Here is a 57,671-nt window from a genome sequence, read left to right on the forward strand (position 1 = left end):
AGCAGATAGGTTTCGAAACGGCGATTGAGAAGGAATCGTCGAGTGAGGTCGGCCCGATCGTCGAACTCGCGGAAGGCGATACCGTCGGGCGCATCGGGGGTGTAGAGCACGACGCGCGCCACGGCATTGCGCTGACGTGCGGCGATCATGAAGACGCCGGTCAGGGGCGAGCCCTTGTAGGTGAGCTGATGGACGACGATCTCGTGGCGCTCGACCTTGGCGCGCTGAGCGGGGTCGGGGTGATCGAGTACGGCCTGGACCCATTGGAAACCGCGTTCCAGGCGGTCTTCCATAAATGAGCGGGGCTCGCTGGTATCGAGGTAGGACAGGCGGGCATCGGCCGCCTCGAAGCGCATGCGCGCCTTGAGCACATCCGACGCCAGGGCGCGCTGCAGGAGGCCTTCGGGGCTGCGGCCCAGGGCTTCGTCCAGATGTTGCGCATAGGCATTGGGCAGGTCCAGGTCGCGGACGATGTCGCGCAATACGTCGGCAGTGATGTCATCTTGCGGCGAGCCGTCGGCATGGACGACGGACAAGCCATCGGTTGGTAGAGAGCTGATGTTGCGGAAGGCCAGTTCGACCAGCGAGAGCTTCTCGGAAGGGAAGCCTCGAAAGAGAGTCGCAACGGGGTTGGCGATCGTACGGCGCGAGTGGGCGACGTAGAGGGCATGTGCCGGTGCGTCGATGCCGCGTTCCTTGAGCGCCTTGGTGAGCTCGGTTTCGGCGAAGGTAACCATGGGCGGGATGACCTCGAGCGCATTCGCCTGTCGCCAACTGTTGCGGTAGGCGGTGGCGGCCTGCTGCCACTGTTCGCGGACCTTGGCCGGCTGCCGGGCCAGGCGTTCCTGATCGTGCCGGACGGCCAGGGCAAGGTCACGGTGGCGCACGATGGCGTGGGTGTCGAGCAGTGGGTGCAGTTGGATCGCCGCCTGCAGGGGATCCTGCAGATCCTTGTCGGTGAGGGCGCGGTCGTACGCGGCGGCAGCACGCTCGCGGTGGCGTGCGATGAGGCGACGTGCCAAGGTGTCGAAGACCTCGCCGGTGAGCGGGCGGGAGTCGAGGAAATATGAGTCGAGATGGGCCTCGATCACGTCGGCGTCGACACCAGGCAGTTTGCCCTTGTCGGCCAGTTGCCGGCGGAAGCGCTCCTCGACCTCGCGGTAGAGCATGTCGAGCGAGTCGAAGACCTCCCAGCCGCTATCGGCCAGGAAGAGCAGCGCCTGGCCGGGCTGGCGATCATCCTCGACCACGAGCGCGCCGGCATAGGGCGTGGTGCCGACGAGCAGCTCGCGCGCACGCAGGCCGTCGGGCAGGGCACCGTCCTGGCGCGGAAGGCGGGCGACGATCGCCGCAGCCTCCGCGGAGAGCGTGCCGTCGTTGTGGCGGAGGGCGGCAACGTCGCGTGCGGCCTGCCCTAGGCGTCGGCCCAGGATCTGGCGGCGGGCAGCGACGGCCTCGCCGGCGGTGTGTTCGACCGGGGTTTCCCAGAAGGTATCCAGTCCGGCGAGAAATGCCTCGCGATCGGCCAGCGTACGCGGCAGTTCCCAGAGTGCGTCCTGTTGATCGACCAACCATTGCTGGGTGTCACTCATGCGCTGGAGCATGTCGACCGCGGCCTGATTGGCGTGCGAGACGTGAGCAGGCGGTGCCTGCGGGGGAAGCATGTCCATGGCAATCCTTGGCGTGGGGGGAGCGCCAAGGCTAGGTGGGCGTAGACCCTCCGTATGTCCGCGGGCGGCACCTAGCGCGAGCGCCTTTTCCCTGGCGCTTGCGTAGGCGGAATCGGACTCGTTGGTTCTGCTTAGTGAGGTCTGTCGTGACGGGTGTGTTCGTTGGCAACGTGGCGATCATGCAGCGATTCGCCCGCGGAGCCGTCATCGGGATCGACAGGGGGGCGGGCATCGAGGTCGCGTTCGTTCTCGCCGCCGGGCGTGATCTTCAGGATCGAGTGGCGCACTTCGCGGGCAAGAATGACCCGTGCGTCACGCACCATGTCTTCCAGCGCGTCGCTAAAATCGAGTTTGCCGGCATTGTCGGTCCATACGACCTTGGCCTCGCGCAGCTTCTGGATGAAGCCACGGAACAACGCCTTGTCGAAGAACTCCGGTGCCGACAATTCGTTGAGCAGGCTGAGGCGCTGCGCCGTGAGCGTGCACGCCGTTTCCAGTTCGCCCGCACTCATCGTATGCGGCCCGTTCTTCACCAGGGCGGCAATGGCGATGTAGTAGCGCTCGAAGGCCTGCAACATGGCGCGCGCGATGACGCGCAACTGATAGGCACCATCGTCCTGCCCAGGCCCGCGTTCGAGCACGCGTCCTTCCGAGCTGGCCTCCAGCAGGCCGCGACGGACGAAGAATTCGATCGTGTGCTGCAACTGGTCGGCGAAGCCGTCCTCGTCCCAGGGCAGGAACAGCTCGCCCTGGATGAACGGGTAGATGATGCGACCAAGGCGCAATACGGACGAACGCGACATGCGCCGGTTGTTGAGGAAGCACGCAGCGACCCACGCGGCTGCTGCGTGAAGGTGCAGCACGTTGTTGCGGAAGTACGAGAGCAATACCGCCTGTTCGCCGTCGGTCACGAGCACGTCGCCCAGCGGGTGACGCACGCGACGAATCCAACCCATCTGTTCGCCGTAGGCAACGATGCCCTGCGGATTCATCGGCGTAACGGTCACGCGGTCGGAGTAAGGCAACTCTTGCAGCAGTGCCTTGCTCAGTTCGAGCTGGGCCAGCAGATCGTTTTCCGCCATGGCGTGCTTTGGCGTCGCCAGCAACGCGAGCGCGAGCAGGTTGATCGGGTTCACGTCCGCCGCGCGATTGATGTTCACCTGGATGCGTTCGGCGAGGTCGTCGACCACGCTGTTCATCCATTCCGGTTTCACGTCGGGGTCTGCGGTGGCTTCACGCCAGTTCGGCGCGGCCTCGTCGAGCATGGGCGTCAGCAGGATCGGCTCGCCGAAGTTCAGCGTGACGTGGCCATAGCGCTGACGCAGCACTTTCAAGCCGCGGATCAGGCCCAGCAGCGATTCCTTTTCCTTTGGCTTGCCGGACAGTTCGCCGATGTACGACTTGCCCTCCATGAGTTTCTCGTAGCCGATGTAGACCGGCTGGAACATCACGGGACGTCGTGGCGCGCGGAGGAAGGCGCGCAGTGTCATCGCCAGCATGCCCGCCCGTGGCGCAAGCAACCTGCCGGTACGCGAACGGCCACCTTCGATGAAGTATTCGAGCGGTACGCCGCGATCGACCAACTGTGCGAGGTATTCGTTGAACACCACCGAGTACAGAGCGTTGCCCTTGAAGCTGCGGCGCAGGAAGAACGCACCACCGCGACGGAGGATGGGGCCTACGACCGGCAGGTTGAGGTTCACGCCCGCTGCGATGTGCGGTGGCACCACACCGGAGTGGTGCAGCTGATAGGACAGCAGCAGATAGTCGGTATGACTGCGATGGCACGGCACATACACCACTTCATGTCCCGGCGCGGCGGCGCGTGCCTTGTCGAAGTGATGCATGGCAATGCCGTCGTAGAGCTTGTTCCAGAAATTGGAGAGCAGGAACGACGACGAGCGTACGACGGGGTGCGAATAATCGGCTGCGATCTCGAGCGCGAAGTCGCGCGCACGCCGCTGCGCCTTCGCGAGCGTGATGTTTTCTTTGCTCGCCGTGGCGGCAATGGCGTCACGCACGGGCCCGGTGTTCAGAACGGCATCTACGACGGTGCGGCGATGCGAAAGATCGGGACCAATGACCGCCGCCCGGATGCGTCGGAAGTGCGTACGCAGCACGCGGGCGATCTTGCGCGTGAGCCGTTCTGGCGTCAGACCGCCGGACTCGGCAAGCACGGCACGCAGCGACACCGGCGTGGAGAAGTGCACCACCGTGTCGCGTCCGTTGAGCAGCAGCGCAAGCATGCGGCGGAAGCGGCCCACCACCAGCCAGTTCTCCGCGAACAGCACGCTGAACCAGCCACTTTCGCGGTTGGGCGCGCGGCCGACGTAGATCGACACGGGCACGATCTGGATGTCGCGCGTCGGATCGTCTTCCAGTGCACGGATGAGCTGGCCGATGGGTTCCTTCGGGCCGCGCGCATCGGTGCGGCCGAATAGCCAGCCCTCACGGCGGCTCAGTGAGAACACCGAGCGACGTCGCCGTACCGGGAGGTCGAGCAATTGCATCGGGCTCGGCAAGCCCGCCTCGCGGCAGGCCCGCTCCAGGATCAGCGCATCGGAGGTGCCGTCGCGCTCGATGGCATAGCAGACGGCCACACCGCTGTGGAGCAGGGTGGCGGGCTCGGCGGGGTCGCGCTTGATCCGCACCCAGGGCTCGAGCATGCGCCCCAGTAGCTTGAACCACCAGGGCGATCGGGCAACGTGGACGTGCGGGTCCGCACTCATCGGAAGTTCTGACATCCGCCGATTGTAAGGCTCAACGGCCCCGTGCGCCCGCCACCGGGATGCCCGCGGCTTGTTCGGGCGGCGCCGCTGCGCTGGCGGGGCCGGCCGGCGCACTGGTGGCCGGGGCGGGTGGCGTGAGCTTTGCGTGCTCGTCCCTTACGCGTTGCAGCAGGTCGCTGTCGTACCAGCGGCCGTCCAGCAGAACGAGGGTCGCGTCGGTCTGGATCGGCTTGTCCAGCAAGGTGTAGGTGATCTTCACATGGGCGGAGCCGCCGCTGATCTCGAGCGTGTCGATACTGATCGAGTCGAAGGTCTTGTCGATGGACAGCCCATAGACGTCGAGCAGGCGCTTGAAGCCCAGCCACGCCGTGGACCAGGTCGCCATGGATTGCTCGAAATTCATCGTATGCAGGGCATCCGGCGTGGACAGATTCGCCTTGCGCGCGGTATCGACGAGCACCGCAATGGCTTCCTTCGCCTTGGCCTGGTCGCCCCAGTCGATCGTCTGCGTCCAAGGCGCCACGACGTTCACGGCCTCACGGAGCTGATGCTTCTGCGAGACCGTGAGGTCCGTGGCCTGATCGATCGCCGTCAACGCCATCGACTGCCCCATGCCCGAGACGAGCGGCATCTGGCTCTTGTACTCGCGGTCGAAGCGGACCAGCGTGGGGCGCAGGTCGGCGAAGAGCTTCTTTTCGGCATCCGGCTCGGTGAGTCGCTTCAGGCCTGCCGCGAACTTGGCGCGGTCGTCCGGATTCAACGGTTCGGCGGCCTCGTTACGTCGCGGCCAGTCCGCGCGAAGCGTCGCGAAATCCGCAGGCGGCAGCGCATGGCGCCAGAACGCATCGAACTTGCCGTCGCGGAGCAGGATCAGCGATTCGCGCGCTGCATCTTCGGGCGAGCCGCCGCCCGGCGTGGCAGACACTTCGTCTTTTTGCTTGCCGCAGGCGGCGAGGAACACGAGGGCCAGCAGCAGGACCCAGGACCTGAACATGAGGAGGCGTCGTCAAACCGGGGGCGGGGAGCGTAACAAGAAAAAACCCCGGAGACGCGAGGTCTCACGGGGTTATCCAGCCCGAAGCCGGAAAGGGAAATGGCCTTGCCTGCATTGCTTTTGGCACCGCAGGTTTCGGCGGAAGGAATGATAGTTGGCTGACATTGCTAAAGCAATACGTCAGCTTTTGAGACTTAACTCACTGATTTTACTTAAGGCGAAGCGCGTCCAGTTTCTTCTGGCGACGCTCCTCGCGCGGCAGCGTGTAGTCATTGTCGAACAAAGCGCTTTCCCACGCGCCGTAGGTCGGGTTCGGCAGCACGAACCAACGCTCGCCGATCCAGGCCGTATAAGGCGCCATGGCGCGGGTGCGGGCGTCTTCGGTATTGCCGGGAATATTGGCGAAGTCGGCGATCTGGTCGCCGAACTGCATCAGCACGCGATATTTCTGCGCCACGAGCTGACGACGACAGCCTTTTTCGCTGCCGACCTGTTCGCAGCCTTCCACGAAGGTCCCAAGGCCAAGGAAGGACGACTTGTCGGCGACCGGGAATCCAGCGGAACGAAGATTGGCGAGCGTCGGCTCGTCCAGGTCCTTGGCGCGGTTGGAGATGTAGATGACGGCGATGCCGTGCTGCGCAGCGAAGTTCGTGAATGCCACGGCGCCCGGCATGGGCTTGGCGATGGCTTCCTGGCACCACGCCGCCCACTCGGCCTCGTTGAATTCCCCGCCCGAGCGGATGAGCCGCGCCTGGTACGGCGAGTTGTCCAGCACGGTCTCGTCGATGTCGAGCACCACGGCCGGCTTCAATCCCTTCAGCGAGGGATGCGCGGCGCGATCGTCCTTCGGCAGCGCGTCCCAGTTCGGATCGCTCTTCGCCTTGAGGAGTTTCTCCTGCGCATCGCGATAGGTCTGCACGAAGATGAAGTCGTGCTCGCTGGCACGCTGCGACCAAGCCACCGCGTTGAGGTTGTCGTCCGCCGCCGGTCCGGCGGCTGGCGCGGCAGGGGCGGCCTGTGCCACCGCGGGAGCAGGTGCTGCGGTCTGCGGCGCATGGGCGCAGCCGGCGACTGACAGAACGGCCGCGAGTGCGACCGGGACGAACTTCATCATGGGAACCCCTGGCAAAACGGGCACCGCGCCCGTGGGGCGGCGATTGTCGAGCGAGTTTACGACAGCGTGACGACGGGGGCCTAGGGATCCCACCGCTACCCGGCGACGAATGACAGCTAGTCGCCACCTCTGGCGCCCGGCCCCCACGTCCTGACAGACTGCGCCCTCATCCACGACGAGACCGCTCATGGAAGCCGCCCCCTCGCGGACGCACGCCGTGCGCATCGCCAGTTACATCGCCGCCGGACTCGGCCTGTTCCTCGTCCTTTACCTGCGCCTGCTGCCCGCCCTGCTGGCGGGCCTGCTGGTCTATGAGGTGGTGGTCTCCACGGCGCCGCTCATGGGTCGGCGGCTTTCGGGCGATCGCGCGCGCGTGCTCGCCGTCGCGCTGGTCGGCGTCATCGTGGTGGGCTTGCTCACCTTGTTGGTACTTGGCGGCATCAGCTTCTTCCGCAACGAGATCGGCAATCCCGAGGAACTCTGGCAGAACCGGCTCATGCCGCTGGTGGAGCGCGCCCGGCAGCAACTGCCGCAGGCCGTGGTCGACCGTCTGCCCGACAGCGTGGAAGCTCTGCGCATCACCGCGATGGACTGGGTTCGCTCGCATGCGGTGACGCTTCAGTTGGCCGGCAAGGAGGCCGTGCGCGTCGTGGTGCACATCATCATTGGCCTGGTGCTCGGTGCGATCGTCGCGCTCAGCCGCACGCGGCCGACGCATCAGGTGGGGCCGTTTGCCGCGGAGCTCAGCCTGCGCAGCGCCCGTCTGGCCGATGCGTTCCACAACATCGTCTTCGCGCAGATCAAGATCTCACTGTTCAACACGTTGTTCACGGCGATCTACCTCGTCGGCGTGTTGCCCCTGTTCGGCGTGCATCTACCGCTGACCAAGACGCTGATCGTCATTACCTTCGTCGTCGGACTGCTGCCTGTGATCGGCAATCTGTTGTCGAACACAGCCATCACCATCGTCGGATTGTCGGTATCGCTTTACGTCGGCCTGGGGGCGCTCGCGTTCCTCATCGTCATTCACAAGTTCGAGTACTTCCTCAACGCGCGGATCGTCGGTAGCCAGATTCGCGCCCGGGCGTGGGAGCTGCTGGTGGCGATGCTGTTGTTCGAGGCGGCGTTCGGTTTGCCGGGCGTGGTGGCCGCACCGATCTTCTATGCCTATCTGAAGGCAGAGCTGGAAGCCGAGCACCTTATCTAGCGTTCGCCAGGCGCAGGGGCATCGGCGGCGCTTGATCTCGCTTTCATCGCCTGGCTGCTGGAATCGCCGCACATTCGAGGAGTTGCAGCATGCTCGGTACCGCCGGAGACACCCGCGCCATTCGCATCGCCACCTATATCCTGGCGGCGCTGGCCTTGTGGGGCGTTCTCATGCTTCACCTGATTTCCGCCTTGCTGGCGGGGCTGTTGGTCTACGAGGTGGTCGAGGCGCTCACGCCGCTCATTCGCCGCATCGCTCCAAGTGAACGTGCGCGACCGATTGCCGTAGCGGTCGTCACCGTCGTCGTGGTGGGCGCCATCATCCTGATCGTGGTGGCTGCGCTCAGCTTCTACCGGCGCGATCTAGGCGATCCCCAAGAGCTGTGGGACACGAAGCTGCTGCCCTTGCTCACCAAGGCCCACGAGCAACTGCCTGCGTGGTTGACGGCAAACCTGCCGGATAGCTTCATCGACTTCCGCGACCAGGGCATGACCTGGGCGCACGATCACGCGGGCGATCTGCGCCTGGTGGGCACCACGGCCGCGCGCGTGTTCGCGCATATCCTCATCGGGCTCGTGCTCGGCGCCATCGTGGCCGTGTCGCATGGGTCGGGTGGACGACCGACCAAACCGCTGTCGTTCGAACTGTCGACGCGCACCGCGCGCCTGGCGCACGCGTTCCACAACATCATCTTCGCGCAGCTGAAGATCTCGGCGATCAATACCGCGCTGGCGGCACTGTTTCTTCTCGTCGCGTTGCCGTGCTTCGGCATCCACGTGCCCTTGGCGAAGACGCTGGTCATCGCCACCTTCGTGGTCGGTCTGCTTCCCGTGGTCGGCAACCTCATATCGAACACGCTGGTGACGATCGCGGGCCTTTCTGTGTCGCTGTGGGTTGGCGTGGCCGCGCTCGCCTTCCTTATCGTCGTGCACAAGCTGGAATACTTCCTCAACGCGCGGATCGTCGGCGGACAGATCCGTGCACGCACCTGGGAGCTGCTGGTGGCGATGCTCGTGTTCGAGGCGGCCTTCGGGCTCGCCGGCCTCGTCGCCGCGCCCATTTACTACGCCTATCTCAAGAGCGAACTCGAAGGCGAGGGGCTCGTCTAGCCTGTACTAGGGATTGCCGGCAAGCATGGCGCGGATGCGCGCCATGTGCGTCGCAGCGGTCTCCTTCTTGACCTCGGCGTCGGCTTCCGGATCTTTCCCGTCCCAGTGCAAATCATCCTGCGGCAGCTCCTGCAGGAAGCGGCTGGGATCATTGGAAAGGATTTCACCGTACTTGCGCGACTTCGCCGCGAACGACAGTGTCAGCATTTCCTTCGCACGCGTAATGCCGACGTACATAAGGCGACGCTCCTCATCCAGGCGGCCCTCGTCGATCGCGCCTTCGTGCGGCAACGTGCCGTCCTCGCAACCCACGATAAAGACGAAACGGAATTCGAGGCCCTTCGCCGAGTGCAGCGTCATCATGCGCAACGCGTTGCCGGGGTCGTCCCGATCGGCATGGCTGAGCAGCGCCAGTTGCGCGGCGATGTCACCGGTGCGTCCGCCGTCCTTGCCCATGGCGCGGAACCAGTCGACCAGTTCGCGCAGATTGCCGAGCCGGCGTTCGCGCAAGGTCTCGTCGGGTGTCGTGGCGGCGATCTGCGCGCCGTAGCCGGTCTTCTCGATCACCGTGTTGACGAGGTCCGCCGCACTTTCATGCACGGCATGGCTGCGCAGTTCGTCCATCAGTCGCGCGAAGCCTGCCAATGCCGAAGCGGGACGTGGCGAAAGGGTCTTCAGTACGGCGTCGCTGCGCGCGGCATCCAGCAGCGATGCGTTGCGCGACTGGGCCGCCTGACCGAGTTTCTCCAGCGACGTTGCACCGATCTCGCGCTTCGGCACGTTGACGACGCGCAGGAATGCTGCATCGTCGGTGGGATTCGTGAGCAGGCGCAGGTAACAGAGGATGTCTTTCACCTCCGCGCGGTCGAGGAACGAGAGCGCACCACTCAGGTGGTACGGCACACGCGCTAGGCGCAGTGCCTTCTCGAGGGCTCGCGCCTGGAAATTGCCGCGATAGAGGATGCAGAAATCGTCCCAGCGAACGCCCTTGTCCTTGTACTTCTCGTGCAGGTTGGCCGCGATGGCGGCAATGCGCTCGGCCTCGTGCTCGTTGTCCTTGCATTCCAGCACGCGGATGGGCGGACCTTCGAGATGGTCGCTCCAGAGCTTCTTCTCGTGTACGTGCGGGTTGTTGGCGATGAGGTGGTTCGCGGCGCGGAGGATGCGTTTCGCGCAGCGGTAGTTCTGTTCCAGCTTGATCACACGCAGGTTCGGAAAATCACGGCCGAGCTGGTCGATGTTTTCCGGGTTGGCGCCGCGCCACGCATAGATGCTCTGGTCGTCGTCTCCCACGCAGGTAAAGCGCGCCTTCGGTCCGGCGATGGCCTTGAGCAAGCGGTATTGCGCGTCGTTGGTGTCCTGATATTCGTCCACCAGCAGGTAGCGAAGGCGCTCCTGCCAGATGGCACGCGCCTCGTCGTCCGTCTCCAGAATGCGCAGCGGCAGGCGGATCAGGTCGTCGAAGTCCACGGCATTGAACGCCGCGAGTCGCTGCTGATACAGATCGTAGATGGTGGCGGCCTCGATCTCGCGCGGGCTGCGCGCCGCCGCCATGGCTTCCTCGGGTGTCATGCCGGCGTTCTTGGCGCGACCGACCAGGTTGCGGATGCCGAGGATCACTTCGGGTTTCACGCCCTTGGGCGAAAGCTCCTTGATCATGTTGGCGCTGTCGTCCGCATCGAGCACGGAGAAACCACGACGCAGCCGCGCCCGATCGTGCTCGATCTGCAGGAACTTGAGACCCAGGGCATGGAAGGTGCAAACGGTGAGCGCCTTCGCGGCGCTTTCCGAGATCAACCGACCCACGCGCTCACGCATTTCCTTCGCCGCCTTGTTGGTGAAGGTGATGGCGGCGATCTTCTCCGCGGCCAGGTGACGGCGCGAGATGAGATGCGAGATCTTTTCCGTGATGACCCGGGTCTTGCCGGAGCCGGCGCCGGCCAGCACGAGGAGAGGGCCGTCGCAGTATTCGACAGCCGCGTGTTGTTGCGGATTGAGCATGGTGTCGACCGGGACGGGCGAGGCCACGCATGGTAGCAGGTGCGCGGCGCGGGGTTGAGTCGGGCTGAGCCGGCCTCCGGCCCGCTTTTCGCTACCATAGGAGGCTACGATCGCACCGAGTCGGGCATGGCCAAGCTCTATTTCTATTATTCGGCGATGAATGCCGGCAAGACCACGACGCTGCTGCAGAGCGCGCACAACTACCACGAGCGCGGCATGCGCACGTTGATTCTCACGCCCGCGCTGGACCATCGCTTCGGCGAGGGCATCGTCGCCTCGCGGATCGGTCTGCAGGCCCGCGCCATGCGCTTCGCTGCGGACGACGACCTCTTCGCGATGGTCGAGGGCGACATCGCGCGACGCGGCGCGCTCCACTGCGTGCTGGTGGACGAGTCCCAGTTCATGAGCAAGGCGCAGGTCTGGCAGCTTTCCGACGTGGTGGACCGGCTGGGCATCCCCGTGCTGGCCTACGGGCTGCGCACCGACTTCCGCGGCGAGCTGTTCGAGGGCAGCAAGTACCTCCTCGCCTGGGCCGACGATCTCGAGGAAATCAAGACGATCTGTCACTCGGGGAAGAAGGCCACCATGGTCGTCCGCGTGGATGAACACGGCCGGGCGGTTACCCAGGGGCCCCAGGTTGAGATCGGCGGCAACGACCGCTATGTCTCCGTGAGCCGCGCCGAATTCAAGAGCATTACCGGTGGTGGCGGCCGTATCGAGTTGCAGCAGCCCGTGCTGCCGCTCGGCGAAAACGATCCCGATGAAGGAACCCACGCGTGACCGAGACGACGACCCACGCCGCCGAATGGCCGCGCCCCTACTGGCAACCGAGCGACGAGCAGGCAGTCCTGCTGTTCTTCGTGTTTGGCGCCTTCCCCGAGGATCTCGCCATCCCCGCCGTCCGCTACGGCAGCCCCGGGCTTCCCGAGGGCGTGGAATTGCAGCGTGTCCAGAATGCGGTGCTCGCGAAGTGGGAGGGTTATCCGCTCTCCGGCGCGCTTGGTGAGTTGTTGCGCGAAGACAATCCGGACGCCTATGAGGCGGCCCGTAGCGCGCCTCATGTGATCGCCATCCGTGGCCGCTTTCCGGACAAGTCCACGCTCGATTACCTGCGCGACACGCTTGGCGTGGTCGCCGCGCTGACCGATGTGGGTGGCAAGGCGGTGGTCGATCCGCAGATCCTGACGTTGTTCGACGCGGCCGGTTGGCGTGAGCACTACCTCGTGCCCGGTGGCGCGCCGCCTCGGCACCACGTGCTGATCCTGTGCAGCCCGGAAGAGGCGAAAGGCCGCTCGTGGATCCGCACGCGCGGCATGCGCAAGTTCGGCCGCCCGGACGTCAGCCTGACCAACGTGCCCGACCGCGAGATCGATCGCGCAGGAGCCCTGGCCGAAAGCTTCGTGGAACTGGGCGCGCTGGGCGCCCAGTTCGACCCCGAGCAGCGAATCGAAGTGGATGGCGTGGCAGGCGGTCTGGCCGTCACCCTCTCGGGCGACGAGGAAGACCCTCGCTTCAACAACACCCACGCGGCCATGCGCTGGCCCGACTGAGGTCCGGCTACGACGCCTTGCCCGGTCAGGGCGAGGTGTCGGCCGGCTGCATGCCGAGCCATTCCACGAAGGCATCCACGTCGCCACGTTCGTGGAAATCCACCGCCACGTAGTTCGGCTTGCGCATGGCGGCCGGGCGACACCAGGCGACGTAACGCTCGTGCAATGCCGCGAAGTCGTTGTCCTTCTCGGCGTGCGACGCGGACGGCACGCCGTGGAACTGATTCATCGTGAACAACGGTCGCCAACCCGGCTTGCCGGGAATCTCTGCGCGCCGCAGCGGCACCACGTTCTCGCCCCATCGGCTGTAGCAGCGGTAGTCGTGCGTCAGCGACACCGTGCCGAGGCTCCAGTAGTTCTCCACCGTGAAATCCTCGCTGGGCATGATGTGCACGCCGCCCGCCCGCGTGAAGAAGGCGCCGCTCTGATCGCGGTTGAGGGTGAAGATGAGAATGCGCTGGCCGCTCTTGACGATCTCGTCGTAGGTCGGCCACGTGTCGGTTTGCCAGGCGTAGGGGTCGAATGTCTTGCCGACGAGTTCCGGCATATGGTCGAACTCGGCGCGAAGCTGGCGACGATCGGTGAAGTCATCCAGTTGAAGCGTGAGGATCGCGTTCGGATCGGCGTCGAGGAACGGCAGCAAGGTGTCGTTGACGAGATCGGCGAACGTCATGGACGACGCGCTGGTACAGACGTTGTGACACAGGCGCACGCGTCCGTTGCTGTAATGCAGATCGAGCATGAGGCCGCGCACGCCTTCGCGTAGCTGCTGCGCGATCGGCTGGCTCTGATTTGGCAGCATGCCGTTGTACGAGAACGCGTTGTGGGTCGTGACCCAGCTATAGCGGTCGAAGCTCTGCGTCGTATCTGTCGGCGTGGTGGCCGCGGCGCTGCCGGTGTGAAACGACAACGCAATAAGGCCGAGGCATCCTGCGGCGAGGTGGGCGAGGTTCATGGCATGCCTTCCGTGGGTGGGGAGGGGAAAGTCTAGGAACCCTCGCCCGTGCCCCGCCGTCAGGCTAGGCCGACTCGCGTTGTAGTCCGTGCTACTTCTGGCAGGTCGCGCAGTAGAACGACGCGCGCTGACCGAGCGTCACCACGCGCACCGGATGGCCGCAGATCTTGCACGCGTCGCCGGCACGTCCGTACACGAAGAGTTCCTGAAAGAAGTAACCCGGCGCGCCGTCCGGTGCGAGAAAGTCGCGAAGCGTCGTGCCGCCGCGATCGATCGCATAGGCCAGGATGCGTTTCACCTCGGCAGCAAGCCGTGCGTAGCGCTCGCGCGAGACCTTTCCCGCTGCGCGGCGGGGATCGATGCCTGCAGCGAACAAGGCCTCGCTCGCGTAGATATTGCCGACGCCGACGACGACCGCGTTGTCCATCAGGAAGGTTTTCACCGCAGCCGACCGGCCTCGCGAGAGTCGCCACAACACGTCGCCGTCGAAATCGTCGGTGAGCGGTTCCGGTCCGATGCCTTCCAGAAGTTCGTGCGTTTCTCCTGGCATCTGCCAGAGCAGGGCACCGAAGCGGCGCGGATCGGTGAAACGCAACACGTTGCCGGTGTCGAAGGCGATGTCCACGTGGTCGTGCTTGCCGATCGGTGTGGTCTCGGGGAGGACGCGCAGCATGCCCGACATGCCGAGGTGAAGCAGTGCGGTGCCCGCAGCAGTGGGCATCAAGAGATATTTCGCGCGACGTTCAACGGCCTCGATCACCTGCCCGGGGAGCAGCGTGGATATTTCCGGCGGAATGGGCCAGCGCAGGTCGGGACGACGCAGTACCACGCCCGTGACGCGTCGTCCCACGATGTGAGGGGCGATGCCGCGGCGCGTGGTTTCGACTTCGGGCAGTTCAGGCATGACGCGAAGATGGGGCGGAATGCCCGCCCGTGCAAGCGATGTCGTCGACGTCAGCGCGCGCTGGACGAGGGGGCTGCCAGCGAGTCGGCGCGAGGCGGGCGAGGCAATGCCTGCGCCGGAACGATGGCGATCTGCCGGTCGACCCGTACGTAGCGTTGCTTGCGCAACGCCGTCATGTCGCCGAACTCGATGCGGGTGTCGTTCAACGTCAGCACCGCGACCGGCGGCGCCAGGCCGATCTTGGCTGCGTCGAATTCGCTCGCGGGCCGCCATGACGCCACCGGCGTGGCGGCGAGTGCCGCCAGATCCTCTGCCCGCCCTTCGTCCGTGGCTGCGGTGGCGCTCGTCCAGCGCCCATCGCGGCGGTCGAAACGCTCCGGCGGCAGTCCCTTCAGCGCGACCTCGATGTGATTCACCGCGTCGGGATCGAGCGCGGTGAGCCGATGCGCCTGGGCGTCTGCTTCGTCCGCATGCCACTGCCATGCGACCGCGGCGACGAGGACAACGAGCACCACCAGGCCAATGAGTCGCGCCTTCACCTCAACGCCGCCTCCGGCGCCAGGCGATGCCCACACCCATGCCGAGCAAGATCAGCGGCAGCGCCACGAGGAAGGTAAAGCTCAAGGCGTTCAGGCCATCCTGCGACAGCGACACCACGCGATCCGGCGCACCGCGCGTAGGCAGGTCCACGAGCACGTCGTCACCGAGCAGCCAGTCGAGCACCCGTTCACCAAGCGCGCGGTTGCTGCCGTTGCCGACATAGGTATTGGACAGAAAATCCCCATCGCCGATGACGACGGCACGCTGCTCGCTCTTGGCCGGGCTGGGCGACAGTCGGTTCAAGGCGAACGCGAAGTCCAGCGGACCCTTCAATTCGCCCGCCTCGGGATGGAAGGCGACGGTGGAGGGATGGTCGTTGTCGATGCCGCCAAACGCGGTCCAGCTGCGTTCCCCGGAGCGCAGGAACGGCACCACGGCCCAGTCGTGATCCGAGACCTGGGCCAGGGCCGCGACCTGCGGGAACAGCGTCGTATCGCGGAAGGCGCGGGTGATGGCGTGGAAGGGGTAGTCGCCGACGACGACGATGCGCGGGTCGTTGACGTTGAGCGTGCTGCCCTGACCGTCCACGAGAACACCGGGCAGCACGCGTACGCCGAGCACGTCGGCTAGCGCACCGGTGCCGAGATCCTCGTTGCCCGGTTCGGTAAGCCAAAGAAGGTTGCCGCCGCCACGCACGTAGTCGACCAGTGCGGCGACGCTGCCCGCCGGCAACGGCGCGACCGGGCTGGCGAGCACGACGAGATCGGTGTGCTCGGGTACGCCCTGGGTCTGGCTGAAGTTCAACGGCACCGCGCGGATGCCGCGGCGTTCTACCTGGCTCATGAAGAGGCCGAGGTCCGCATTCGCGTGCCCGTCCGCCTGTCGCTCGCCGTCGCCCGTGACGAAGGCAACGATGCGCTCGCCGCCACGCGCCAGGCGCTCCAGCGCATTCGACAGATTGCGTTCGTTGATCGGGCTTTCGACACGCTCCTCGCGCCCCCGATAGCGCACGAGCAACGCGCCGTCGCCGGCAATGCCCAGTTGTCGCGAGGCGGCCGGATCCAGGTCGGGATCGACGAAGGACAGCGTGAGATCTTTTTTCGCGCGGGTATAGCGTTCCAGCACGGCTGCGATCTGTTCCCGAAGGGGGCCGGTCGGCGAGATGTAACCCACCACCGATACCGGGCCCGGCAGGCGATCGAGGACCGCGACGCTCTCGGGCGCGAGGCTGGCGCGTGCGCCGCGGGTCCAGTCGAAGGTCCAGCTGTGCCGCGCGCTGAGAAACCCGATGCACCCGGTGGCCACCACGAGACCGAGAAGAACGAGCCAGCGATCGAGGCGACGCATCACTGGCGCTCCCGGTCACTGCCGAGTCGGCGCGTGGCGAGAATGAGGGGGAGCGTGATCGCCAGGGCGAACCAGACCAGATCGCTGGTGACCACGAGGCCGCGAAGCAGATTCTGCAGATGTGTCGCCAACGTCAGCCATTCCAGAAACCCGCCGTTGACGCCGGCGGCCTGTGCGCCGCGGTCGATCGTCCACAACGCCAGCGTGATGATCAGGGCCATGGCGGCCGCGATGGCGGGAAAGGACGTCGCGGCCGAGCAGGCAATGCCGATGGCGGCAAGCGTGGCGAGCATGAGCGCGGTGCCCAGCGTCGCGGACACTAGTTTGCCCCAGTCGGCGGTCGACCCGGCGCCGACCAGCAGCGGCATCGCCAGCGTGGCGAGCAGCCAGAGGACGAGCCACACCAGTACGGCCAGGTATTTGCCCATGACGATGCGCCAAGGGGCGAGTCCGGTAGATGCCAGCAGCGCAAGCGTGCCGGTGCGCCGTTCGCCCGCCAGCAAACCCATGGTCATGAGCGGCACCACCAGGAACGCCAGCTTCGCCAGTTCCGCCAGGAGTGGAATGGCGACCAGATCGGTAAATCCGGGGGCATCGGCCACGGCGGCCAGTTTGACCTGCGCGCCGAGGAACTGCCCGAGTCCGAGCACGAAGGTCCAGGCCAGCCAGGCGATGGTCAAAGCCGCCAGTGCCCAGGCCAGCGGGCGTACGGCAAGACGGCGGAGTTCCAGTCCGGCAACCGCGGCGACGGTCATGCGGCGGCTCCGGTGGCGATCGAGAAGAAGTGGCGTTCCAGCGAGGCGCCGTCACCATCACGGCTCAGCGGCGCGTCGTAGCGGAGTCGGCCCTCGTGGAGAATGACGACGCGGTCGCACACGGCCACCACCTCGGCGAGCACATGCGTGGACAGAATCACAGCGGCACCGGCCGCCGCTCGTTCGCGGATCACCTTGCGCAGCTCCCCGACCTGAACGGGGTCGAGCGCATTCGCGGGCTCGTCGAGGATGAGCAGGGCGGGGTCGTGGACGAGCGCGCAGGCCAAGCCGAGACGCTGGCGCTGGCCCTGGGATAGCACCCCGGCCAGCCGGCGGCGTAGATCGCCCAGTTGCAGCCGCGCGAGCACGCTGTCCGCCGCCTGGCGTGCCTGGGCGCGCGTCATGCCGCGCAGGCGACCGAAGGCGACAAGGTGTTCCTCGACTGAAAGCTCCGGCCAGAGAGGCGCGTTCTCAGGTAACCAGCCGACCAGGCGACGGGCGATATCGGGCTGCGACACGAAGTCGCGGCCCCCGAGATCGATGCGCCCGCTCTCGGGACGAAGCGCCCCTGCAAGCATCGCCAAAGTGGTGGATTTCCCCGCGCCATTGACGCCAAGAAGCCCCAGTACTTCGCCGCGGTTCAGGGAAAACGAGAGGTCGGCCACGGCGGCGCGACCCGCGCGGCGACGGGAAACGGACTGCACATTCAGCAAACCGCTATCGATCATGGGCGAACGGCACCGATCTGCGGCGTACGCGCGGGATTACGCGCCCAACAGGGCAATCGATCTTGAACTCGCTGAACGAGCGGGCAGTGTGTCATCGGGCGATTGTGCGGAATGGCCCGTCCCGACCACAACAGCGCTCTTCACATTTTGCCGATCTCCGTGCTGGTGGGTACGGAAGGGGCTCGTTAGACTGGTGACGCAAGAACCCTTTCACTGCCGCGCGGTAACGACTCCATGTTCGACACCCTGCTCGATTTCCTCGCCAACGGACTCACCCGCGCAAGCTGGGGCGAGATGTTGGTCTATGTGCTGGTGGTCACCCAGCTCACCATCTTCACGGTGACGCTTTATTACCACCGTAGCGCGACCCATCGCGGTGTGGACTTCCATTGGATCCTCAACGGCTTCTTCCGTTTCTGGGGCTGGCTGACGACTGGCATGGTGGTGAAGGAGTGGGTTGCCATCCATCGTAAGCATCACGCCAAGGTCGAGACCGAGGAAGATCCGCACAGCCCGCAGATCTTCGGCATCAAGAAGGTCTTCCTCGACGGCGTGTCTCTCTATCGTGAGGCCAGCTACAACAAGGCCGACATGGAGAAGTACGGCCGCGGTACGCCGGACGACTGGTTCGAGCGCACGCTGTTCGGTCGTCATCCCTACTGGGGTCCGACGCTGATGGCGGTGATCGACCTCTCGCTGTTCGGCGTGGTCGGTCTCGCGATCTGGGCGATCCAGATGATCTGGATTCCGTTCTGGGCCGCCGGCTTCGTCAACGGCATCGGTCACTGGTGGGGTTACCGCAACTTCGAAAGCTCCGACACGGCGACGAACATCTCGCCCTGGGGCTTCTGGATCGGCGGCGAAGAGCTGCACAACAACCACCACGCTTTCCCGAGCTCGGCGAAGTTCGCGCTGCGCAAGTGGGAGTTCGACATCGGCTGGGCCACCATCTGCGGCCTGCGCTTCGTCGGTCTCGCCAAGGTACTGCGCGTGGCGCCGACGCTGAACATCCGCCCGAACGTGCACCTGCCGGATGCCGAAACGCTCAAGGGCGTGCTGGCGCTGCGTTTCCAGGCCACCACCGATTACTACCGCAACGTGATCCTGCCGACGATGCGCGAGGAAATGGCCCAGGCTGGCGACAGCATCAAGTCGGTGCCGCGTCGCCTGCGTCGCGCCCTTGCCGATGGCGGCCGCTGGCTGGACAACGATGCGCGCGAGCGCCTGCAGGCCGCGATTGCCAATCGGCCGGCGTTGAAGACGGTCTGCGAATTCCGTGCGCGCCTCGTGGCGTTGATGGAAGAGCGTGGCGCCGACAAGTCGCTCAAGGCGCTGCAGCAGTGGATCGTCGAAGCGGAGCAGAGCGGTATCCGTTCGCTTCAGCAGTTCGCACAGCGCTTGAAGGGTTACTCGGCCGTCGGCGCGTAATACCGCGGTCGTGACGCAAAGCCCCGCCGTCGAAAGACGGCGGGGTTTTTTATTGGTCCGTCGCGCAGAAGGACACCTGTGGGATCCGCCATGGCGGCGAGAAGCCAACGAAGCGATGAAGCCGAAACCCTCATCGCCCGGCCTTCGCATCACCAAACCTCAAGGCAAGCTTCCCCTCGCCGCCATGGCGGCTCCCACAAGAGCGCCTGACACCTGTGGGAGCCGCTACAGCGGCGAGAAGCCAGCGAAGCGATGAAGCCGAAACCCACATTGCCGGCTTGAGGCCTCCGCGAAAAACCCAAAAAAAAACCCCGCCATGAAGACGGGGTCTTTCGAAGATCCGAAGCGCTATGCGCTTACTTGATCTTGCCTTCCTTGTATTCGACGTGCTTCCGGACGACGGGGTCGTACTTCATGAAGACCATCTTTTCCGGGGTGTTCTTCTTGTTCTTCGTGGTCGTGTAGAAGTGACCGGTGCCCGCGGTGGAAATCAGGCGGTGCTTATCGCGCTTGCTTGCCATGTCTCGATCTCCTTAGATCTTTTCGCCGCGGGAACGGAGGTCGGCCAGCACGGACTCGATGCCGTTCTTGTCGATGGTGCGCAGCGCGTGGTTGGAAACGCGCAGCTTCACCCAGCGGTTCTCGCTGGCGACCCAGAAGCGACGCTCGTGCAGGTTCGGCAACCAGCGGCGACGGGTCTTGTTGTTCGCGTGCGAGACGTTGTTACCGGTCTGCACACCCTTGTTGGTGACTTGGCATCTACGGGCCATGGTGGCCTCCTTATAGATTCGTTGGACCGCCCTTTGGCCAGGACGGCATCGGCCCAGCAGCGCGCCGATCGACCGGACGCCACGCGATGGCTGGAGGTTGGAGCGCTTCCGCCGACGAGGCCCGCATCGCGTGACGGACCTGCCCGACATGTCGGGCTGGCATAGGGAAGCCGGGCATTCTCTCAGAATCTGGCATGGCGGCGCAAGCCGGACTGTGCGGCGCGCCGGGTTGTGTGAAACAATCCCGGCTTTCGTGCCAGCGGCACGCAGTCAGCCCACACGACGCCTTTTCGAGGACTACGCAATGGCAGAAATCACCGCCAACGGCCAGGCCGGCCAGCCGCAGCTCATGCTGCAGAAGATCTACGTGAAGGACGCCTCCTTCGAGGCGCCGAACGCCCCGCAGGTGTTCCAGGAAATGGGTGAGACCGAGGCGCAGCCGCAGGTCCAGCTCAACCTCGGCCACAAGGCCGTGGACCTGGGCAACGATCTCTTCGAGGTCGTCCTCAGCCTGACCCTCACCTGCAACCTAGGCGAGCGCACGGCCTATCTGGCCGAAGTGCACCAGGCGGGCATCTTCGGCATCGCCGGCTTCACCGGCGACGACCGCGACGGCATCCTGGGCTCTTACTGCCCGAACCTGCTGTTCCCGTACGCGCGCCAGATGGTGTCGTCGATGATCCAGGAGGGTGGTTTCCCGCCGTTCCTGCTCCAGCCGATCAACTTCGACGCCCTCTACGCCGAACAGCAGCGCCAGCAGCTTGAAGGCGCAGGTGCCCATCCGCTCAATAGCTGAGCGATGAGCGCCACGTCCCGACCCACCGTCGCCGTTCTCGGCGCCGGGTCATGGGGTACCGCGCTGGCAGCCTTGCTGGCGCGTAATGACGTTCCCACGCGCCTGTGGGGACGTGACGCCGACGCCCTGGCCGCCATGGCCGCGGCGCGGCGTAACCTGCGTTACCTGCCGGACCTCGATCTCCCGCGCGAGCTGACCTACGAGGCAGACCTCGCCACCGTGCTTCGCGGTGCCGACATCGTGCTGCTGGTGGTGCCGAGCCACGCTTTCGCGGCGCTACTCGACCAGATCGTGCCGCTGCTCGAACCGCATACCCGTGTGTCCTGGGCGACCAAGGGCTTCGAGACCGGTACCGGCCGCTTCCTGCACGAGCTGGTCAACGAGAAGCTTCCAGGGCGGCCCGCCGCCGTGGTCACGGGCCCGTCGTTCGCCCGTGAGGTCACAGCCGGCCTGCCCAGCGCCGTCACCGTGCATGCCACGGACGAGGCGTTCGGGAAGGAACTGGCGGTTCTGCTGCACGCCCCTAACTTCCGCGCCTACACCGGGCACGACATCCTCGGCGCGGAACTCGGTGGCGCGATGAAGAACGTGCTCGCCGTTGCGACCGGCGTGGCCGACGGCATGGAGCTGGGTCTCAACGCCCGCGCCGGCCTGATCACCCGTGGCATGAACGAGATGCTGCGACTCGGCGTGGCCCTCGGTGCCCGGCCGGAAACGCTCATGGGCCTCGCCGGCCTCGGCGACCTCGTGCTCACCTGCACGGGCGATCTCTCGCGCAACCGCCGTCTGGGCCTTGCCCTGGGGCGCGGTGTCCCACTGGAGGAGGCCGTGCGTCAGATCGGCCAGGTGGTGGAAAGCGTGGTCACGGCGGACGAGGTGGCCCGCCTGGCGGACTTCCACGGGCTAGACCTGCCCATTTCGTTCGGTGTCCGTGCCGTGCTGCACGGCGAGGTCACGCCGGAGGAAGGCTTGCGCACCCTGATGGGGCGCGAGCAGAAGGCCGAATACCCGGTCGATCTGTTCCCCAACCGGCCCGCCTGACGCCGCTTGATGGCGTCACCCGGCTCGCTGAACCGGGCCGGTCCATGGGGTAAAAATCCTACGGGTTCCCGATCCCGCCTTTGCTAAGCTTCCTGTTTTGGTCGCGCGGGCGGGATCGATAGGGATGCATCAACCGGACGACAAGCGCAGGCGGGACGACGCCGCGGGGACCCTGCCCCAGGCGTGGCGCCGCGTCCTCGGCGAGCCCGCCGCAAGCGCCGTCGCCGAGCGCAGCGTGCTGGGCTTCTTCCTCGAGGGCGTGAACGACGACCACGAGCCGGCCGCGCATCTCGACGTCGCCCCCGTCCTGCTCACGGTGAGCCCCGAGGGGCGCTACTCCCGACCCTTGCCGCTGGATAGCCGGCACCTTCCCGACGTCTCGTTGACCGTCGCCGAGAAGCGACTGGCCGCCACGCTGCTCGGCCTGCCGCAGACCTTGCGCAAGAGTCGCAGCTACGCCCGTTTCACTGGTGCGCTGGGCGACCAGCTGCTCGCGGAGATCCTCGACACCGCGCCCTGTTTCTTCGGTGGCGTGGCCGGCCTGCAGCTCTCGCGCGGCAAGCCGCATCCCCTGCGTTGGCGCTGGAATCTCGAAAAGGATGGCAGCCAGAAGCTGCTTCCCGACGTGCCCGCCAGCCAGCGCCTGTTCCGTGTGGGCTCGCTGTGGTTCCTCGACGCAGAGCACGCGGAGGTTGGGCCGCTCGAAGCTGCTCCCGAAGAAAGCGCCTGGCTCGATCTTCCGCCGCTGCCGCCGGAAAGCACCGCGGCGTTCCGCGCTGAGCTGGACGCTGCACGCATGGGGCCACGCGTTCCTGCGCCGCAGATGCTCGGCGAGATGAAGCGTGCGGAGGTCTCGCCGCGGCCGGTGCTCGTGCTGCATGCCCTGACGCGGCATGCGCGGCTGGCGGCAGGCACCCCGCCCCTGGCGTATGGCCGGTTGGCCTTCGACTACGCGGGCGAGCGCCTGCCCGGTCGCGGCGGCGAACCGCTCGTCCGTCGCGTGCGCAATGGGGCGCTGCTCGAGATCAGCCGGCGTCGCGCCGAAGAACTGGCCTCGATGGAAAACCTCGAGTCGGTCGGCCTCAACCCCGCCGTCGATACCGAGGGGCTCCCGTGGGACATGGCCGATACGCTGCCCGACGACGCCTGGCTGTTTCCGGGTAAGGGCTATGCGGGCGCGCTCGAAGTGAACACGCCGGCTCGCTGGCTCGCACTGCGGCCGAAGCTGGAGGCCGATGGCTTCGTGCTCGAATACGCGCCGAGTTTCCCGTTCGAGGTACTCGAAGGGCCTGTTCGCTGGTACGGCCAGGCCCATGAGGATGACGCCGATCGCGCCTTCGATCTCGAAATCGGTATCGAAGTGGAAGGCCGCCGGGTGAACCTGCTTCCGGCAGTCGCGCAAGCCCTGGCCGAGCACCAGCTCAGCCTCAGCCCCACGCCCGGCGAAGCCGAGGACTCCGTGTGGTACGCCCCTGTGGACGAGCGCCGCCGCGTGCCCGTGCGCTTGAAGGAACTGCGCGGGCTGCTCGCGCCGCTGGCGGAATACCTCGAAAAGCCTCGGCAGCAATTGCATCTTCCGCGCGTCCAGGCGGGCCGGTTGGAAGAGCTGGCCCAAGCGCTGCCGAGCGGCGGGTCGTTCGAGGCGCCCGAGCGCCTGCGCGGATTCACACGCCGTCTTCGGGAAGCTGCGGAGCGCGCGAGTGACGCTGTTCCGGAAGGGCTGCATGCCGAGCTTCGCGGTTATCAGCGCGACGGCCTGCGCTGGATGAACGCACTCGCGGAGGCCGGCACCGGTGGCGTACTCGCCGACGACATGGGCCTAGGCAAGACCTTGCAGCTCATCACGCACCTTCTCGCGCTGAAGGAGAGCGGCAACCTCACGTCGCCTGCGTTGGTGGTCGTGCCGACGAGCCTCGTGCCCAACTGGATTTCCGAGGTGGCGCGCTTTGCCCCCAGCCTCACATTGCTCGCCCTGCACGGTCCGCAGCGCGCGGAGACCTTCACCCGCATTCCCGAGCACGACGTCATCCTAACGACCTACGCACTGCTGCCGCGCGACGTGGAGACGCTGCGCAAGCAGGCGTTCTCGCTGGTCGTGCTCGACGAGGCTCAGCAGGTCAAGAACCCGCGCACGCAGGCGCGCCGTGCGCTGCTCGCGATGAAGGTGCCGCGTTGTCTGTGCCTTACCGGCACGCCGCTGGAAAATCACCTTGGCGAACTATGGTCGCAGCTCGATCTCGCGGTGCCCGGCCTGCTCGGTGACGAAGGCGCGTTCCGCCGGCACTACCGATTGCCGATCGAGAAACACCAGGACTACGAATGCCAGGATCGGCTCAACCGCCGCATCGCACCGTTCATCCTGCGTCGTACGAAGGCGCAGGTGGCGTCCGAGCTGCCGGCGAAGACGGAAATCACCCGACGCGTGGTGATGGAGACGAAGCAGCGCGATCTCTATGAAAGCCTGCGTCTTTCGCTCGCGGAGGAACTGCGCGAGGTCATCGCGCAACGTGGCATCGCACACAGCGGCATCGTGGTGCTCGATGCGCTGCTCAAGCTGCGCCAGGTGTGCTGCGATCCGCGTCTGGTGAAACTCGAAGCGGCGCGCGGTGTGCGCGACTCGGCCAAGTTCGAGCTGCTGATGGACATGCTTCCCGCGTTGCTTGCGGAAGGCCGCCGAGTGCTGCTCTTCAGTCAGTTCACCGAGATGTTGAAGCTCATCGCGGTCGAGCTCGATCGCCGCCGCATCAGCTACGTCACGCTGACCGGCGAGACGCGCGATCGTGCCGAGCCGGTGCGACGCTTTCAGGATGGCGAGGTGCCTCTCTTCCTGCTGTCGTTGAAGGCGGGCGGCGTGGGCCTCAACCTCACCAGCGCCGATACCGTCATCCATTACGATCCGTGGTGGAATCCTGCCGCCGAGGCGCAGGCCAGCGATCGCGCGCATCGCATCGGGCAGGACAAGCCGGTGTTCGTCTATCGGTTGATTACGGCCGGCACCGTGGAAGAACGCATCGAGGAACTGAAAGCGCGCAAGGCCGAACTGGCCGATGCGGTCCTCGAAGGCGGCGGCAGCCGCGAGCGCCTCAGCTTCGACGAAAGCGATCTCGACGCGCTGCTTGCGCCGCCAGCTTGAAGTGCCGCAAAGGGTGATCGGTATCTCGTTTTGCGGGATCCCTTGATGTCTGGGTCAGATTCTCAAGACAGAGCGGCCGTTCGCTGACGATCATTGTGGTGCGCGCCCTATGGCGTGCGTGCGGCACCGATGGTGCCGCGCTCATTCAATGGAGTCATTCGCGAATGAATCGCATGGTGGCCGCGAGCATGCTCGCGATTTTTTCAGGGCTGCCCTTGGCAGCACAGGCTCAATTCGTCGGAACGTGTACAAGCGAGTTTCCCGTCCCGCCGTCGCGGTTCGATCCGGATCCATTCTTCAAGCATGTGGAGTCGCTAGGCACCCATGCGGCTGAAGGCATCGAGGTGCTGCGAGCACACTGGCCCGCAGGAGAAGCGCTGACTCAATCCAAGGACTTTGCCAACAGTTGGGTGGCGGGACCGGCTTCGCTGGTGGATGGCATCGACGTGACGGACTCGGAGTTCCGCACGGCGCGAGACGACGCATCGCGCCTCATTCTCGCGACCATGGCGACCGCCGGACCGTGCGTGAGCCTGGAAGCCGTGCGATCCCGTTATCCGTCGGCCATCATGACGGATGCGCCGCGATCGGCTTCTCCGGACGCCCGCGCCGTATGGTCGATCTACGGCCCCGCGGGCGAAATCGCCTTCGGTTTCTCGTATGCCAACCCGAAGTGCGTGTCCCGCGTCACGGTCAAGCCCGGCGTCTTTCCGCCGTCCTGGCTGCTCTGAGGCATGAAACGAAGATGCCCGGCATGTGCCGGGCATCTTTTGTATTGCGGACTCGCGGATAGGCTCAGCGACGCAGCGGCGAGCCGCCTGCTTCGACGATCGCCAGGGCGGCGCCGCCGACCAGGCCCGGTTCCGGGTTCATGATTGCCTGGGTGGGCACGTTTTCCATGGTGTCGCGGAAACGGCCCTTGGCCTCGAAGCGCTCGCGGAAATTGCCCTGCTGAATCCACGGCAGCAGCACCGGAATCATGCCGCCGGTGAGGTAGACGCCGTCCCACGCGCCGAGCGTAAGCACAAGGTCGCCCGCTACGCTGCCGAAGATGCCGGCGAACGTCTCGACCGCGCGCGAGCACATCGCGCAGGTGCCGTCCTTCGCACGCTTGGTGATGTCTTCCGGCGTGATCGCCTCGTCCGGCTTCTGGCCGGAGATTTCGCAGATGGCCGTGTACAGGTTCACGAGGCCCGCGCCGCAGATCAGTCGCTCGTTGGAGACGCGGCCATAACGCAGGTTGAGCACCTTGAGGATTTCGATGTCCTCGGCCGTGTGCGCGGCAAAGCCGGCGTGGCCGCCTTCGGTCTGCAGCACGCTGACCTTGTCGCCGCGAATCAGCAGGCCGCCGACGCCGAGGCCGGTGCCCGGTCCGACGACCACGAAGGTCTGTTCTTCCTTGGCGCCGATGACGGGAATGGCGGGCTTGCCGACCTGCACGAGTTCGGTATGACCTTGATCGTCCACGGTCTTTTCGGGACTCATGAGCATCACCGCCATCGACTGGGCGGCGAAATCGTTCACCAGGTGAACCCATTCCAGGTTGAGTTCCTTCGCCAGGCTCTTCGCGGAGATCGCCCACGGGTTGTTGGTGACCTTCACCGTCTCGCCGTTGTCGATGCGGCCAGCGGCGGCGATGATCGCGCGCTGCGCCTCGTGGCCGGTTTCCTTGAAGTACTGCCTCGCCGCGTCGCCGAGCGATGCGTAGTCCTTGACGTGGTAGCGCCGGATGCTCTCGCTGATCAGCGGCTGGTCTTCATCCGGGTGTGCAATGCCGAAGCGCACGTTGGTGCCGCCGAGATCGGCGAGCAGGGTCGGCGCCGGGGCGCTCACGTTGGCCATGTTGGGGAAACCTGTCGTGTCACGGAAGCCGTCAAGGGTGCCTCGCGGGCGCGCTCGCGTCTAGTGAATGCGTGTGGCGGTATGTTTTTGCGAGGTGAGGGACCGCAGGGGGTGGATCAGCCGTGCGGCACTTTCACGTAAACGATTACGTCGGCAGAATACCGTATTGCCCGTGGCAATGGCAGGCACGGCCTGACCGCCCCGGGTCCAACGAGAGGGTATGTGATGGCAGCGGTCGGCCTCGATAAGGTGCGCAAGGTTTACCCCAACGGGCACGTGGCCCTGAAGGAGGCGAGCTTCGAGATCGCCGACGGCGAGCTGCTGGTGCTCGTGGGCCCTTCCGGGTGCGGCAAGACCACGCTCCTGCGCATGATCGCGGGCCTGGAATCGATCTCGGGCGGCACGATGACTATCGGCGGTCGCGTGGTGAACGACGTGGCGCCGAAGGATCGCGACATCGCGATGGTCTTCCAGAACTACGCGCTCTATCCGCACATGACCGTGCGCGAGAACCTGGGCTTCGGTCTGCGGCTGCGTGGCGTGGCGAAGGAAGAGATCGATCGTCGCGTGGCCGACGCTTCCGACATGCTTGGCCTGGACGAGCGCCTCGACCACCGTCCCGCGGCACTCTCCGGCGGACAGCGGCAACGCGTGGCGCTTGGCCGCGCCCTGGTTCGCGATCCGGCGGTCTTCCTGCTGGACGAGCCACTGTCCAATCTCGACGCCAAGCTGCGACTGTCCACGCGCGTCGAAATCGCGCGCATCCACCGTCGGCTCGGCGCCACGATGGTTTACGTGACCCACGATCAGATCGAAGCCATGACGCTCGGTCAACGCATCGTGGTGCTGAACGGCGGCGAGATCCAGCAGCTCGACACGCCGATGAATCTGTACAACAAGCCCGCCAACCTGTTCGTGGCGGGCTTCCTCGGCAGCCCCGCCATGAACCTGTTCCACGGCACGCTGCGCAACGAAGATGGCTTACGCCTGGTGATGCAGGAGGGAAGCATCTCGCTTGGCGTCGATTCGCCTGCACTTGCTGCGTATATCGACAAGCCGCTGATCGTCGGATTGCGTCCGGAAGATCTGCTCACCGTGGCGGACCATGCGGGGGTGGACGAGCGCCTCCGCGCCCATGTGGAAGTCGTCGAGCCGGTAGGCAACGAAGTGTTCCTCAACATGCGTCACGTCGGCGAAGAACTGGTATCCCGTGTGCCGCCCCATTCGTCGATCCAGCCGGGTACGGATGTGGGCCTGGGCTTCCATGCGGAGCGGCTGCACTTCTTCGATCCGGAGACGACGGCGCGCATCCAGGCGTGAGCACCGTCACATATTGCGAATGCGATCCATTCTCAATAAGCTAGGCACCCACCGCCCCTGACGAGGCGGCAAACCACTCAGATAACCCGGCTGCCAGCCCGGAGGCACGTGCCTCCTTCGCAAGCTTCCCGATGCCTAGCGAAGGACGCACGACGTGTTCACAACTCGGAAAAACCACCTCGCCGCTGCCGTCGGCGTGGCACTCCTCTGCACCGCGGCGGCGGAAGTGGCGCATGCCGCCAATGCGCCGGCCGCGCCGATCGCCACTGCCGCGGACGACCTGCCGCGCATCACCGTCACCGCCATCGGCTCGTCGCTGCGTTTCGACGTACCTGCCACGGTGACGGTCATCGACCGCCAGAAAATGGATCGACACCTCGTCGCCAACATCCGCGACCTCGTGAAGTACGAGCCGGGCGTGTCGGTCGTCGGCACCGCGGGTCGCTGGGGCCTGGACAGCTACAACATCCGTGGCCTGGACGGTAACCGCGTCTCCATTCTGACCGACGGCGTCGCCGCTTCGAGCTCGTTCGGCTTCTCGACCACGGGCATGCGCGCAGGGCGCAGTTTCGTCGATCCGGATACGCTCAAGTCGGTCGAAATCACCCGTGGTCCCGCCTCGGCACTGAATCCTTCGGATTCGCTCGGCGGCACCGTGCGTTACACCACGAAGGACCCCGGCGATTACCTGAAGGACGGCAAGGACACCTACGTCTCCGTGCGTGAGCGCTACGACAGCGCCGACCGCTCGCTCGGTACCTCGCTGACCCTCGCCGGCGGACGTCCCGACAACGGCCTGGTGATCGTCGCCAACCATGTCGAAGGCCGCGATCTCGGTAACAAGGGTGACGTTTCCACGCAGAACTACACGCGCACGCGGCCGGATCCGCTCACCCAGAACACCACCAGTCTCCTGGCGAAGTACGTCCACGTGGCGGCGAGCGGCCGCGAAGATCGCGTCACCGCCGATTTCTATCGCAACAACGTCGATACCAATGTCTTGAGTGCCGTCGGCCAGCCGGGCACGACGCGCCTGCTCACGGATACCGCTAACGATCGCGCGACGCGGCAACGTATCTCCGTAGGCCAGCGCTTCCCGACCATCGCCATGGTCATCGCCGATACGCTGGAGTGGAACGTCTACTGGCAGAAATCCGAGACCGAATCGCAGACCCGCACGCTCGCGAACGTCCCCACACGCAACGCCACGTACGACCGCCTGTATCTCAGCGACCTCGACGAGAAACTGTTCGGTGGACACCTGGCGCTGGGCAAGACCATCGACTCGGGTAGCGTGCAGCAACACATCACCTACGGCCTCGAAGCATCGCGTACCACGCCCACCGGTCAGCTCGGTGGCGAGGGCACCAACATCGCTACCGGTGTGACCTCAAGCAGCTCGCCATACATGCCGGAGAATTATCCGCTGCGTTTCTTCCCACGCAACGATACCGATCGTTACGCGGTGTTCGCGCAGGACGAATTCGCACTGCTCGACGGTCGCGTCCGTATCACTCCGGGGGTGCGTTGGGATCACTACGCGTTCAAGCCGGATCAGAATGATCCGTACTACCGGAGTTCGTTTGTCCAGGACGGGCTGGATGACGTGAAGAAGAACCGCTTCTCGCCGAAGCTGGGCGTCACCTGGTCGGTTACCGACAACGTCGAGCTGTTTGGGAACTACAGCCAGGGCTTCCGGCCGCCGTTGTACAACGAGCTGGCAGTGGCGTGGGGTACGGCGCGCTTGTACGGCATCGTGCCGAACGCGAATCTCAAGCCCGAGACCAGCAAGGGCGTCGAGATCGGAGTGCGTGGCAACGGGGAACTGGGTTACTTCAGCGCCAGCGCGTACTACAACCGGTATCGCAACTTCATCTTTGGCGGATACACGCTCCCACGTAGCGAGTGGCCACAGTGGGCGGTGAACCAGAACCTGCTGATCGTGATGCAGTCGGTCAACTTCCCGAAGGCGACCATCAAGGGTGTCGAGGCGTCGGGTGGCCTGAAGCTGGGTTCGCTGACCGACGTCCTCGCCGGATGGCGCATCGAGGGCAACCTCGCCGCCGCGAAGGGCGACAAGAGAACCTATGAAGGCGGCTGGTCACCGCTCAACAGCGTGGACCCGCTGACCGCGACGCTTGGAGTTGCCTACGACGCGAAGAGCTGGGGCGCGGAGCTGATCGGCAAGGGCGTACAGCGGAAATCGCGCCTTGACGATGACGCGGCCTTCCGTGCGCCCGGCTATGCCACGTTCGATCTCTACGCGCACTGGAAGCCATGGGAGCCGCTGGAGTTGATGGCAGGCGTGACGAACATCGCCGACAGGAAGTACTGGGACTGGGGTTCGCTGCATGGCGGCGTGCTCGCCAACGTCGCCACCGGCGGCGGCATCGATGATGCCCAGGCTCGCAACGCGCAGATCGAGCGGCTGACCATGCCGGGTCGCGCCCTTGTCGTTTCCGCTCGCTACACCTTCTGAGGAGATCTCGCATGCAGGATATCCCGTCCGTCAGCGCGCCGCGCATCGATATCCCGGCGTTGCTCAACGGCTATCGCCAACTCCGTGAAACCGAGCCCGGCCTGCGCGCGCGTGATGTCGCGCAGCGGCTGGGCGTAAGCGAAGGTGCGCTGGTTGCCAGTCGTGTGGGCGACGGCGTGACTCGCCTAGCGGGAGACTCGCCCGCGATCATCCGTGACCTTCCTTCACTGGGCCATGTGATGGCGCTGACGCGTAACGCGTACTGCGTGCATGAAAAGAAGGGCGTTTACGATCACATCGATATCGGCGGCACGATGGGCATCGTGCTTGCCGAGGACATTGATCTGCGTCTCTTCCTGCGGCATTGGCGCTATGGCTTCGCCGTGAAGGAGCACTCGCGTGGGCGCGATCTGGAGAGCCTTCAGTTCTTCGATGGCGATGGTACGGCGGTGCACAAGGTGTACCTGACCGAGGTCAGCGACCGCTCGGCGTGGCGGACGCTGTTGCAGCGTTACACGGCACCTGTGCAGTCGCCGCTCATCGATATCGGCGCAGTCGAGGAACCGTTGCCGAAGCGTCTTGCCGATGCGGCCGTCGATACGGCTTCGCTGCGTGACTACTGGCGGGCGTTGCGCGACCCGCACGACTTCTTCGCCATGCTGAAGAAGCACAAGGTGACGCGCACGCAGGCCCTGCGGCTGGTGGGCGATGAATTCGCCACGCCCGTAGCCAACGAGGCTGTTCGTACGGTGCTGGAAGGCGCGTCCACTACGGGGATACCGCTGATGGTCTTCGTCGGTTCCCCAGGCGTGGTACAGATCCATACGGGTCCCGTGGCGAACATCGTCATGGCGGGGCCGTGGATCAATGTGATGGACCCCTCGTTCAACCTGCACCTGCGGATGGACGCCATCGCGAGCAGCTGGATCGTGCGCAAGCCCGTACCCGAAGGCGTCGTGACGTCGTTGGAACTGTATGCGGCGGACGGCACGCAGATCGTTCAGGTGTTCGGCAAGCGCAAACCAGGCGTGCCCGAGCGCGACGACTGGCGAGCACTGCTCGATACGGTGGAGGTATCGGCATGAAAGCCGGGCACCTGTTCCTTGCCGTGCTCCTTGGCGCGTTGCCGTGCGTGGCCATCGCCGCGACGCGTGTGGTCTCGCTCGGTGGCGATATCACGGAGATCGTGTATGCCATCCATGCGCAGGGCGAGCTTGCAGGCGTGGATTCGACCAGCACGTGGCCGGAGGCGGCGCGCAAGCTGCCCGATGTCGGCTACGTTCGCCAGTTGAGCGCCGAAGGCGTGCTTTCGTTGCGCCCGGATCTGATTCTTGCCACGCACGACGCCGGGCCATCGACGGTCATCGAGCAGATCCGCGGCGCAGGCGTGCGCATAGAAACGCTTCCTGTCTCACGCTCCGCCGAGGACATCGAGGCGAAGATCCGTCGCATCGGCGAACTGACGGGGCACGCCAAGGAGGCGGATGCGCTCGCCGACGATGTCGCCGTGCGTTTCGCCACGCTGGCGAAGGCCGTGGCCGCCATGCCTACGCACCCACGCGCGGTTTTCCTGATGTCGACCGGGCAGGGCAGCCCGATGGCGGCAGGGCATGACACGGCGGCGGACCGGGCCGTTGCGTTGGCCGGCGGCGTCAATGCGGCGGCCGACCTGTCCGGCTACAAGGCCGTGTCCCCGGAAGCGCTTGTCGCGATGAAACCCGATGTCATCCTCCTGATGAAGGAGCGCGAGGACGCCGTCGGAGGCATCGATGGCGTCCTGCACATGCCAGGCGTGGCGGACACGCCCGCCGGCAGGGCGAAGCGCATCTACTTCGTCGAAGGTCAGGCTCTGCTCGGCTTCGGGCCGCGCACCGCGGAGAACGCAGCGGCCCTACAGGCACGCTGGTCCAGGCTGTGAGCGCCGTGGTGATATCGCTGCCGCGCCATCGCGCGGGCCGCCACGCAGCACTCGGTGTGTTGGCCATGCTGCTCGTAGCGGTCGCTACCTGGAGCCTGACGCAAGGCGCGATGGCCATAGGCCCCGGCGATGTTGCCGGGGCGCTTGTGCGGTGGCTGGCCGGCGAGGCGGGGCGTGGTGACGATGCCATCGTTCTGTCGCTGCGATTGCCCCGGCTGCTCCTCGCTGTGGTCGTCGGTTCGGCGCTGGCGGCGGGTGGCGCCACCATGCAGGGCTTGTTCCGGAACCCTCTCGCCGATCCCGGCCTGATTGGCGTTTCGGCCGGTGCCGCCCTGGGTGCCGTGGGGGCGATTGTCCTGGGTAGTTCATCGGGATCGTGGCACGTGGCCCTTGCAGCGTTCGCCGGTGGGCTGGCTGCCACCTCCGTCGTGTTCCTGTTAGGCAGGCGCCGTCCGGGCGTCGCATATCTCCTGCTGGCGGGCGTGGCGATCAACGCCGTCGCGATGGCGGGTGTCGGCCTGCTCACCTACCTCGCCGACGAGAACCAACTGCGCGACCTGACGTTCTGGTCGTTGGGAAGCCTTGGCGGAGCCAGCTGGTCGCGGCTGCGCATCGTCGTTCCGTGGATTGTGTTGCCGCTGCTTTGCCTGCCGCGTGCGGCGCGTGCGCTGAACGCGTTGCTGCTTGGCGATGGCGAAGCTGCGTTGCTTGGTTTTCGCCCGGAGCGGCTGCAGCCCTTCCTGATCGCGATGGTCGCGCTATCGGTCGGCGCATCCGTCGCGTTCACGGGGGTGATCGGTTTTGTCGGCCTCGTCGTTCCCCATCTGCTGCGCATGTGCTTCGGTCCGGATCACCGGTTCCTGCTGCCGGCGTCCGCTGTGGGGGGTGCGATCCTTCTCGTGGTGGCGGATGCGCTGGCGCGCACGATGGTTGCACCGGGCGAGCTGCCCATTGGCGTGCTCACCGCGCTGGTCGGCGGCCCGTTCTTCCTGTGGCTGCTGTTGAGCCGGCGCATCGGCGAGGCCGCAGCATGAGCCGGTCCACGGAAGGGCGGTTCGTCACGGAAGACGTGTGTGTGGTGCGTCAGGGCCGCACGATCGTCGGACACGTCTCGATGTCCGCCTCGCCTGGACGCGTGCTCGCACTGGTCGGCCCGAATGGGGCAGGGAAGAGCACCTTGCTCGGCGTGCTGTCGGGGCGTATCCGCCCGGATGCCGGCCGGGTGATGCTGGACGGCACCTTGCTGGACGCGTGGGAGCCGCGCGCGCTCGCTCGCCGACGCGCCATGCTCTCGCAGCGCGTGGATCTGGCGTTCGGCTTCAGTGCGTACGAGGTGGTGCTGCTTGGCCGCAGCCCGCACGTACAGAACGCCGAGCGAGACGGAGCCATCGCCAGCGCGGCGCTCCGGGCCGCTCATGCCTGGGATCTGCGCGACCGGCGGTACACGGCGCTCTCTGGCGGCGAGCAGCAGCGGGTGCAGTTGGCCCGCGTGCTCGCTCAGGTGTGGGAGGGCGGTCGTGACGGCGCGTGGCTGCTCCTTGACGAACCGGAAGCCGGTCTGGATATCGCCCACCAGCACTTCATCCTTCAGCGCGCTCGCGCTTGCGCCGCCGCGGGTCTCGGCGTGATCACCGTGTTGCACGACCTGAATCTGGCGGCCCGTTACGCCGACGAGGTGGCTGTGCTCGCCGCCGGTGCCATGCTTCGCCGCGGGCCACCGCACGAGGCTCTGGAGACCTCGCTCCTGTCCGAGATCTATGGCATTCCGCTGGGCCGCTCCTTCGGCATCGACGCGGCCTGAGCGGCCTGCGACGACCTGACGCCCCGCCATGCCGCCGAGGGGGCGTAAAATGGCGAATCGCCACACGTACAGGCTCGTCCCATGACCTTTCCCGCCGTTCGTATGCGCCGCATGCGCCGCGATGCGTTCTCTCGCGCGCTGATGCGCGAGACCGTACTCACCACTTCCGACCTGATCATGGTGGCCTTCGTGGTCGACGGCGAAGGCGTGCGACAGCCGGTACCGTCGATGCCCGGCGTCGAGCGTCTCTCGATCGATGAGCTGGTGAAGCTCGGCGAGCAGTGCGTGACCCTGGGCATTCCGGCGCTGGCGCTGTTCCCCTCGGTCGATGGTTCGGTGAAGACCGAGGACGCGCGCGAGGCCTGGAATCCGGATGGCTTGTTCCAGCGCGCCACGCGCGAGCTGAAGCGTCGTTTTCCGGAGCTGGGCCTCATCGGCGACGTGGCGCTCGATCCGTACACCACGCATGGACAGGACGGCCTGATCGACGACGCCGGCTACGTCATGAACGAGCCGACCATCGAGGCGCTGATCAAGATGTCGCTGGCGCAGGCCGATGCTGGCATGGATTTCGTCGCGCCCTCGGACATGATGGACGGCCGCATTGGTGCCATTCGTGACGCCCTGGAGGATGCCGGCCACATCCATACCCGCATCCTGGCCTATTCGGCCAAGTATGCGTCCAGCTTCTATGGGCCGTTCCGCGATGCGGTCGGTTCGTCGGCCAACCTCGGCAAGGGCAACAAGCACACCTACCAGATGGACGTCGGCAACAGCGACGAAGCCCTGCGCGAGGTGGAGCTGGATCTCGCCGAAGGCGCCGACGCAGTGATGGTGAAGCCCGGGCTGCCCTACCTGGACATCGTGCGTCGCGTGAAGGAAACCTTTGGCGCGCCGACGTTTGTCTACCAGGTGAGCGGGGAGTACGCCATGATCAAGGCGGCCGCGCAGAATGGCTGGCTGGACGAGAAGGCTGTCGTACTGGAATCGCTGCTGGCGATGAAGCGGGCAGGCGCCGATGCGATCCTCACCTACTTCGCTCTCGACGTGGCCCGCTGGCTGAGCGAACCCACGCGATAGCGGCAACATGCGATGCCGGCGGCATCGTCAAACGCCGCCGAAATCGCCAAAACCCATGCGTCCCCGCGTGACATAATCCGGCAGACACATAGGGAGCCGGGATGGACGGGCATCATTTTCTTGAGACGGCGGTCGTCTTCCTGCTGGCGACGGTGGTCGCCGTTCCTCTGACGAAACGTTTCCGCCTCGGCGCGGTGCTCGGCTACCTGTTGGCCGGCGTGGTGATCGGGCCGTCCGTACTCGGTCTGGTCAGCGATACCGCGGGTGTCGCCACGATCTCCGATTTCGGTGTCGTGCTGATGCTGTTCGTGATCGGCCTCGAGCTGTCGCCGTCGCGCCTGTGGGTCATGCGTCGCGCGGTCTTCGGCAGCGGCAGCCTGCAAGTGTTGAGTTGCGCGCTGGCGCTCGGGGTCACGGGTTACTTCCTGTTCGGTCTCACCTGGAAGGCTGCCGTCATCGTTGGCGGCAGCCTCGCGCTCTCTTCAACGGCCTTCGGCTTGCAGATCCTTGCCGAGCGGAAGGAGGCCGGGTCGGTCTACGGTCGCCAGGCGTTCGCTATCCTGCTGTTCCAGGACCTGGCCGCCATTCCTCTGATCGCCGCCATTCCGCTGCTCGGTGGCGCGCTCGCGCGTGACGCACACGCACCCGACATGACGAGCGTGCTCCGCGTCGTCGGCACGATCTTCGCGGTGATTGTCGGCGGGCGGTTACTGCTGCGTCACGTTTTCCGTTTCGTCGCGCGCGCCAAGAGCACGGAAGTCTTCACCGCCACGGCCCTGCTGGTGGTGATGGGTACCGCATGGCTCATGGAGCTCGCTGGCATTTCAACCACGCTGGGCGCGTTCCTCGCCGGCCTGCTGCTGGCCGACTCGGAATACCGCCACGAACTCGAATCCAACATCGAACCGTTCAAGGGGCTGCTATTGGGCTTGTTCTTCATCAGCGTGGGCATGTCCGTCGACCTCGCCATGCTGGTCGAGAAGCCCCTGCTGGTGCTGGGGATGGTCGCGCTGCTGCTGGCGATCAAGGCTGCGCTGATCCTGCCCCTTGGCCGCTTGGTGGGATCGCTCGGTACGGCGGATTCGGTGCGGCTCGCGGCCTTGCTCGCCTGCGGTGGCGAGTTCGCTTTCGTCATTCTCAACCTTGCGCAGCAGAATCGCCTGATCGACGGTGACCAGCGCGGCCTGATGGTGATGGCGATCTCGCTGTCGATGGCGCTGACGCCCGTGCTGGTGTTGCTGGCTTCCCGTCTCATGCGCGAGCGCGTGAAGAAGCCCGATCGTGCGTTCGACGAGATCGAGACGGACGCGCCGCGCGTCATCATCGCAGGCTTCGGTCGCATGGGTCAGATCGTGGCGCGCGTGTTGCGCGCGCAGGGCATCCAGTTCGTGGCCCTGGAAAGCTCGGTGGAACAGGTGGAAACCTCGCGCCGCTTCGGGGGCACCTCGCTCTTCTTCGGCGATCCTGCGCGCCCTGAAATGCTGCGCGCGGCGCAGGCGGACAAGGCCGAGGTCTTCGTCATCGCCACCGACGATCCGGAAGCCAATCTGCGCACGGCGCGGCTGGTGCGCAGGCAGTATCCGCACCTGAAGATCGTGGCCCGCGCACGCAACCGCCAGCACGCGTTCCGCTTGATGGATATCGGTGTGGAAGACCCGGTGCGCGAGACGTTCTATTCCAGCCTGGAAATGACGCGCAATGTACTGGAGTCGCTGGACATGCCGGCGGACGTCGCGCAGAGCCGCATCGACCGTTTCCGCAAGCACGACGAGCAGGTGCTGCGAGCCCAGTACCTCGTCTACGACGACGAGACAGCACTCGTGCAGAGCACAAAGGAAGCGCTGCACGACCTGCAGCAGCTCTTCGAAGCCGACCTGGCGGACGAGCGCGAGCGCGGCGGCGCGTAGGGCCTGTTCAGGCCCTGGTGATCAGTCCGGCTGCGCAGGTTGACGCAAGGTCTGCCTTACGCTCGGGATTGCACCGACGCGCGTGCCCAGTTCGTGGGCGATGTCGACATAGCCAAGATGCCGTGCCACGTCGCCCGCGGTGCGGCCGAACGCGTCCGCGGCATTGCGGTTGGCTCCGCGATTCAGCAACACGCGTGCGGGCGCCAGCAGCGCATGCATGGCGCATGCGTGCAGTGCGCTGACGCCGCGGTGGTCGGCGTGCTCCAACACCGCACCGGCATCCAGCAGGACAGGCACGAGCGCGCCGAGATGCGTGGCATCGGCACCCGTGCCCGGACGCATGTGCGCGCCGAGCAGGATAAGCAGCGGCGTGACGCCGTCCTTGTCGGCCTTGTTCACGTCGGCGCCCTTGCGGATCACGGCGTCCAGCAGGCGCCGGGCGCGCAGGCTGTCGCTGCTTCCGAAGCAGTACTGCGCGGCGGCGTGCAGGGCGGTGTGACCGTGCGCATCTTCCGCCGCGGCATCGGCGCCTGCGGCCAGCAGCATGTCCACGATCTCGGGATAGCCGAGTGCCGCAGCGATCATCAGCGCGGTGGTTTCACCCGGCAGGCGTTGATCGACCGCCACGCCACGCGCGAGCAGCAATTCGACGACGGTGTCGCGGCGTGCGTTCACCGCAGCGGCGAGCGGGGTGACGCCGGACGCGGCAGTGAGGGTCGGATCGGCGCCAGCTTCGAGGAGGCGCTCGGCGACGTCGCGCTTGCCCGCGCCTGCGGCACGCAGCAGCGCGGTGGCACCCTGATGGTCGCGGGCGTCTACGGCGAAACCCAGTTCCAGCAGCCGCTCGACGGCGTTCACGTCGCCCGCCGCGGCGGCGGCAGGCAGGTCCTCCGCGCGCAATGCGCGGCGTGGAAGCGACCACGACGACCAGCTCAGCCAGCGCTCCACGTCGCCATGGCCGATGCCCAGCCCGTAAGGCGTCTCGCCGTTGACGTCCGCCGCTTCCGGATCGGCACCATGGGCGACGAGCAGTCGAACCAGCGGCAGGCTGTCACCACCTTGTTCCAGCGCGGCATGCAGGGGCGTGCGACCACCGGTGTCGCGAACGTTCGGGTCCATGCCGCGGGTGAGCAGGGCCGCAAGAAGGGCGGCCCTGCCGGTGGCGGCAGCCATGTGTACCGGCGTGCGACCGCGGGCGTCGGCACCGAACGGATCGGCGCCCGCTTCGAGCATCGCCAGGGTCAGCCGCTCGTCTGCACCTTCGAGGCGGCAGATCGCCTGCCCCAGCAGCCCGGTTCCCGCGGGCGTGGCGCCCGCGCGCATCAACTGAAGCAGGGCGTCGGCGGACTGCGGCAACTGCGGCAGCAGCGCATCGAACAGGCGTCGGCCGAGCGCACTCTCGTCCTCGCCCGTCGGCGGGGTCAGGCGCGCTTCTGCCGGCAGCCCATGATCGAGCAGCCAGGCGCGCGCTGCTTCGCCGCCGGGGCCGGCAAGGTCGACATACAGGGCGGCGAGTTCGTGAGCGGGCCATTCGCGCACCTTCGTGGCGAAGGTCGACGCCACGGCCCAGTGCCCGAAACGCAGCGCGTCGTACAGGTGTTGCGGTGAATCCGCGCCGGCTTCCGGTACCACCGATTCGCTGAGCGAGGCCGGCAACGGCGTCTCCGGATCGAGCAGCGCGACGAAGTCCCAGCGTCCCGCGGCAGCGGCGTGATCGAGCGCGCTGCGTCCATCGGCGGCGGGTTCCTTCGGCTGCGCGCCCAGCGTGAGCAAGGCCCGCACCGTGGCGACCTGGGCGCGCGGCGACTGGCAGGCGAGGGTGAGCGCGTCACGCCCATGGCTGTCGCGAGGCGAGGCGTCGGCATGCACGTCGGCCAGCAGCTGCACGATGCCGTGTGCTCCTGCTCGCGCCGCCTCCATGAGCGCCGTGGTGCCATGGCGATCCGCGATGTTCGGCTGGGCGTTCGCCTGCAGGAGGGCGCGCACGATCTGCTCGTGACCTTCGGCCGCCGCGGCGATCAGTGCGGTGCGTCCCTGGGTGTCCGTCGCGTTCACGGGGGCCTTGTAGCGAAGCAACACCTTCACGCCTTCGCTGTCGTCATCGGGAATGCCTGCCGCCGCGACCAGGGCGGGCTCGCCGCCTACCGGCGCCGGCTTGGCGCCGTGTTCCAGAAGGAATCGCGCGAGAGTCCAGTTGGCCGCGCGGCAGGCAATGACCAGCGGCGTGTCGCCTGCATGGTTCACCGCGTCGACGGGCGCGCCGGCATCCAGCAGCATCGCTGCCACGGTCGGTTCCGCGCTCAGCACGGCACCGTGCAACGGTGTGTTGCCTTCCGCGTCGGTGCCAGCGGCGTTGGCGCCGTTGGTGAGCAAGGTGAGCACCGCTTCGGGTCGACCGTGCCAACTGTCGCGACTGGCGGCGAGCAGGGCGGTCATACCGTTGTGCACGCGATCAACCTTGGCGCCCTTGGCGATCAACGCACGCAGCAGTCGGGTATCGGGCGCCAATGCGGCGAGGGTGAGCACGGGGCGCTGATCGCGGTCACCCGTTTCGGCGGCCGTATTCGGGTCCGCGCCTGCCTCGACCAGTGCCACCGCACGCGCGATGTCACCGGCACGCGTCGCGGCCAGCAGTTCGCGTTCGCGCACGCCCGGCTGGCTTTCTTCGGTGCTGAGCACGGGGATCGGTGGGCGCGGCACATCCGCCGGGTCCAGTGCGGGTTCGCGCCGTGGTTCCGTGCGCGGCGTGCGGATGTTTCCGCGGCGGTCGCAGAGCAGCGCGCGCAGCGTACGGTTGGCAATGACCATGCATCCCAGCGGCAGCAGCACGACCGCATAGACACCCAGGGCCGCGACGCGCATCTCTGCGGGCAGTACGCCGTAGAGCCCCGACAGTGCCACGGCACAGAAGGCGAGGACGAGGAGGCCCAGCGACGCTGGAAGGAAGTGAGAGAAGAACCGTTCCTCGGCCGAGAGGTGCCGGCCGAAGCTGATCGAGCGCGCCATGGCGGTGAAGATCCAGGAACCGTTGCCGCTCTGCGCCGGATACGCGTCGTCCCAGACGAAAACCAGTCCGAACGCCGGCCACACCCGCCACAACGCCGCGAGGGCGACCACCAGCGTCGCGGCAAGGAGCAATGCCGCGCCCAGGCTAGGCGTCTGGGTCAGCTTGAGCAGGGGCCAGGCGACCAGCACGAAGACCGCGAACGTGTAGGCCGTGAACATCACCACGTGCGCTGCACCGCGCCTCAGCACCGTGCGCAAGTAGGTCGACTCCGGGTCGAAGCCGATCGCGTGACACACGGCGCCCATCGCCAGCGCGTTGGCGAGCAACAGCGGAATAAGCGCCAGCGGGGAGGCGATGAAGCCCGCGCAGGCGACCGCCGCGAGGGCGGGAAGGAACCAGGGCAGCGCTTTGATCAGCGACGGTCGACGACGTTTGGGATTGGCCATGCGCAGGAGTATACGGAGCGAATACCGCCTACGCGGTAACGCCGCGTTAACTCAGGTTGCACGTTCGGCGCACGCGCAGGGCGCGTGTGTCAGCTGCGCGCGAGCGTCTGCGTCGGGTCGATCTCATGATTGTGGTTGGGCTGGTTGCAGACGCTGAGTGTCTCGTTCGACGGGGTCTGCAAATGCCACCCCTGCTCGGCGAGATTGGCGAGCACGCGTTCGGTGTCTTCCTGCGGCAGCTTGCGCTGAGGCGTCAGCTCCACTTCGAGTACGAAGCGGAGTTCCCCGAGTAGGAGCAGAAGCGTCTCGGGCAGAAGATCGAAGGCTTCGCGGCGGGGAAGCCATACGTAGGTGTCGGGCTTGCGCTGGCTGGCGTAGACGAAGCAGTGCATGACGGCAGGTCTCGCTGACGGCGTGGTAGTCCAACTTACCAAATGCGCGACGCGAAGTGAGTCATTACGCCTGAGGCCATTTCAGCTTTGTTGCAGTTGCACTTGCAAATTCCTCGTCAACTCGTCCAGAGTTCCCACCGAGATTGTTAAACGCGCGTATGAAAAGGGGAAACTTTTCAGGTTTCCGCGCGTGAAATCCCCAGCAGAACAAGAAAGCAGGAGCCCCAAATGCAGAAGCTGAACCTTTCGACCCGGCCGCTGGCCGTCGCCGCCCTCTCGCTGGCCATCGCCGGCGCGCTGGTGGCTCCCCAGGCCGCTCAGGCCAGCGCCTTCCAGTTGAAGGAAAACAGCGCCAAGGCGCTCGGTCGCGCCTTCGCCGGCTCGGCCGCTGCCGGCGACGACGCTTCGGTGATCGTCAACAACCCGGCGGCGATGAGCCTGCTCCAGGGCAACGTGTTCCAGGCCGACGTCACCGGCATCAACTTCAGCACCAAGTTCCACGGCACCGCGACCGACGCGCAGGGTCGTCCGATCAGCGGCGGCAACGGCGGCGACGCGGGCACGACCATCCCGGTCCCGGCCCTGTACTTCGCTTCCAAGGTTGGCGATCGCTGGCATCTGGGCCTCGGCCTGACCGCCCCGTTCGGTTTCAAGACCGAATACGACTCCGACTGGAAGGGCCGCTACAACGCGGTCAAGTCGGACTTCAAGTCGTTTGATGCCACGCTGTCGGCTTCGTTCGACGTGACCGACGACTTCGCCGTCGGCGTCAGCGCCATCGCGCAGAAGACCAGCGCAGAGCTGACCAGCGCCATCAACTACAACACCGTGGGCCTGGGTCTCATCCAGCGCGCCGCGGCAGCCGGCCAGATTTCGCCGGCCGTAGCGCGCGCCCTCGCGACGCAGTACGCCACCGTCGTGCCGCCTGGCAGCGATGGCTACGCGAAGATCAAGGGTGACGACTGGGCCTATGGCTGGCAGGTCGGCGGCCTCTGGAAGCTGACGCCGAACGATCGCATCGCGCTCAACTACCGCAGCAAGATCAGCCACACGCTGGAAGGCACCGGTAACTTCACGATGCCGACGAACGTCTCGGCCGTGCTGTCGAACCCGACCGTCGGCGCCCTGCTGGGCAGCGGCCAGCCGCCGTTCACCCACACCAACGGCAGCGCCGGCTTCACTACGCCCGCGATCGCCACCGCCAGCTTCTGGCACCAGGATCAGAAGTTCGGTCTCGGCTTCGACCTGTCGTGGACCAAGTGGGATTCGTTCAAGGACCTCACGGTCAATTACTCGAACCCGAACCAGCCGTCCACCACCGAGGCATACAACTGGCGTAACAGCTGGTTCGCTTCGGTCGGCGGCGAGTACTACGTCAACGACAAGCTGACCCTGCGTGGCGGTGTGGCCGTCGACAGCACGCCGACGTATGACGACACCCGCTCGCCGCGCGTGCCGGACTCGACCCGCAAGTGGCTGGCCTTCGGTATCGGCTACAAGGCCACCGATCGCTTCGAGATCAACGCTGGTTACGCTCACATCTTCGTGAACAAGGCGCACATCGGCGGCGTGTCCGATGCGACGGCCGATCGCCTCGTGGGCGAGAGCGACGACAAGGGCAACCTGCTGAGCGTCTCGGCCAAGTACCAGTTCTGATCGCTTCCGCGATCGACTGATCGGCCCATAAAACCTCCCTGGAAACAGGGAGGTTTTTCTTTTGCTGGAGACAAACACGCGAGGCGAGTGACGCGCGCCTTCGTCACTCGCGTGCCGTGAAGAGCGGGCGCGTTCCGGCTTGCGTTACGAAAGGTCAGTAGGCGTAGTCGCGGAACACCGGATCGACGCTGCCGTTCCACTCACCGTGGAAGAGTTCGAGCTTCACGTCTGCCTGGGTCTTGCCCGAGAGCGCGATTTCCATCAGCGGTTCGAGATAGATGGATTCATCGGCGCCGCGACTGCTGAGGCGGTTGCGCCGCTTGAGCCCGGCATCCGAGATCTTGAGTGCCTCGATCGCGAGATCCTGCACGGTGTGATTGCGGAACGGCAGGGCCAGTGCGTGTTCCGGTACGCCGTCGCGCAGCGCGTGGCGCTCGGCTGTGCTGAAATCCTTGACCAGATCCCAGGCGGCGTCGAGCGCCGTGTCGTCGTACAGCAGGCCGACCCAGAAGGCGGGTAGCGCACACAGCGAATTCCAGGTGCTCGTGTCGGCGCCACGCATTTCGAGATATTGCTTGAGCCGGACCTCGGGGAAAGCGGTGGTGAGATGATCCGCCCAGTCGGTCATGGACGGCTTCACGCCCGGCAGTGCCGCCAGTTCGCCGCGCATGAAGGCCTTGAAGTCCTGGCCGGCCAAGTCGACGTACTTGCCGTCGCGATAGCTGAAGTACATCGGCACGTCGAGGATGTAATCGACGTAGCGCTCGTAGCCGAAGCCGTCTTCGAAAACAAAGTCGAGCATGCCGGTGCGGTGAGGGTCGGTATCGGTCCAGACATGCGAGCGGTAGGACTTGTAGCCGTTCGGCTTGCCCTCGGTGAAGGGCGAGTTGGCGAACAGCGCCGTGGCGATGGGCTGCAATGCGAGGGCGACGCGGAATTTCTTCACCATGTCGGCTTCGCTCGAGTAATCGAGGTTGACCTGGACGGTGCAGGTGCGAGTCATCATGTCCAGGCCGAGCGAGCCGACCTTGGGCATGTACTCGCGCATGATCTTGTAGCGGCCCTTGGGCATCCAAGGCATCTGGTCGCGGCGCCATTTCGGCTGGAAGCCCATACCGAGGAAACCGATGCCGAATTCCTCGGCAACGGAGCGCACTTCCTTGAGGTGATTGGTGACCTCGTCGCAGGTCTGGTGAATCGTCTCCAGCGGCGCACCCGAGAGTTCGAGCTGGCCGGCGGGTTCGAGCGTGATGTTGGCCTTGCCCTTGGTCAATGCGACGAGCGTTTCGCCTTCGCGCGCGACGTCCCAATCAAAGCGCGATGCCAGCGCCTCGAGGATCGCGCGAATCCCCGGACGGTCGCCTTCGAAGGGCGGCGGGGTCAGGTCGTCGCCGTAGAATCCGAACTTTTCGTGTTCCGTGCCGATACGCCACTCGGAGCGAGGCTTCTCGCCCTTGGCGAGATAGGCGGCCAGATCGTGGCGGTCGCCGATGGGCGTGCTCTTGGCGGCGCTGGGAATGGACACGGACTTTCCTTAGAAGAGGGAGGCCTTTTGGCCGGATGCCGCCCACATGGGGGCGCCGACCCGCCGGGAAAAGGTGTCATACCGGCGGCGCAGCGTAGCAAATGCACAGCGACGACGGTTGAAACGAAAAGGGCCGCCCTGTGGGCGGCCCTTGCCGTATTTCGGCGAGACGCGAGGTCAGCGCTTCATCGAATTGAAGAACTCGTCGTTCGACTTGGTGTTCTTCATCTTGTCGAGCATGAACTCCATCGCGGCGAGTTCGTCCATCGGGTGGAGGAGCTTGCGCAGGATCCAGATCTTCGCGAGCAGGTCCGGGTCGATGAGGAGGTCTTCGCGGCGGGTGCCCGAACGGTTGATGTCGATCGCCGGGTAGACGCGCTTCTCGGAGATACGGCGGGACAGGTGCACTTCCATGTTGCCGGTGCCCTTGAACTCCTCGTAGATCACCTCGTCCATCTTCGAACCGGTGTCGGTCAGCGCCGTAGCGATGATCGTGAGGCTGCCGCCTTCCTCGACATTGCGCGCGGCGCCGAAGAAACGCTTCGGGCGCTGGAGCGCATTGGCGTCGACACCACCGGTGAGTACCTTGCCCGAGCTCGGCACCACAGTGTTGTAGGCGCGAGCGAGGCGGGTGATCGAATCGAGCAGGATCACCACGTCCTTCTTGTGCTCGACCAGGCGCTTGGCGCGCTCGATCACCATCTCGGCGACCTGCACGTGACGCACGGCGGGCTCGTCGAAGGTGGAGCTGATGACCTCGGCACGCACGGTGCGGGCGATTTCGGTGACTTCTTCCGGGCGCTCGTCGATCAACAGCATGATCAGATGGACGTCCGGATGGTTGTACTGGATGGCCTGCGCGATGTTCTGCAACATCATCGTCTTACCCGATTTCGGCTGGGAGACGATGAGGCCACGCTGGCCTCGGCCGATCGGCGCCACCAGGTCGAGGATGCGGCCGGTGATGTCTTCGGTAGAACCGTTGCCGCGTTCCAGCTTGAACGCCTTGCGCGGGAACAGCGGGGTCAGGTTCTCGAACAGCAGCTTGTTCTTCGACGCTTCCGGCGGGTCGCCATTGATGTCGTCGACCTTGAGCATCGCGAAATAACGCTCGCCTTCCTTCGGATGGCGGACGCGTCCGGTGATGTAGTCGCCGGTGCGCAGGTTGAAGCGGCGGATCTGGCTGGGCGACACGTAGATGTCGTCCGGACCGGCGAGATAGGACTCGTCGGCCGAGCGCAGGAAGCCGAAACCGTCCTGCAGGATCTCGAGCACGCCTTCCGCCCAGATGCCGCCCCCGGAGCGCGCATGCGCCTTGAGGATGTTGAAGACCACATCCTGCTTGCGCTGGCGGGCCACGCCTTCGCGGACACCGAGCGACTCGGCGAACTCCAGCAACTGGATGGAGTTCTTGCGCTTGAGTTCGGTGAGGTTGATCAGGCGGTCGTTGCTGCCCGCGTCGGCGTTCTCGTCGTCGTCGACGGGATAGCCGTTGTTGTTGCGCGGGTGCTGGTAGTTACCGCCGCCGTTGCCGTTTCCGCCACCACCGCCACCCGGGCGCTGTTGCTGGTTGCGTTCGTTCCGGCGCCGCCGGCCGCGGCCTTCGCGATCGTTACGGTCGTTGCGGTCATTACGGTTGTTCTGCTGCGGGTTCGGGTTCTCGCCGCGAGCCTGCTGCTGGCCGGGCTGGTGGCCCCCCTGCGGCTGGCCCTGCTGGCCCTGATCCCGGCTTTCGGCCTGCTGCTGTGCGGGTGCCGGACGGGAATCTCCCGAAGAAGGCGCGTTGCCCAACTGCAACTCAGCCTGAGGGGCCGGAGAAGGTGCTGGGGCAGGCTTGGCGGGAGCCGGCGCCGGAGCGCTCGTCTCGACCGCGGGGGTCTCGGCGGCAGGTGCCTTGCGGCGGCCGCGCGGACGGGCTTCGGTCGCAGGCTGATCGCCGGCGCCCTTGGCGTCGATGGAATCTTTGGTTTCGATATCGGACACGGGCAAACCTCACGGGGCGCCGTTGGAAGAAAAGAGGGAGAGGGTTCGCAGCGTGGGGGACAAGCGGGGTCCCGGCGAACTCCTAGAGCCTAGCATCGCGTGAGGCGCGGCGTAAAGCGCCTCACGCGGCGGCATAAGACAGGAACGTAAAGCGAAGCTTCAGATCGACTTGTCGATGAACTGGGCGAGCACGCCCTTGTTCACGGCACCGACCTGAGTGCCAGCGACCTTGCCGTCCTTGAAGACCATCAGGGTCGGAATACCGCGGATGTTGAACTGACGCGGCGTCTGCTGGTTCTCGTCGATGTTGATCTTGACGATCTTCACCTTGCCCTCGTACTCGTCGGCAAGCTGTTCGAGCGCGGGAGCGATGGCTTTGCAGGGGCCGCACCATTCCGCCCAGAAATCGAGCAGGACGGGGGTGTCGGATTCAAGCACGTCCTTCGAAAAGGCAGCATCGCTCGTGTGGGTGATCTTGTCGCTCACCGTGGTCTCCAGGGAGGGGTAGAAGGGGGTTGACGACCGTGACGCTGGCATCGGCTACACTAAGGAGCCCCGTGTCACGGGTCCAACCGGAACCGAAGGTCTTGGCCATTGCAGCCGGCGGCCCTCATTCCAACCCAACTCGGGGCGCGATTCAAGCGATTCAAGGGCGCCGACGGATCGGTTCTCGTTGACATAGGTGAACAGGCTCCGGCCGTTCATGATCCGTACGCCGCCGGATTTCGGCGAGCTTTTTCACCTATGCCAGCGGGAACCGTCGGGTCGCGCGCCGCCGCCTCCGGCCACCGTGCGCCGGGCGCGTCGTGCGGCCCCCGGCTGACAACCGGTCGCCCTCCGACTCTCCCGTGACGCCCGCCGGATCACCCACCGCCCCAGGCCATACACGCCCATGGGGCGCCGCCGCTCACCCGCGGCGCGCCAGTCCAGGTCCTCCAACTCCATGTCCCAAACCGTTCTCACCGACGTCTTCTACGAAAACCTCGATCTCCACCCGCTGCTTCACCAAGGCCTCGCCGCTGCCGGCATCACGCGCTGCACGCCCATCCAGGCGTTGACCCTTCCGGTGGCGCTGGCGGGGCGCGACGTCGCCGGCCAGGCCCAGACGGGCACCGGCAAGACCTTCGCCTTCCTCGTCGCGCTGATGGACCGCCTGCTCAAGCACCCGGCCCGGCCCGACCGCAAGGATTCCGATCCCCGCGCCCTGGTCATCGCGCCCACCCGCGAGCTGGCGATCCAGATCGAGAAGGACTTCCAGGCCATCGGCAAGGCCACCGGCCTGCGCAGCGCGCTCATCTACGGCGGCGTCGACTACGACAAGCAGCGCCAGCAGCTTCGCGACGGCTGCGACATCATCATCGCCACCCCGGGCCGCCTGCTCGACTACTACAAGCAGGACGTGTTCGGCTTCGGCAGCGTCGAGGTCATGGTCATCGACGAGGCGGACCGCATGTTCGACCTCGGCTTCATCAAGGACGTCCGCTTCATCTTCCGCCGCCTCCCGGCGCGCGAGAAGCGGCAGGTGCTGCTGTTCTCCGCCACCTTGAGCCACCGCGTGCTGGAGCTGGCTTACGAGCACATGCACGAAGCCGAGAAGCTCGTGGTGGAGACGGACAACATCACCGCCGACCGCGTGCGCCAGGTCGTCTACTTCCCGTCGAAGGAAGAAAAGATGCCGCTGCTGTTCAACCTGCTCGAAGAGAGCAAGGCCGAGCGCAGCATCATCTTCGTCAACACCAAGGCCGCCGCCGAGCGGATCACGGACCGCCTGAAGCGGCACAACTTCCGCGTCGGCGCCATCTCCGGCGACGTGCCGCAGGTGAAGCGCCAGAAGCTGTTGCAGCGCTTCCAGGAGGGCCAGATCGACCTCCTGGTGGCCACCGACGTCGCCGCCCGCGGCCTGCACATCCCGGCCGTAAGCCACGTCTTCAACTACGACCTGCCGCAGGATGCCGAGGACTACGTCCACCGCATCGGCCGCACCGCGCGCCTCGGCGCCGAGGGCGATGCGATCAGCTTCGCCTGCGATCTCTACGCCATGGGCCTTCCGGACATCGAGGCCTACATCAACCAGAAGATTCCCACCGCGTCGATCGAGGCGAAGATGCTGGTGATGCCGGCCCCGCGGCCCCGCGCCGATGGCGTGCAGGACGAGGTCGACGATCCGAATGATACCGGCGGCCACGTGCCGACCCGTGGCGCACCGCCCGAGAAGGGCGGTCGTGGCGGTTCGCGTTCCGGTAGCCGCTCGGGCGAACGCTCCGGCAGCCGCGAGCGCCGTCCGCGCCCGCCGCGTGAAGATCGTCCGGCTGCCTCACCGACCGAAGTGCCGGTGAAGACGGTGGTAGTGGCCGAGACCGTGGCCGACTTGCCGGCTGCTGCGGAAGCGATGGCCGACGCCTCGGCGCCGAAGAAGCGCCGTCGCCGTCGCGGCGGACGGGGCCGCGGTGCCGGCGAGGGCGCAGACGCCTCCAGCAACAATGGCGCATCGCGCGCCGAGAAGGCCGCCACGCCGCGCGTCGCGGACGGCCAGAACGGTGCGACGCGTCGCCCGTCGCGCCAGGTGACCGCCACGCGTCCGGCACCGGCGCCTGCGCCGGCCGCCGCGCCGCCGAAGGAGAAGGTCGGTCTGCTGCGCCGTATCGGTCGCTTGTTCGGCGGCCGCTGATCTAGCGGCAGTTGCAGGAACCGCCATGGCGGCGAGGGAAGCTTGCCGGTAGGAGCCAGCGGGTGGGAGCCAGCCTGCTGGCGATAGGGGCTTGCTTTGCTGCCACACCGCTTTGTTGGCTTTTCGCCACCAGGGTGGCTCCTACCTTTGCTCCGTGGGCTTCTCGCCACCATGGCGGCGCCCACAATTCCTCACTACATCCCTTATCCTCTCGAGATTCACGGGCCAATGGGTGATGCGGTGATCGGTTTCGATCTGGTGAGCAAACGGTACGAGGGCGGTCACCAGGCCCTTACCGATGTGTCCTTCCACGTCGACGCGGGCGAGATGGCCTTCGTCACCGGACACTCCGGCGCGGGCAAGAGCACGCTGCTGAAGCTGCTGGCGATGATCGAGCGCCCCACTAACGGCGTGGTCACGCTCGACGGCCAGAAACTCAATACGGTTCGCCCCGGTGATATCCCCCGTATACGACGCAAGCTCGGCATGGTCTTCCAGGACCATCGCCTTTTGCTCGACCGCACCGTGTTCTCCAATGTGGAACTGCCGCTGGTCATTGCCGGCGTTCCGCCCGCCGATCGTGGCAGGCGAGTGCGCGCGGCGTTGGAAAAGGTCGGCCTGCTGAGCTACGAGAAGCAGTTGCCTGAAGCACTTTCCACGGGCGAGCAGCAACGCGTGGGCATCGCGCGCGCCATCGTCGCCAAGCCGGCGGTGCTCATCGCCGACGAGCCCACCGGCAATCTCGACCCGCAACTGGCGATGGAGATCATGACCTTGTTTGCGGAATTCCAGGCCGTCGGCACGGCCGTACTCGTCGCCAGCCACGACCTGATGTTGATCAAGCGCATGAAGAAGCGCGTCGTCGTGCTCGACCACGGCAAGCTGATCGCCGACGTTCCGGCCACGGAGGTCATATGAACGCCGTCCGCGAACCTCGCAGAGCCCCCGAGCCGGAAAAGACCCGCCGCAGCGAGCCGCGCAAGCTCGGTGCCTGGCGCGAGCACCACGCGTGGAGTATGTCGATCAGCCTGCGCCGGCTCGGTGCCCGGCCGCTGGGCACGCTGCTCACGGTGGCCGTGATGGGCGTGGCGCTGGCGCTGCCGCTGGCGTTCTATCTGTTGCTCGGCAACGTCCAGCGGATGGGCGATGCGCTTGGCCGCAATCAGTCGATCAGCGCCTTCATGAGGCCCGGCCAGAACGCCGCTATGGCCCAGACCGCCGCCTCGGCGCTTCGCGGGCGGCCGGAAGTGGCCGACATCGTCGTTCGTACGCCGAAGGACGGTTTGGACGAGCTGGCCGAAGTGCAGGGCTTTTCCGGCGCCTTGCAGTCGCTCGACGTGAACCCGCTGCCCTACGTGCTTTCGGTGCAGCCGAAGCCGGGCCTCAGCGCCGACGATGTCGGGCGGCTGGTCGACGCCATGAAAGCCACGCCGGGCGTGGACATGGTCCAGGACACCGGTGCGTGGCGGCAGCGACTCGATGCGTTGCTCGGCGTGGGCGGCCGAGCCGTAGCGCTGCTGGCCTTGCTGCTCGGTGTCGCCGCCTTGCTGGTGGTCGGCAATACCATCCGCGTCGACATCCAGAGCCGCAGTGCGGAGATCGGCGTCCTGCTGCTGATCGGCGCGAGCCGGCCCTTCGTTCGCCGACCTTATCTCTACGCCGGCATCTGGCTCGGTTTCCTGGCGGGGGTGCTCGCGGTCATGCTCGCCGTAGTGCTGGAACTGGCGATGGCTGGCCCGGTGGGACGGCTGGCGGCGGCCTACGATGGCAGCGTCACCTTCGGCGGACTCCCTGCGTGGCTGCTGCTTTCGGTACCCTTCGCTTCGGCTGTGCTGGGGTGGCTCGGGGCAAGGCTCGTCAGCGCGCGGCAAATTCGCCGCGCCGCGGCGGCCTGACGAAAAGGGGGCGGGGTTGGCAACTCAGATCGGATCACGTGTCGCAGGCGCGACACCGCGCATTCTGGTGGTGGACGGCTCCAAGGTCGTGCGCCAGTTGATCGCCCGTGTCGTCACGGCCGAAGTGCCGGGCGTGGAGATCGTCGGCGTATCCACGGGGGCCGAAGCGCAGGCCGAGTTGCAGCGCGGCGTGTTCGACTTCGTGACCATCGCGTTGCGCCTGCCGGACATGGATGGCCTCGATCTCGCCCGCTTCGTCCGCGAGTCGGCACCGCAGATCTACATGCCCATCGTCGTCGTCTCCGGCGATGTGGAGCAGCGCCTGCACCGGCGCGAGCTGGGCGAATTCATCACCGACTATTTCGACAAGTCGCTGGGCTTCGGCGCCCTGGCAGAATTCATTCGCGGCTACGTGCGCCCCGAAGGCGGCGCGGAAGGCGAAGTGCTCTATGTGGAAGACAGCCGCGTCGTCGCGCTGGCGACGCGCCGCATGATGGAAAAGTACGGGCTCACCGTGCATCACGTGATCAGCGCGGAAGACGCGCTCGATCATCTTCACGCGGCACGTGCGCGTGGCGACGTCGGCGCGGACGTCGTGCTGACCGACGTCAGCCTGAAAGGTGAACTAACGGGCGGCGATCTCGTCGAACGCATCCGCAACGACTTCGGTTACGGCAAGGGCCAACTGCCCACGCTTGTGATGACGGGCGACGAGAATCCCGCCAATCAGGCCGCGCTGTTGCGCGCCGGTGCCAACGATCTGGTCGAGAAGCCGGTGGAGGAAAAGCTCCTCATCACCAAGCTGTTGTTCCAACTCCGTGTTGCTCAACATCTGCGCGAAAGGATGGCGCATTGAACGATCGCGTGAAACTCGAGCCCTCCTGGAAGGAGCGGATCGGCCCGTATCTGGACCGCCCCGAAATGCTCGCCCTGTCGGACTTCCTGCGGACGGAGAAGGCCGCCGGCAAGGTGATCTACCCGCCCGGCCCTGAGATCTTCAACGCCTTCGCCCACACACCGTTCGACAGGGTGCGCGTGGTCATCCTCGGCCAGGATCCGTACCACGGTCCCGGCCAGGCGCACGGCCTCAGTTTCTCCGTGCGTCCCGGTGTGCGCGTACCGCCGTCGCTGCAGAACATGTTCAAGGAAATCGAGGACTGCCTCGGCATCCCGCGCCCTGACCACGGCTGCCTCACTCCCTGGGCCGATCGCGGCGTGCTGTTGCTCAATGCGGTGCTCACCGTGGAAGCAGGGCAGGCCGGCTCGCATCAGGGCAAGGGGTGGGAGGGCTTCACCGATGCGGCCATCGACGCACTCAACCGAGAGCGCGAAGGGCTCGTCTTCATGCTCTGGGGCAGCCACGCCCAGCGCAAGGGTCAGCTCATCGACGGCAAGCGCCATTTGGTCCTGCGCAGCGTGCACCCCTCGCCGCTGTCCGCCCACCGCGGCTTCATGGGCTGCGGCCACTTCGCGAAGGCCAACGCCTACCTGGAGTCCCGCGGCGAAGCGCCTATCGACTGGTCGCTGCCTGGGCGGAAAGAAATGGCGACCGGGTCCGAGCTTTAGACGACAAGAACAGATCGTGGCACCGGCGGTGTTCGAAATACCGATACGCATGACGGAAGGGATGTCGAGCAATAGGTATTTGTTTGCGGCGGCTGTCGCATTGACCGGCTCGGTCAATGCAAGAGAGGTGGCTTACTACTACACGGATCCGCAGGGAACGGTGCTTGCGGAGACTGACGCTCAAGGGAACATCAGATCCTCGTCTGATTTTCGCCCTTTTGGAGGCTTCGCCCTCGGAGTGGCGCAGGACGGTATGGGTTACACAGGCCACTTCATGGATGTGAATGAAGGCCTGATCTATATGAAGGCCCGTTATTTCGATGCTGAATCTGGGCGGTTCTTGACGAGGGATCCCATGCCTGTCCGTACTGGGGCAATCGCGTCATTCAGTCGGTTTGCGTATGTCGCCAATAACCCGCTATCTCTCAGGGACCCGACGGGGATGTACATCTGCAAGGGTGACGGAAAAAATTGCGATAGCGTGGCCACAGCGGTGGCTACGATAAGCAAGGCTGCCGGCGCCCTTGCCGCAGGTAGTGCGATGCGGGTCAAGCTTGAGAGCGTCGCCAAACTTTACGGGAAGCCGGGCGAGGCCAATGGTGTCACTGTACAGTTTGCTAATCTTGGCGGTTCAGCGGTTGCTAACACTGTCACAAAGGGCAACGAAGTGACGGTGACAGTGGATGCAGGAAGATTCGCGAGTCAGTTGAGTAATCGTGTGCCAGAGAGCCGGGAAGCCGAGTGGGCGGCAACCATGGCCCATGAGGGCAGTCACGGCCTGGCGCAGCGAGCGTCGACGATACAGGGTCGGGATGCAGTGTTTTCGGATGAGCAGAATGCTTACCGTACTCAAGGCACCGTGAATCAGGGTTTGGGAATTTCGTCGATATACGGAATCTGGACGCAAGGAGATTCTTCGGTCGACGAAGAAACCATTTCGACTTATGCGGAGAAGAGCGCAGAGAATTGGTGCAATGCAGGTGGGAAATGCTGAAGCCTTGGTTGCCTTATCTCATCGGGCTGGCGTTTGCGACTGCTGCCAATGTCGGTTTTGCCTCGCAAGTGACGGTGGTCGCCTCCATATGCGATATCGTGCACTCCCCTGAGAAATACGACGATCGGCGCGTCTCGTTTCGATCCCATGTAGAAAGCGATGGCGTGCATGGGGCTTATCTGGCGGAGCCTGAGTGCGACAAGGGCATCACGTTGGAGAGCGGCGGGAGAGCAGACTGGACTGACTTGAACCGGATCATGGATACGATCGGTACCGTCGGGACGGCAAGGAAGTCTGTCGAGGCGTCCTGGGTCGGGGTGGTCCACGTGAAGGGGCCCGTCATCTCGTTCTCGGCGGACGGCATAAGCGACGTCACTTACAAGCTGTCGGACGGTTTACGGCGCAGGGCCAAATAGGGCTCCTCATCGCTGCAGAACAGGAGCGTGCTGTCCGCCCACCGCGGCTTCATAGGCTGCGGCCACTTCGCCAAGGCCAACGCATATCTCGAATCCCGCGGCGAGCCGCCGATCGACTGGTCGCTGCCGCCCCGACCGGCCCTGCAGGTGTAGGAGCGCGCCGTGCGCGCGACATCTCTTCGCCGGGCCTGGGGGCTGGCGCGCGAGCGTGCGAACCGGGGCGAGAAGCTGTCGCGCGCAGGGTGCGCTCCTACGGCGAAGGTTTTAGGCATTGCGAACAACGGGTTGCGTTGCCGGCCATCAGCCGTGGACGCCCCGGACCGTACCGGACATGAACCAGCCTTACCCAGCGCTGGACATGCCTGACCTATTTCTGTACCATTGCGTACAGTTAACCGATGAACTTCGGGCCGACTTAGCACTCTCATCCCGGGACTGCTAATCTGCGTACAAGACTTTCAGGAGGTTCCACACATGTCACAAGCCCTCGCCACCCGTAACTACGGGCTACCGAGCGTCGTCGGCAGTCTGGATTCCTATATCTCGGCGGTCCATCGCATTCCGGTGCTCAGCCTTGACGAGGAGCAGTCGCTCGCGCGCCGCTTCCATGAGGAAGCCGACCTCGACGCCGCCAAGCAACTGGTGATGTCGCATCTGCGTTTCGTGGTCCATGTGGCTCGCGGATATAACGGCTACGGCCTGCAGCTTTCCGACCTCATCCAGGAAGGCAACATCGGCCTGATGAAGGCGGTGAAGCGCTTCGACCCGGACCAGGGCGTTCGTCTGGTCAGCTTCGCGGTGCACTGGATCCGTGCCGAAATGCACGAATTCATCCTGCGCAACTGGCGCATCGTGAAGGTCGCTACCACCAAGGCGCAGCGCAAGCTGTTCTTCAACCTGCGCAAGAGCAAGAAGCGTCTGGGCTGGATGAACGCAGAAGAGGTGCGCGTCGTGGCGAATGACCTGGGCGTGCCCGAGGCCACCGTCCGCGAGATGGAGTCCCGCTTGTCGGGACGCGACGTGGGCTTCGAAGCCCCGGCTGACGCCGACGACGACGAGAAGCCGGCACCGGCCGCGTTCCTGGTCGACGAGGGCGCGGACCCGTACGACAACCTCGCCGAGGAAGACGCGAGCAACAACCAGATGGGCGCGCTGTCCTCGGCGCTCGGCAATCTGGATGACCGTTCGCGTGACATCATCCAGCGCCGCTGGTTGGCCGAGGACAACAAGGCCACGCTGCAGGATCTTGCGGACGAGTACGGCGTTTCCGCCGAGCGCATCCGCCAGATCGAGGCGAATGCGATGAAGAAGATGCGGGTTGCCATCGCGGCCTGATCCATCGGCGGCGTAAGATTCGGAACGGCCCCCTCGGGGGCCGTTTTCCGTTGTCACCATGCAGGAGTCCAAACTGATGCTCAGGGCCCTGGTCATCGAAGACGATGAGGTCACCGCTCGCGACATCGTCGCGGAGCTGGGTGCGCACGGTCTCACGGCCGACTGGGTCGCGAATGGCCGCGACGGTCTGCAACGTGCGCTTGCCGATGGTTACGACATCATCACCCTCGATCGCATGCTTCCCGGCATGGACGGCATCGACGTCGTCTCCGCATTGCGCCAGCGCGCGATCGACACGCCGGTGCTCATGATCAGTGCGTTGTCCGACGTCGACGAGCGCGTGCGCGGTCTGCGCGCCGGTGGCGACGACTACCTCACCAAGCCGTTCGCGCCCGACGAATTGGCCGCACGGGCCGAGGTGCTGCTGCGCCGACGCCGGCCTACTGCCAACGAAACGCGCCTGCGCGTAGCGGACCTGGAGCTGGATCTCGTGCGGCACAACGCGCAGCGCAATGGGCAGGCACTGGCCTTGTTGCCCACGGAATTCCGGCTGCTCGAATTCCTCATGCGCAATGCGGGTCAGGTCGTGACGCGGCAGATGATCTTCGAGCACGTCTGGGGCTTTCATTTCGATCCCGGCACCAACGTGATCGACGTCCATATCGGTCGCCTCCGCCGCAAGATCGACGGCGCCGGTCAGCTGCCGCTCATTCGCACCGTCCGCGGCTCGGGATACGTTCTTGCGCCCGCTGACTGACGCCTGGCGTTCCGCCACCTCGCGCCTGATCATCATCTACGGCGCGTTGTTCGCCATCTGGTGCGTGGTGCTCCTCGGCGTCGTGCAATGGGAGGCATCGCGTTATCTGTCGGGCGTCGTCGATCAGATGCTCGCTGCGCGTATCCATTACCTCGAGCGCACGGACCCGCGGCGCCTGCCTGCTACCGTGGAGGCTGCCAGCGAAGTGGATGTTCAGGGCTACATGTGGATCGGCCTGTTCGATGCCCAGGGAAGGCGCATCGCCGGCAACATCGCCACCGTGCCGCGCGAGCTGGGGCGAGATGGCGTGGTGCTTCCGCTCGAAGCCACCCTCGACAGTCCCACACGAAAGGCGACGGCACGCGTGCGTGGCATCACGCGCGAGTTGCCCGACGGTAGCCGCATCGTCGTCGCCAAGGAAAGCACCACCATCGACGGCATCGGCGCGATCATCCGACGTGGCGTGCTGTGGGGCCTGTCGCTCACGTTGATTCCCGGGCTGCTCGGCGGCGTGCTGATTGCGCGCGGCCCTGCGCGACGCATCCGTGCGATTCAGCAGGCGATGGAACCGATTCGCGAGGGCGATCTCAGCGTGCGCCTGCCGGTCAGTCGCGGCGGCGACGAAGTGGACCTGCTTGCAGCTACCGTGAACACCACACTGACCGAGATCGAACGCTTGCTCGGCGAGGTCAAGGGAGTCAGTGACAACATCGCTCACGACCTGCGCACGCCGCTGACCCGCATGCGTACGCGCTTGTATCGCTTGCAACAACAGTTCGAAGGAAAGCCGGAAGGCGAGCAACTCGACGCCTGCGTTGCCGAGATCGATACCGTGCTGGCGCGATTCCGCGCGCTCTTGCGCGTGTCGGAGCTGGAAGATCGCCAACGCAGTGCCTGCTTCGAGAACATGGATCTCGGCACCGTGCTGCGTAACGTGCACGAGTTTTATGCGCCGCTGGCCGAAGACCGCGAGCAGCGTTTCGAGATCGAGGTGGGCAAGCTGCCCCTGCTGCGCGGCGATCCGCAGTTGATGTTCGAGGCATTCGCCAACCTCGTGGGCAATGCGATCAAATTCACCCCGAACGGTGGCACGGTGCGCCTGGTCGCATCGACCGACGCCGGTGGCGACGCTCGCGTGGACGTCGCCGATACCGGTCCCGGCATCCCCGTCGCCGAGCGCGAAGCGGTGTTCCGCCGCTTCTATCGCGGCGACGAGACCCGATCCAAGCCAGGCTGTGGGTTGGGTCTGGCCATCGTTGCCGCGATCGTGCGCCTGCACGGATTCTCGCTCTCGGTCGGCGGCAACGAGAAGGGCGCGGTGTTTTCCGTGACCTGTCCTGCCATCTAGGACTCGGTAAGCAGCCCCTAAATAAATCTTAACTACGCCCACGATTCCTTACGGCGCAAAATTCGCGGTGACGCAACATCGCGCTCGGAATCCGTCCCCCATGATTGGCATCGTCCGGATCGCACTCACGCGGCCGTATACCTTCATCGTCCTCGCGTTGCTGATCCTCATCGTCGGTCCGCTCGCTGCACTGCGCACGCCCACGGACATCTTTCCGGACATCAAGATTCCGGTGATTGCAGTGGTGTGGCAGTACAACGGCCTGCCCCCCGATCAGATGGCGGGACGCGTGTCGTCGCCGTTCGAGCGCGTGCTCACCACCACGGTGAACGACGTGGAGCACATCGAAGCCAGTTCGATCCAGGGCTTCGGCATCATCAAGATCTTCTTCCAGCCCACCGTGGACATCCGCACGGCGAACGCGCAAGTGACCGCCGTGGCGCAGACGCTGCTGCGCCAGTTGCCCCAGGGCACGACACCCCCGTTGATCCTCAACTACAGCGCCTCGACGGTACCGATCATCCAGCTGGCGCTGTCAGGCGAAGGTCTCACCGAGCAGAACCTC

The 57,671-nt window shown here is 65.7% G+C and carries 48 protein-coding genes and 1 pseudogene (1 of these 49 running past the window's edge); 30 read left to right on the forward strand and 19 right to left on the reverse strand.

The annotated features are described in order from the left end of the window. From BT115_RS09235 to BT115_RS09250, 4 genes are all read right to left on the reverse strand, one after another. A partial coding sequence (locus BT115_RS09235; protein ID WP_218184745.1) for a dermonecrotic toxin domain-containing protein occupies positions 1–1,670 on the reverse strand: 1,670 nt, incomplete at its 3' end. A gap of 131 nt (positions 1,671–1,801) precedes the next feature. Further along, the gene (plsB, locus tag BT115_RS09240) at positions 1,802–4,414 is read right to left on the reverse strand and encodes a glycerol-3-phosphate 1-O-acyltransferase PlsB (protein ID WP_255369397.1); all 2,613 of its coding nucleotides are present in this window, start codon (positions 4,412–4,414) and stop codon (positions 1,802–1,804) included. Positions 4,415–4,430: 16 nt separating this feature from the next. Beyond that, positions 4,431–5,393, reverse strand: a complete 963-nt coding sequence (locus BT115_RS09245; RefSeq protein WP_072322340.1) for a hypothetical protein — start codon at positions 5,391–5,393, stop codon at positions 4,431–4,433. 208 nt (positions 5,394–5,601) lie between these two features. Continuing rightward, the gene (locus BT115_RS09250; RefSeq protein ID WP_072322341.1) at positions 5,602–6,507 is read right to left on the reverse strand and encodes a 5'-nucleotidase, lipoprotein e(P4) family; all 906 of its coding nucleotides are present in this window, start codon (positions 6,505–6,507) and stop codon (positions 5,602–5,604) included. Between the two features lie 187 nt (positions 6,508–6,694). On the opposite strand from BT115_RS09250, the gene BT115_RS09255 reads away from it, so the two are divergent. Both BT115_RS09255 and BT115_RS09260 read left to right on the forward strand, forming a co-directional pair. Next, positions 6,695–7,714, forward strand: a complete 1,020-nt coding sequence (locus BT115_RS09255; RefSeq protein WP_072322342.1) for an AI-2E family transporter — start codon at positions 6,695–6,697, stop codon at positions 7,712–7,714. A gap of 89 nt (positions 7,715–7,803) precedes the next feature. Further along, positions 7,804–8,823 (forward strand): AI-2E family transporter, encoded by a 1,020-nt coding sequence (locus BT115_RS09260; RefSeq protein WP_072322343.1) that lies wholly within the window; start codon positions 7,804–7,806, stop codon positions 8,821–8,823. Positions 8,824–8,829: 6 nt separating this feature from the next. On the opposite strand, the gene BT115_RS09265 is transcribed toward BT115_RS09260, so the two are convergent. Beyond that, positions 8,830–10,824 (reverse strand): UvrD-helicase domain-containing protein, encoded by a 1,995-nt coding sequence (locus tag BT115_RS09265; protein ID WP_072322344.1) that lies wholly within the window; start codon positions 10,822–10,824, stop codon positions 8,830–8,832. Between the two features lie 126 nt (positions 10,825–10,950). Here BT115_RS09265 and BT115_RS09270 point away from each other — a divergent pair, with 126 nt between their 5' ends. Beyond that, complete coding sequence (locus tag BT115_RS09270) at positions 10,951–11,604, forward strand: thymidine kinase (protein WP_072322345.1); 654 nt, start codon at positions 10,951–10,953, stop codon at positions 11,602–11,604. After that, complete coding sequence (locus BT115_RS09275; protein ID WP_072322346.1) at positions 11,601–12,374, forward strand: hypothetical protein; 774 nt, start codon at positions 11,601–11,603, stop codon at positions 12,372–12,374. The genes BT115_RS09270 and BT115_RS09275 overlap by 4 nt, the downstream gene beginning before the upstream one ends. Before the next feature lie 25 nt (positions 12,375–12,399). Here the strand turns inward: BT115_RS09275 and BT115_RS09280 are convergent, their stop codons facing one another. From BT115_RS09280 to BT115_RS09305, 6 genes are all read right to left on the reverse strand, one after another. Further along, complete coding sequence (locus BT115_RS09280) at positions 12,400–13,329, reverse strand: hypothetical protein (protein WP_072322347.1); 930 nt, start codon at positions 13,327–13,329, stop codon at positions 12,400–12,402. Positions 13,330–13,420: 91 nt separating this feature from the next. Beyond that, positions 13,421–14,233 carry a bifunctional DNA-formamidopyrimidine glycosylase/DNA-(apurinic or apyrimidinic site) lyase gene (gene mutM, locus BT115_RS09285; protein ID WP_072322348.1) on the reverse strand — a complete coding sequence of 271 codons (813 nt, stop codon included), beginning with the start codon at positions 14,231–14,233 and terminating at the stop codon, positions 13,421–13,423. Between the two features lie 50 nt (positions 14,234–14,283). Then, on the reverse strand, positions 14,284–14,772 hold the full coding sequence (locus BT115_RS09290; RefSeq protein WP_072322349.1) for a hypothetical protein: 489 nt from the start codon (positions 14,770–14,772) through the stop codon (positions 14,284–14,286). Position 14,773: 1 nt separating this feature from the next. Then, entirely contained in the window at positions 14,774–16,120 is a 1,347-nt protein-coding gene (locus BT115_RS09295; RefSeq protein ID WP_072322350.1) for a GldG family protein, read from the reverse strand. Beyond that, positions 16,120–16,875, reverse strand: coding sequence for an ABC transporter permease (locus tag BT115_RS09300; RefSeq protein ID WP_072322351.1), 756 nt, complete (start codon positions 16,873–16,875; stop codon positions 16,120–16,122). Before BT115_RS09300 ends, BT115_RS09295 begins: the two co-directional genes overlap by 1 nt. Next, positions 16,872–17,603, reverse strand: a complete 732-nt coding sequence (locus tag BT115_RS09305; RefSeq protein ID WP_072322352.1) for an ABC transporter ATP-binding protein — start codon at positions 17,601–17,603, stop codon at positions 16,872–16,874. The genes BT115_RS09300 and BT115_RS09305 overlap by 4 nt, the downstream gene beginning before the upstream one ends. Positions 17,604–17,837: 234 nt before the next feature. Between BT115_RS09305 and BT115_RS09310 the strand changes: the two genes are divergently transcribed. Beyond that, positions 17,838–19,031 carry a DesA family fatty acid desaturase gene (locus tag BT115_RS09310; RefSeq protein WP_072322353.1) on the forward strand — a complete coding sequence of 398 codons (1,194 nt, stop codon included), beginning with the start codon at positions 17,838–17,840 and terminating at the stop codon, positions 19,029–19,031. Positions 19,032–19,387: 356 nt separating this feature from the next. Here the strand turns inward: BT115_RS09310 and rpmG are convergent, their stop codons facing one another. Both rpmG and rpmB read right to left on the reverse strand, forming a co-directional pair. After that, complete coding sequence (gene rpmG / locus BT115_RS09315) at positions 19,388–19,552, reverse strand: 50S ribosomal protein L33 (protein WP_036109728.1); 165 nt, start codon at positions 19,550–19,552, stop codon at positions 19,388–19,390. Positions 19,553–19,564: 12 nt separating this feature from the next. After that, positions 19,565–19,801, reverse strand: a complete 237-nt coding sequence (gene rpmB / locus BT115_RS09320; protein ID WP_072322354.1) for a 50S ribosomal protein L28 — start codon at positions 19,799–19,801, stop codon at positions 19,565–19,567. 304 nt (positions 19,802–20,105) lie between these two features. Between rpmB and secB the strand changes: the two genes are divergently transcribed. The 4 genes from secB to BT115_RS09340 all read left to right on the forward strand — a co-directional run bounded on the left by secB (position 20,106) and on the right by BT115_RS09340 (position 25,502). Then, positions 20,106–20,597, forward strand: a complete 492-nt coding sequence (gene secB / locus BT115_RS09325) for a protein-export chaperone SecB (protein WP_072322355.1) — start codon at positions 20,106–20,108, stop codon at positions 20,595–20,597. A 3-nt stretch (positions 20,598–20,600) separates the two neighbouring features. Continuing rightward, positions 20,601–21,638, forward strand: coding sequence for an NAD(P)H-dependent glycerol-3-phosphate dehydrogenase (locus BT115_RS09330; RefSeq protein ID WP_072322356.1), 1,038 nt, complete (start codon positions 20,601–20,603; stop codon positions 21,636–21,638). A gap of 124 nt (positions 21,639–21,762) precedes the next feature. Then, positions 21,763–24,771 (forward strand): DEAD/DEAH box helicase, encoded by a 3,009-nt coding sequence (locus BT115_RS09335; protein WP_072322357.1) that lies wholly within the window; start codon positions 21,763–21,765, stop codon positions 24,769–24,771. A 164-nt stretch (positions 24,772–24,935) separates the two neighbouring features. Beyond that, positions 24,936–25,502, forward strand: coding sequence for a hypothetical protein (locus tag BT115_RS09340; protein WP_072322358.1), 567 nt, complete (start codon positions 24,936–24,938; stop codon positions 25,500–25,502). Positions 25,503–25,566: 64 nt separating this feature from the next. Here BT115_RS09340 and glk read toward each other — a convergent pair whose 3' ends face one another. Then, complete coding sequence (gene glk / locus BT115_RS09345; RefSeq protein WP_072323137.1) at positions 25,567–26,604, reverse strand: glucokinase; 1,038 nt, start codon at positions 26,602–26,604, stop codon at positions 25,567–25,569. A 234-nt stretch (positions 26,605–26,838) separates the two neighbouring features. On the opposite strand from glk, the gene ugpC reads away from it, so the two are divergent. From ugpC to BT115_RS09385, 8 genes are all read left to right on the forward strand, one after another. Further along, positions 26,839–27,933: an ABC transporter ATP-binding protein gene (gene ugpC, locus BT115_RS09350; protein ID WP_072322359.1), complete on the forward strand. Its 1,095-nt coding sequence runs from the start codon at positions 26,839–26,841 to the stop codon at positions 27,931–27,933. A 154-nt stretch (positions 27,934–28,087) separates the two neighbouring features. Next, a complete protein-coding gene (locus BT115_RS09355; RefSeq protein WP_072322360.1) occupies positions 28,088–30,412 on the forward strand; it encodes a TonB-dependent hemoglobin/transferrin/lactoferrin family receptor in 2,325 nt (774 codons plus the stop codon). Positions 30,413–30,423: 11 nt separating this feature from the next. After that, on the forward strand, positions 30,424–31,497 hold the full coding sequence (locus BT115_RS09360) for a hemin-degrading factor (RefSeq protein ID WP_072322361.1): 1,074 nt from the start codon (positions 30,424–30,426) through the stop codon (positions 31,495–31,497). Further along, a complete protein-coding gene (locus BT115_RS09365) occupies positions 31,494–32,330 on the forward strand; it encodes a heme/hemin ABC transporter substrate-binding protein (protein WP_072322362.1) in 837 nt (278 codons plus the stop codon). The genes BT115_RS09360 and BT115_RS09365 overlap by 4 nt, the downstream gene beginning before the upstream one ends. Further along, positions 32,327–33,364, forward strand: a complete 1,038-nt coding sequence (locus tag BT115_RS09370; protein ID WP_255369398.1) for a FecCD family ABC transporter permease — start codon at positions 32,327–32,329, stop codon at positions 33,362–33,364. Before BT115_RS09365 ends, BT115_RS09370 begins: the two co-directional genes overlap by 4 nt. After that, positions 33,361–34,131 (forward strand): heme ABC transporter ATP-binding protein, encoded by a 771-nt coding sequence (locus BT115_RS09375; protein WP_072322364.1) that lies wholly within the window; start codon positions 33,361–33,363, stop codon positions 34,129–34,131. The genes BT115_RS09370 and BT115_RS09375 overlap by 4 nt, the downstream gene beginning before the upstream one ends. Positions 34,132–34,212: 81 nt before the next feature. Next, on the forward strand, positions 34,213–35,211 hold the full coding sequence (gene hemB, locus BT115_RS09380; RefSeq protein WP_072322365.1) for a porphobilinogen synthase: 999 nt from the start codon (positions 34,213–34,215) through the stop codon (positions 35,209–35,211). Positions 35,212–35,312: 101 nt separating this feature from the next. Next, complete coding sequence (locus BT115_RS09385; protein WP_072322366.1) at positions 35,313–37,118, forward strand: monovalent cation:proton antiporter-2 (CPA2) family protein; 1,806 nt, start codon at positions 35,313–35,315, stop codon at positions 37,116–37,118. A gap of 21 nt (positions 37,119–37,139) precedes the next feature. Here the strand turns inward: BT115_RS09385 and BT115_RS09390 are convergent, their stop codons facing one another. Together BT115_RS09390 and BT115_RS09395 are read right to left on the reverse strand one after the other, a co-directional pair. Then, on the reverse strand, positions 37,140–40,571 hold the full coding sequence (locus BT115_RS09390) for an ankyrin repeat domain-containing protein (RefSeq protein WP_072322367.1): 3,432 nt from the start codon (positions 40,569–40,571) through the stop codon (positions 37,140–37,142). Positions 40,572–40,660: 89 nt separating this feature from the next. Next, on the reverse strand, positions 40,661–40,963 hold the full coding sequence (locus BT115_RS09395; protein WP_072322368.1) for a YcgL domain-containing protein: 303 nt from the start codon (positions 40,961–40,963) through the stop codon (positions 40,661–40,663). 228 nt (positions 40,964–41,191) lie between these two features. On the opposite strand from BT115_RS09395, the gene BT115_RS09400 reads away from it, so the two are divergent. Then, entirely contained in the window at positions 41,192–42,619 is a 1,428-nt protein-coding gene (locus BT115_RS09400) for an OmpP1/FadL family transporter (protein WP_072322369.1), read from the forward strand. 154 nt (positions 42,620–42,773) lie between these two features. Here the strand turns inward: BT115_RS09400 and BT115_RS09405 are convergent, their stop codons facing one another. The 3 genes from BT115_RS09405 to trxA form a co-directional block, all read right to left on the reverse strand. After that, the gene (locus BT115_RS09405) at positions 42,774–44,144 is read right to left on the reverse strand and encodes a glutamate--cysteine ligase (protein WP_072322370.1); all 1,371 of its coding nucleotides are present in this window, start codon (positions 44,142–44,144) and stop codon (positions 42,774–42,776) included. Positions 44,145–44,321: 177 nt separating this feature from the next. After that, a complete protein-coding gene (rho, locus tag BT115_RS09410) occupies positions 44,322–46,127 on the reverse strand; it encodes a transcription termination factor Rho (protein WP_072323138.1) in 1,806 nt (601 codons plus the stop codon). Positions 46,128–46,286: 159 nt separating this feature from the next. After that, on the reverse strand, positions 46,287–46,613 hold the full coding sequence (gene trxA, locus BT115_RS09415) for a thioredoxin TrxA (protein ID WP_072322371.1): 327 nt from the start codon (positions 46,611–46,613) through the stop codon (positions 46,287–46,289). A gap of 457 nt (positions 46,614–47,070) precedes the next feature. Between trxA and BT115_RS09420 the strand changes: the two genes are divergently transcribed. From BT115_RS09420 to BT115_RS09470, 12 genes and pseudogenes are all read left to right on the forward strand, one after another. Continuing rightward, complete coding sequence (locus tag BT115_RS09420; protein WP_072322372.1) at positions 47,071–48,795, forward strand: DEAD/DEAH box helicase; 1,725 nt, start codon at positions 47,071–47,073, stop codon at positions 48,793–48,795. A 228-nt stretch (positions 48,796–49,023) separates the two neighbouring features. Further along, positions 49,024–49,713, forward strand: a complete 690-nt coding sequence (gene ftsE, locus BT115_RS09425; protein ID WP_218184746.1) for a cell division ATP-binding protein FtsE — start codon at positions 49,024–49,026, stop codon at positions 49,711–49,713. Beyond that, positions 49,710–50,690: a permease-like cell division protein FtsX gene (gene ftsX / locus BT115_RS09430; protein WP_072322373.1), complete on the forward strand. Its 981-nt coding sequence runs from the start codon at positions 49,710–49,712 to the stop codon at positions 50,688–50,690. Before ftsE ends, ftsX begins: the two co-directional genes overlap by 4 nt. 16 nt (positions 50,691–50,706) lie before the next feature. After that, complete coding sequence (locus BT115_RS09435) at positions 50,707–51,546, forward strand: response regulator (RefSeq protein WP_072322374.1); 840 nt, start codon at positions 50,707–50,709, stop codon at positions 51,544–51,546. Further along, positions 51,543–52,256: a uracil-DNA glycosylase gene (gene ung / locus BT115_RS09440; RefSeq protein WP_072322375.1), complete on the forward strand. Its 714-nt coding sequence runs from the start codon at positions 51,543–51,545 to the stop codon at positions 52,254–52,256. Before BT115_RS09435 ends, ung begins: the two co-directional genes overlap by 4 nt. Positions 52,257–52,305: 49 nt before the next feature. Next, entirely contained in the window at positions 52,306–53,250 is a 945-nt protein-coding gene (locus BT115_RS09445) for an RHS repeat-associated core domain-containing protein (RefSeq protein ID WP_072322376.1), read from the forward strand. Beyond that, complete coding sequence (locus BT115_RS09450; protein WP_072322377.1) at positions 53,244–53,666, forward strand: hypothetical protein; 423 nt, start codon at positions 53,244–53,246, stop codon at positions 53,664–53,666. Before BT115_RS09445 ends, BT115_RS09450 begins: the two co-directional genes overlap by 7 nt. An 18-nt stretch (positions 53,667–53,684) precedes the next feature. Continuing rightward, positions 53,685–53,819 (forward strand): annotated as a pseudogene (locus tag BT115_RS18920) (uracil-DNA glycosylase); the annotation flags it as partial. 321 nt (positions 53,820–54,140) lie between these two features. Next, complete coding sequence (gene rpoH, locus BT115_RS09455; RefSeq protein ID WP_072322378.1) at positions 54,141–55,001, forward strand: RNA polymerase sigma factor RpoH; 861 nt, start codon at positions 54,141–54,143, stop codon at positions 54,999–55,001. A 76-nt stretch (positions 55,002–55,077) separates the two neighbouring features. Continuing rightward, complete coding sequence (locus BT115_RS09460; protein WP_072322379.1) at positions 55,078–55,758, forward strand: response regulator transcription factor; 681 nt, start codon at positions 55,078–55,080, stop codon at positions 55,756–55,758. Further along, positions 55,742–57,106 (forward strand): sensor histidine kinase, encoded by a 1,365-nt coding sequence (locus tag BT115_RS09465; RefSeq protein ID WP_072322380.1) that lies wholly within the window; start codon positions 55,742–55,744, stop codon positions 57,104–57,106. The genes BT115_RS09460 and BT115_RS09465 overlap by 17 nt, the downstream gene beginning before the upstream one ends. Positions 57,107–57,206: 100 nt before the next feature. Then, positions 57,207–57,671, forward strand: partial view of an efflux RND transporter permease subunit gene (locus BT115_RS09470; RefSeq protein WP_072322381.1) — the 5' end (the start) only. Its footprint extends 2,739 nt past the window's final position; only the first 465 of its 3,204 coding nucleotides appear in the window; the start codon lies at positions 57,207–57,209; the stop codon falls past the right edge of the window.

This window comes from Luteibacter sp. UNCMF366Tsu5.1 (assembly GCF_900119235.1).
Taxonomy (GTDB): domain Bacteria; phylum Pseudomonadota; class Gammaproteobacteria; order Xanthomonadales; family Rhodanobacteraceae; genus Luteibacter; species Luteibacter flocculans.

Bases quoted from the DNA above. Each gene is read 5' to 3' on its own strand.
- BT115_RS09395 (WP_072322368.1), bottom strand. From the start codon at position 40,963: ATGCACTGCTTCGTCTACGCCAGCCAGCGCAAGCCCGACACCTACGTA.
- BT115_RS09270 (WP_072322345.1), top strand. From the start codon at position 10,951: ATGGCCAAGCTCTATTTCTATTATTCGGCGATGAATGCCGGCAAGACC.
- BT115_RS09420 (WP_072322372.1), top strand. From the start codon at position 47,071: ATGTCCCAAACCGTTCTCACCGACGTCTTCTACGAAAACCTCGATCTC.
- BT115_RS09295 (WP_072322350.1), bottom strand. From the start codon at position 16,120: ATGCGTCGCCTCGATCGCTGGCTCGTTCTTCTCGGTCTCGTGGTGGCC.
- BT115_RS09460 (WP_072322379.1), top strand. From the start codon at position 55,078: ATGCTCAGGGCCCTGGTCATCGAAGACGATGAGGTCACCGCTCGCGAC.
- BT115_RS09385 (WP_072322366.1), top strand. From the start codon at position 35,313: ATGGACGGGCATCATTTTCTTGAGACGGCGGTCGTCTTCCTGCTGGCG.
- mutM (WP_072322348.1), bottom strand. From the start codon at position 14,233: ATGCCTGAACTGCCCGAAGTCGAAACCACGCGCCGCGGCATCGCCCCT.
- BT115_RS09400 (WP_072322369.1), top strand. From the start codon at position 41,192: ATGCAGAAGCTGAACCTTTCGACCCGGCCGCTGGCCGTCGCCGCCCTC.
- hemB (WP_072322365.1), top strand. From the start codon at position 34,213: ATGACCTTTCCCGCCGTTCGTATGCGCCGCATGCGCCGCGATGCGTTC.
- BT115_RS09365 (WP_072322362.1), top strand. From the start codon at position 31,494: ATGAAAGCCGGGCACCTGTTCCTTGCCGTGCTCCTTGGCGCGTTGCCG.
- rpoH (WP_072322378.1), top strand. From the start codon at position 54,141: ATGTCACAAGCCCTCGCCACCCGTAACTACGGGCTACCGAGCGTCGTC.
- BT115_RS09250 (WP_072322341.1), bottom strand. From the start codon at position 6,507: ATGATGAAGTTCGTCCCGGTCGCACTCGCGGCCGTTCTGTCAGTCGCC.
- BT115_RS09445 (WP_072322376.1), top strand. From the start codon at position 52,306: ATGACGGAAGGGATGTCGAGCAATAGGTATTTGTTTGCGGCGGCTGTC.
- BT115_RS09340 (WP_072322358.1), top strand. From the start codon at position 24,936: ATGAATCGCATGGTGGCCGCGAGCATGCTCGCGATTTTTTCAGGGCTG.
- ftsE (WP_218184746.1), top strand. From the start codon at position 49,024: ATGGGTGATGCGGTGATCGGTTTCGATCTGGTGAGCAAACGGTACGAG.
- BT115_RS09280 (WP_072322347.1), bottom strand. From the start codon at position 13,329: ATGAACCTCGCCCACCTCGCCGCAGGATGCCTCGGCCTTATTGCGTTG.
- ugpC (WP_072322359.1), top strand. From the start codon at position 26,839: ATGGCAGCGGTCGGCCTCGATAAGGTGCGCAAGGTTTACCCCAACGGG.
- BT115_RS09335 (WP_072322357.1), top strand. From the start codon at position 21,763: ATGCATCAACCGGACGACAAGCGCAGGCGGGACGACGCCGCGGGGACC.
- ftsX (WP_072322373.1), top strand. From the start codon at position 49,710: ATGAACGCCGTCCGCGAACCTCGCAGAGCCCCCGAGCCGGAAAAGACC.
- BT115_RS09330 (WP_072322356.1), top strand. From the start codon at position 20,601: ATGAGCGCCACGTCCCGACCCACCGTCGCCGTTCTCGGCGCCGGGTCA.
- secB (WP_072322355.1), top strand. From the start codon at position 20,106: ATGGCAGAAATCACCGCCAACGGCCAGGCCGGCCAGCCGCAGCTCATG.
- BT115_RS09255 (WP_072322342.1), top strand. From the start codon at position 6,695: ATGGAAGCCGCCCCCTCGCGGACGCACGCCGTGCGCATCGCCAGTTAC.
- BT115_RS09360 (WP_072322361.1), top strand. From the start codon at position 30,424: ATGCAGGATATCCCGTCCGTCAGCGCGCCGCGCATCGATATCCCGGCG.
- BT115_RS09305 (WP_072322352.1), bottom strand. From the start codon at position 17,603: ATGATCGATAGCGGTTTGCTGAATGTGCAGTCCGTTTCCCGTCGCCGC.
- BT115_RS09310 (WP_072322353.1), top strand. From the start codon at position 17,838: ATGTTCGACACCCTGCTCGATTTCCTCGCCAACGGACTCACCCGCGCA.
- BT115_RS09450 (WP_072322377.1), top strand. From the start codon at position 53,244: ATGCTGAAGCCTTGGTTGCCTTATCTCATCGGGCTGGCGTTTGCGACT.
- BT115_RS09245 (WP_072322340.1), bottom strand. From the start codon at position 5,393: ATGTTCAGGTCCTGGGTCCTGCTGCTGGCCCTCGTGTTCCTCGCCGCC.
- BT115_RS09390 (WP_072322367.1), bottom strand. From the start codon at position 40,571: ATGGCCAATCCCAAACGTCGTCGACCGTCGCTGATCAAAGCGCTGCCC.
- BT115_RS09375 (WP_072322364.1), top strand. From the start codon at position 33,361: ATGAGCCGGTCCACGGAAGGGCGGTTCGTCACGGAAGACGTGTGTGTG.
- BT115_RS09260 (WP_072322343.1), top strand. From the start codon at position 7,804: ATGCTCGGTACCGCCGGAGACACCCGCGCCATTCGCATCGCCACCTAT.
- plsB (WP_255369397.1), bottom strand. From the start codon at position 4,414: ATGTCAGAACTTCCGATGAGTGCGGACCCGCACGTCCACGTTGCCCGA.
- BT115_RS09300 (WP_072322351.1), bottom strand. From the start codon at position 16,875: ATGACCGTCGCCGCGGTTGCCGGACTGGAACTCCGCCGTCTTGCCGTA.
- rpmB (WP_072322354.1), bottom strand. From the start codon at position 19,801: ATGGCCCGTAGATGCCAAGTCACCAACAAGGGTGTGCAGACCGGTAAC.
- rpmG (WP_036109728.1), bottom strand. From the start codon at position 19,552: ATGGCAAGCAAGCGCGATAAGCACCGCCTGATTTCCACCGCGGGCACC.
- BT115_RS09265 (WP_072322344.1), bottom strand. From the start codon at position 10,824: ATGCTCAATCCGCAACAACACGCGGCTGTCGAATACTGCGACGGCCCT.